Origin of the sequence: Methanosarcina horonobensis HB-1 = JCM 15518 (assembly GCF_000970285.1) — an archaeon.
GTDB lineage: Archaea > Halobacteriota > Methanosarcinia > Methanosarcinales > Methanosarcinaceae > Methanosarcina > Methanosarcina horonobensis.
The window spans coordinates 1,902,611-1,960,281 of record NZ_CP009516.1; the positions used below are offsets into that span (position 1 = coordinate 1,902,611).

51 protein-coding genes (1 of these 51 cut by a window edge) are annotated in these 57,671 nt (G+C 42.0%); 23 read left to right on the top strand and 28 right to left on the bottom strand.

The genetic code is table 11. The features are described from left to right. A protein-coding gene (locus MSHOH_RS08395) for a cytochrome-c peroxidase (protein ID WP_239451280.1) crosses the window boundary here: on the bottom strand, window positions 1-116 show its 5' portion. It extends 973 nt beyond the left edge of the window; only the first 116 of its 1,089 coding nucleotides appear in the window; its start codon is at window positions 114-116; its stop codon lies beyond the left edge, outside the window. A gap of 1,470 nt (window positions 117-1,586) precedes the next feature. Between MSHOH_RS08395 and MSHOH_RS22705 the strand changes: the two genes are divergently transcribed. Further along, window positions 1,587-1,919: a zinc ribbon domain-containing protein gene (locus MSHOH_RS22705; RefSeq protein WP_082089478.1), complete on the top strand. Its 333-nt coding sequence runs from the start codon at window positions 1,587-1,589 to the stop codon at window positions 1,917-1,919. A gap of 118 nt (window positions 1,920-2,037) precedes the next feature. Here the strand turns inward: MSHOH_RS22705 and MSHOH_RS08405 are convergent, their stop codons facing one another. From MSHOH_RS08405 to MSHOH_RS08425, 5 genes are all read right to left on the bottom strand, one after another. Continuing rightward, window positions 2,038-3,483 carry a 2-oxoacid:acceptor oxidoreductase family protein gene (locus MSHOH_RS08405; protein ID WP_048143294.1) on the bottom strand — a complete coding sequence of 482 codons (1,446 nt, stop codon included), beginning with the start codon at window positions 3,481-3,483 and terminating at the stop codon, window positions 2,038-2,040. 2 nt (window positions 3,484-3,485) lie between these two features. Beyond that, window positions 3,486-4,541, bottom strand: a complete 1,056-nt coding sequence (locus MSHOH_RS08410; protein WP_048138878.1) for a 3-methyl-2-oxobutanoate dehydrogenase subunit VorB — start codon at window positions 4,539-4,541, stop codon at window positions 3,486-3,488. A gap of 22 nt (window positions 4,542-4,563) precedes the next feature. Continuing rightward, the gene (locus tag MSHOH_RS08415) at window positions 4,564-4,812 is read right to left on the bottom strand and encodes a 4Fe-4S dicluster domain-containing protein (protein ID WP_048138880.1); all 249 of its coding nucleotides are present in this window, start codon (window positions 4,810-4,812) and stop codon (window positions 4,564-4,566) included. A gap of 315 nt (window positions 4,813-5,127) precedes the next feature. Next, complete coding sequence (locus MSHOH_RS08420; protein ID WP_048138885.1) at window positions 5,128-6,801, bottom strand: AMP-binding protein; 1,674 nt, start codon at window positions 6,799-6,801, stop codon at window positions 5,128-5,130. 199 nt (window positions 6,802-7,000) lie between these two features. Continuing rightward, window positions 7,001-7,555, bottom strand: coding sequence for a helix-turn-helix domain-containing protein (locus tag MSHOH_RS08425; protein ID WP_048138886.1), 555 nt, complete (start codon window positions 7,553-7,555; stop codon window positions 7,001-7,003). A gap of 604 nt (window positions 7,556-8,159) precedes the next feature. Here MSHOH_RS08425 and MSHOH_RS08430 point away from each other — a divergent pair. Beyond that, entirely contained in the window at window positions 8,160-9,812 is a 1,653-nt protein-coding gene (locus tag MSHOH_RS08430) for a PKD domain-containing protein (RefSeq protein WP_239451281.1), read from the top strand. Window positions 9,813-9,842: 30 nt separating this feature from the next. Here MSHOH_RS08430 and MSHOH_RS08435 read toward each other — a convergent pair whose 3' ends face one another. Beyond that, a complete protein-coding gene (locus MSHOH_RS08435; protein ID WP_048138890.1) occupies window positions 9,843-10,661 on the bottom strand; it encodes an alkaline phosphatase family protein in 819 nt (272 codons plus the stop codon). A 512-nt stretch (window positions 10,662-11,173) separates the two neighbouring features. Here MSHOH_RS08435 and MSHOH_RS08440 point away from each other — a divergent pair. From MSHOH_RS08440 to MSHOH_RS08470, 7 genes are all read left to right on the top strand, one after another. Beyond that, window positions 11,174-11,863, top strand: coding sequence for a hypothetical protein (locus MSHOH_RS08440; protein WP_048138892.1), 690 nt, complete (start codon window positions 11,174-11,176; stop codon window positions 11,861-11,863). 147 nt (window positions 11,864-12,010) lie between these two features. Further along, the gene (locus MSHOH_RS08445; protein ID WP_048143295.1) at window positions 12,011-12,502 is read left to right on the top strand and encodes a hypothetical protein; all 492 of its coding nucleotides are present in this window, start codon (window positions 12,011-12,013) and stop codon (window positions 12,500-12,502) included. A 218-nt stretch (window positions 12,503-12,720) separates the two neighbouring features. Further along, window positions 12,721-12,936: a hypothetical protein gene (locus tag MSHOH_RS08450; protein ID WP_048138894.1), complete on the top strand. Its 216-nt coding sequence runs from the start codon at window positions 12,721-12,723 to the stop codon at window positions 12,934-12,936. Between the two features lie 74 nt (window positions 12,937-13,010). After that, the gene (locus MSHOH_RS08455; protein WP_048138896.1) at window positions 13,011-13,304 is read left to right on the top strand and encodes an ArsR/SmtB family transcription factor; all 294 of its coding nucleotides are present in this window, start codon (window positions 13,011-13,013) and stop codon (window positions 13,302-13,304) included. Between the two features lie 525 nt (window positions 13,305-13,829). Beyond that, window positions 13,830-15,344 (top strand): asparagine synthetase B family protein, encoded by a 1,515-nt coding sequence (locus MSHOH_RS08460; RefSeq protein WP_239451282.1) that lies wholly within the window; start codon window positions 13,830-13,832, stop codon window positions 15,342-15,344. Window positions 15,345-15,887: 543 nt separating this feature from the next. After that, window positions 15,888-17,096: a right-handed parallel beta-helix repeat-containing protein gene (locus MSHOH_RS08465; RefSeq protein ID WP_158024094.1), complete on the top strand. Its 1,209-nt coding sequence runs from the start codon at window positions 15,888-15,890 to the stop codon at window positions 17,094-17,096. A gap of 437 nt (window positions 17,097-17,533) precedes the next feature. After that, window positions 17,534-18,322 carry an ATP-binding protein gene (locus tag MSHOH_RS08470; protein WP_082089279.1) on the top strand — a complete coding sequence of 263 codons (789 nt, stop codon included), beginning with the start codon at window positions 17,534-17,536 and terminating at the stop codon, window positions 18,320-18,322. A 114-nt stretch (window positions 18,323-18,436) separates the two neighbouring features. On the opposite strand, the gene MSHOH_RS25095 is transcribed toward MSHOH_RS08470, so the two are convergent. Further along, window positions 18,437-20,290 (bottom strand): PGF-pre-PGF domain-containing protein, encoded by a 1,854-nt coding sequence (locus MSHOH_RS25095; protein ID WP_052730775.1) that lies wholly within the window; start codon window positions 20,288-20,290, stop codon window positions 18,437-18,439. A 201-nt stretch (window positions 20,291-20,491) separates the two neighbouring features. Between MSHOH_RS25095 and MSHOH_RS08480 the strand changes: the two genes are divergently transcribed. Then, window positions 20,492-20,848 (top strand): hypothetical protein, encoded by a 357-nt coding sequence (locus tag MSHOH_RS08480; RefSeq protein WP_048138898.1) that lies wholly within the window; start codon window positions 20,492-20,494, stop codon window positions 20,846-20,848. Here the strand turns inward: MSHOH_RS08480 and MSHOH_RS23625 are convergent. The 5 genes from MSHOH_RS23625 to MSHOH_RS08500 all read right to left on the bottom strand — a co-directional run bounded on the left by MSHOH_RS23625 (window position 20,827) and on the right by MSHOH_RS08500 (window position 25,820). After that, on the bottom strand, window positions 20,827-20,985 hold the full coding sequence (locus tag MSHOH_RS23625; protein ID WP_162197619.1) for a hypothetical protein: 159 nt from the start codon (window positions 20,983-20,985) through the stop codon (window positions 20,827-20,829). The two genes, MSHOH_RS08480 and MSHOH_RS23625, sit on opposite strands and share 22 nt — an antisense overlap. Window positions 20,986-21,299: 314 nt before the next feature. Then, window positions 21,300-21,968 (bottom strand): tetratricopeptide repeat protein, encoded by a 669-nt coding sequence (locus tag MSHOH_RS08485; protein ID WP_239451283.1) that lies wholly within the window; start codon window positions 21,966-21,968, stop codon window positions 21,300-21,302. Between the two features lie 99 nt (window positions 21,969-22,067). After that, on the bottom strand, window positions 22,068-23,714 hold the full coding sequence (gene dacB / locus MSHOH_RS08490) for a D-alanyl-D-alanine carboxypeptidase/D-alanyl-D-alanine endopeptidase (RefSeq protein WP_048138900.1): 1,647 nt from the start codon (window positions 23,712-23,714) through the stop codon (window positions 22,068-22,070). Between the two features lie 312 nt (window positions 23,715-24,026). Beyond that, window positions 24,027-25,193: a tetratricopeptide repeat protein gene (locus MSHOH_RS08495; protein ID WP_082089281.1), complete on the bottom strand. Its 1,167-nt coding sequence runs from the start codon at window positions 25,191-25,193 to the stop codon at window positions 24,027-24,029. Between the two features lie 117 nt (window positions 25,194-25,310). Next, window positions 25,311-25,820 (bottom strand): PASTA domain-containing protein, encoded by a 510-nt coding sequence (locus MSHOH_RS08500; protein WP_048138904.1) that lies wholly within the window; start codon window positions 25,818-25,820, stop codon window positions 25,311-25,313. Between the two features lie 381 nt (window positions 25,821-26,201). Between MSHOH_RS08500 and MSHOH_RS08505 the strand changes: the two genes are divergently transcribed. Next, a complete protein-coding gene (locus MSHOH_RS08505) occupies window positions 26,202-26,921 on the top strand; it encodes a DUF169 domain-containing protein (protein WP_048138906.1) in 720 nt (239 codons plus the stop codon). Between the two features lie 154 nt (window positions 26,922-27,075). On the opposite strand, the gene MSHOH_RS08510 is transcribed toward MSHOH_RS08505, so the two are convergent. Beyond that, entirely contained in the window at window positions 27,076-28,476 is a 1,401-nt protein-coding gene (locus tag MSHOH_RS08510) for a tripartite tricarboxylate transporter permease (protein ID WP_048138908.1), read from the bottom strand. Between the two features lie 1,754 nt (window positions 28,477-30,230). Continuing rightward, on the bottom strand, window positions 30,231-30,965 hold the full coding sequence (locus MSHOH_RS08515; protein ID WP_048138910.1) for a pirin family protein: 735 nt from the start codon (window positions 30,963-30,965) through the stop codon (window positions 30,231-30,233). A gap of 272 nt (window positions 30,966-31,237) precedes the next feature. Between MSHOH_RS08515 and MSHOH_RS08520 the strand changes: the two genes are divergently transcribed. Then, window positions 31,238-32,146, top strand: a complete 909-nt coding sequence (locus MSHOH_RS08520) for a TIGR00269 family protein (protein ID WP_048138912.1) — start codon at window positions 31,238-31,240, stop codon at window positions 32,144-32,146. Window positions 32,147-32,230: 84 nt separating this feature from the next. Here the strand turns inward: MSHOH_RS08520 and MSHOH_RS08525 are convergent, their stop codons facing one another. Continuing rightward, window positions 32,231-33,136: a DUF7847 domain-containing protein gene (locus MSHOH_RS08525; protein WP_048138914.1), complete on the bottom strand. Its 906-nt coding sequence runs from the start codon at window positions 33,134-33,136 to the stop codon at window positions 32,231-32,233. A 201-nt stretch (window positions 33,137-33,337) separates the two neighbouring features. On the opposite strand from MSHOH_RS08525, the gene MSHOH_RS08530 reads away from it, so the two are divergent. After that, window positions 33,338-33,901: a DUF523 domain-containing protein gene (locus tag MSHOH_RS08530; protein WP_048138916.1), complete on the top strand. Its 564-nt coding sequence runs from the start codon at window positions 33,338-33,340 to the stop codon at window positions 33,899-33,901. A gap of 667 nt (window positions 33,902-34,568) precedes the next feature. Here MSHOH_RS08530 and MSHOH_RS08535 read toward each other — a convergent pair. Beyond that, entirely contained in the window at window positions 34,569-35,243 is a 675-nt protein-coding gene (locus tag MSHOH_RS08535) for a molybdenum cofactor guanylyltransferase (RefSeq protein WP_048138918.1), read from the bottom strand. Between the two features lie 125 nt (window positions 35,244-35,368). Next, window positions 35,369-36,205 carry a molybdopterin synthase gene (locus MSHOH_RS08540; protein ID WP_048138920.1) on the bottom strand — a complete coding sequence of 279 codons (837 nt, stop codon included), beginning with the start codon at window positions 36,203-36,205 and terminating at the stop codon, window positions 35,369-35,371. Between the two features lie 318 nt (window positions 36,206-36,523). On the opposite strand from MSHOH_RS08540, the gene radC reads away from it, so the two are divergent. From radC to MSHOH_RS25850, 3 genes are all read left to right on the top strand, one after another. Continuing rightward, window positions 36,524-37,213, top strand: a complete 690-nt coding sequence (gene radC / locus MSHOH_RS08545) for a RadC family protein (RefSeq protein ID WP_048138922.1) — start codon at window positions 36,524-36,526, stop codon at window positions 37,211-37,213. A gap of 245 nt (window positions 37,214-37,458) precedes the next feature. Beyond that, the gene (locus MSHOH_RS25845) at window positions 37,459-37,590 is read left to right on the top strand and encodes a flavodoxin family protein (RefSeq protein WP_332881800.1); all 132 of its coding nucleotides are present in this window, start codon (window positions 37,459-37,461) and stop codon (window positions 37,588-37,590) included. Between the two features lie 50 nt (window positions 37,591-37,640). Next, window positions 37,641-37,817, top strand: coding sequence for a hypothetical protein (locus MSHOH_RS25850; RefSeq protein ID WP_332881799.1), 177 nt, complete (start codon window positions 37,641-37,643; stop codon window positions 37,815-37,817). A 34-nt stretch (window positions 37,818-37,851) separates the two neighbouring features. On the opposite strand, the gene MSHOH_RS08555 is transcribed toward MSHOH_RS25850, so the two are convergent. From MSHOH_RS08555 to MSHOH_RS25600, 5 genes are all read right to left on the bottom strand, one after another. Next, complete coding sequence (locus tag MSHOH_RS08555) at window positions 37,852-38,115, bottom strand: hypothetical protein (protein WP_048138923.1); 264 nt, start codon at window positions 38,113-38,115, stop codon at window positions 37,852-37,854. A gap of 559 nt (window positions 38,116-38,674) precedes the next feature. Continuing rightward, entirely contained in the window at window positions 38,675-39,319 is a 645-nt protein-coding gene (locus MSHOH_RS08560; protein WP_052730776.1) for a hypothetical protein, read from the bottom strand. A gap of 13 nt (window positions 39,320-39,332) precedes the next feature. Further along, on the bottom strand, window positions 39,333-39,593 hold the full coding sequence (locus MSHOH_RS25995) for a matrixin family metalloprotease (protein ID WP_082089283.1): 261 nt from the start codon (window positions 39,591-39,593) through the stop codon (window positions 39,333-39,335). Between the two features lie 443 nt (window positions 39,594-40,036). Beyond that, entirely contained in the window at window positions 40,037-40,633 is a 597-nt protein-coding gene (locus tag MSHOH_RS08570; protein ID WP_048138928.1) for a UPF0228 family protein, read from the bottom strand. Between the two features lie 302 nt (window positions 40,634-40,935). Further along, window positions 40,936-41,061, bottom strand: coding sequence for a hypothetical protein (locus MSHOH_RS25600; protein WP_269850183.1), 126 nt, complete (start codon window positions 41,059-41,061; stop codon window positions 40,936-40,938). A gap of 361 nt (window positions 41,062-41,422) precedes the next feature. On the opposite strand from MSHOH_RS25600, the gene mmp11 reads away from it, so the two are divergent. The 7 genes from mmp11 to MSHOH_RS08600 all read left to right on the top strand — a co-directional run bounded on the left by mmp11 (window position 41,423) and on the right by MSHOH_RS08600 (window position 51,884). Next, window positions 41,423-42,463 (top strand): methanogenesis marker protein 11, encoded by a 1,041-nt coding sequence (mmp11, locus tag MSHOH_RS08575; protein WP_048138930.1) that lies wholly within the window; start codon window positions 41,423-41,425, stop codon window positions 42,461-42,463. Window positions 42,464-42,536: 73 nt separating this feature from the next. After that, complete coding sequence (locus tag MSHOH_RS08580; RefSeq protein WP_048138931.1) at window positions 42,537-44,096, top strand: thiamine pyrophosphate-dependent enzyme; 1,560 nt, start codon at window positions 42,537-42,539, stop codon at window positions 44,094-44,096. An 812-nt stretch (window positions 44,097-44,908) separates the two neighbouring features. Then, the gene (locus MSHOH_RS08585; protein WP_048138933.1) at window positions 44,909-47,236 is read left to right on the top strand and encodes a DUF3160 domain-containing protein; all 2,328 of its coding nucleotides are present in this window, start codon (window positions 44,909-44,911) and stop codon (window positions 47,234-47,236) included. 216 nt (window positions 47,237-47,452) lie between these two features. Next, window positions 47,453-47,605 carry a hypothetical protein gene (locus MSHOH_RS24635; protein WP_204245404.1) on the top strand — a complete coding sequence of 51 codons (153 nt, stop codon included), beginning with the start codon at window positions 47,453-47,455 and terminating at the stop codon, window positions 47,603-47,605. Between the two features lie 35 nt (window positions 47,606-47,640). After that, window positions 47,641-48,126: a hypothetical protein gene (locus tag MSHOH_RS08590; RefSeq protein WP_048138934.1), complete on the top strand. Its 486-nt coding sequence runs from the start codon at window positions 47,641-47,643 to the stop codon at window positions 48,124-48,126. A 369-nt stretch (window positions 48,127-48,495) separates the two neighbouring features. Further along, entirely contained in the window at window positions 48,496-50,856 is a 2,361-nt protein-coding gene (locus tag MSHOH_RS08595) for a DUF3160 domain-containing protein (RefSeq protein ID WP_048138937.1), read from the top strand. 128 nt (window positions 50,857-50,984) lie between these two features. After that, window positions 50,985-51,884, top strand: coding sequence for a hypothetical protein (locus MSHOH_RS08600; RefSeq protein ID WP_158024096.1), 900 nt, complete (start codon window positions 50,985-50,987; stop codon window positions 51,882-51,884). Between the two features lie 75 nt (window positions 51,885-51,959). Here the strand turns inward: MSHOH_RS08600 and MSHOH_RS08605 are convergent, their stop codons facing one another. The 5 genes from MSHOH_RS08605 to MSHOH_RS08630 all read right to left on the bottom strand — a co-directional run bounded on the left by MSHOH_RS08605 (window position 51,960) and on the right by MSHOH_RS08630 (window position 57,561). Beyond that, window positions 51,960-53,177, bottom strand: a complete 1,218-nt coding sequence (locus MSHOH_RS08605) for a homocitrate synthase family protein (protein WP_048138940.1) — start codon at window positions 53,175-53,177, stop codon at window positions 51,960-51,962. 435 nt (window positions 53,178-53,612) lie between these two features. After that, a complete protein-coding gene (locus MSHOH_RS08610) occupies window positions 53,613-54,440 on the bottom strand; it encodes an NAD(+)/NADH kinase (protein ID WP_048138941.1) in 828 nt (275 codons plus the stop codon). Between the two features lies 1 nt (window position 54,441). Then, on the bottom strand, window positions 54,442-55,245 hold the full coding sequence (locus MSHOH_RS08615; RefSeq protein ID WP_048138942.1) for a bifunctional fructose-bisphosphatase/inositol-phosphate phosphatase: 804 nt from the start codon (window positions 55,243-55,245) through the stop codon (window positions 54,442-54,444). Window positions 55,246-55,392: 147 nt separating this feature from the next. Continuing rightward, on the bottom strand, window positions 55,393-56,400 hold the full coding sequence (locus MSHOH_RS08620; RefSeq protein ID WP_048138943.1) for a type II glyceraldehyde-3-phosphate dehydrogenase: 1,008 nt from the start codon (window positions 56,398-56,400) through the stop codon (window positions 55,393-55,395). Window positions 56,401-57,372: 972 nt separating this feature from the next. After that, complete coding sequence (locus MSHOH_RS08630) at window positions 57,373-57,561, bottom strand: CooT family nickel-binding protein (RefSeq protein ID WP_048138945.1); 189 nt, start codon at window positions 57,559-57,561, stop codon at window positions 57,373-57,375. Window positions 57,562-57,671 lie beyond the last annotated feature (110 nt).

Genomic DNA, 57,671 nt, shown 5'->3' on the forward strand with positions numbered 1-57,671 from the left:
TTTTCATCAAAATACAGGAACTTTCCGAGTTCCTCTTTCTGGCTCAGCTGAACTTCTTCTGCTAAGGCAGTTGCAGCTAATGCAGTTAAAAATGAGACTAAAATTAGTGTTGTCATCCCGATACGCATTATCCTAATCAGTATAAATCCCCCTAATTAGTATAAATTTTCCTTTTATTTTCTTAAAAATTCTTCAAAGAATACGCTGAAAATGAGGATTTACGCTCTAAAATTAAATCCCGAGTTCCGTAAAGTTATACCTGGACCTGCCGGGGCTACTTAACTTTGCTCACCGGCCCAGACTCGTGATAACGTTACACCTGCAATTAAAGAGATATCGACAATCTTCAAGCTCCTTCTTTCCCCAAGACAGATCTTGTAGAAATATGAATCCACAAGAAATCTGTACTAAATAACGTATTTTTACGTATTTAACAGTATCGAAAATTCTAATATAAGTTGAGATCGGGAACTTTAGTATAAAAAAGAGAATTTTTGAAGACAATATGACGAGACGAAATAATAATTCTGTTTTTATATTTATATGTAAATTTTTAATATAATTAAAGATTTAATTGCAATAAAAATATATATCCTGTTTAAAAATTTGAATTTAAAAAATGGTTTTCTGGGTTTATGATATGTATCCCATGCTCTTATAAAAGGTAGTAGATTGAGAGTAATAGGGTTTCCTCTCAATCCGGGTTGGATCGCAGGTAGGACCTCGAGAATAGGGACTCGAACCCTACCATCTACTTCTAAACTAACAGTTGGGCTTTAAATTCAATTTTGAATTATATTTCTTAAACATAGCTACTTCCAAATTAATTTTGAGGAAGACTTGCTCTTTTTTATAATGTCTTTATTTTAAATAAACTTTATGACCGTTTCTAAATCTCCAATTTTCTTTAACTAGTGTGCCTGCTTCTGTTAACCTTTTATTTAACTATGAATTCTTATTGAATTTTGCTCTATGGAAGACGCAAGTAGAGAAATGCCTGTGATGGAAAAAATCAACAAAGGAAAACCTGTAAAGAGAAGTCCTTAGAAAAATAAGTTCTCACAAAAGCGGCTAAGAAATATGTAAAGGAAAGTTAAAAGGGTATCCAAACAACGTTGATAAAAGAACGGCAAAATCAAGCTGGAGAGGTGATGAATTGTGCTTTGCCGTTCTACAGAAATTACGACTTTTCACAACTATTTTAATGTTTCCTTTAGCCTTATTATTTGTAAGAAGATTTACGATCAAGTGAAAATATTGGCGATGATCTTTCAAGAAGCTAATTGTTTAAAAGACCGCAAAGCATGTTTTTATAGTCAGGCAATAACCCATCTAAAAAATAAGTCTGAAATAACGCTTCAGGACGAAATAAGTCTGAAATAAACATTCACGGATCATAAGGAAGGAAGCCCGGTTGCTTTAGCGCCGGAAGGAATTCCGTCAACTTAACACAAGGCACAAAGGTATAATTACAGTACAACATGATAGCCTTTGAAGACTATGGAAAAATTCAACGAAGCATGTAAATTACATCTCTGTTTTTGCTTTAAGAAAAAGCATTTTCTGGAACGAAATGAAATCGGTCTATTGCTCTTGAAAATCTTTCAGGTATTAGGCAGAGGACAACGGTTAGAAAGGCAGAAAGAGAAAAGCATGAAAAATGGACATTTCTTGAACTTAGAAATTTCATAGAATATAAAGCAAAATTAGCAGGTGTACTAGTTCTATTAGTTGATCCTAGAAACACATCAAGGCAATGTTCAGTATGTGGATATACAGACAAGGGAAATCGAAAAATACAGGAAACTTTCTCCTGCCTTGCATGTGAGCATACTGAAAATGCCGATTTCAATGCTTCAAAAAATATTGCTTTTAGGGCTGCCGTCAATCAGCCTATAGTGCTCTGCTTAGGAAACTAAGACGTAGAAGCGCAAGCCCACAGTTTAGCGTGGGGTAATTTACAGGCGAACCAGACTTCTTCTCGCCTGCTTCAGCCTGCTTATTATTTAATTTGTTACCTTCGAAATCCGCTGTTTTTTATACCTTAGCGTTCTCTCTGGCCCACTCTGCACCGGCTTTGAGTACCTGCTGGTTGAACTCAATAACTTTAGGTTTGCCTGCAAAGTTTTCTGCAAGAGCTTCTTTAAAGGCTTCTTCTTCAAGCCCGGTTGCGTTCAGACCCAGCAAAACACCGAGCATAAAGGAATTTGCAGCTCTTTCATCACCTGCTTCTTTGGCTTTTTCGGTCGCCGGAACTACAATAGCTTTTACGCCTGCAGGGGTCTCGGCTTCGCCTATGGTCGAGTCGTAAAGGATAAAGCCTCCTTCTCTTACTGCGCTTTCGAACCTTTCCAGGGAAGGACGGTTCATGGCTATAAGGATATCAGGGGTATAAACCGTAGGAGAGCCTATAGACTGACCTGAAATAACTACCGAGCAATTTGATGTTCCCCCGCGTTGTTCCGGGCCGTAGGACGGGAACCAGGAAGCATTGAGGTTTGCTTTAACGCCTGCCTGTGCAAGGACAATGCCCATACTCAGGACTCCCTGCCCTCCGAAGCCTGCAATCTTGGTCTGGATAGGGACGAAATCTGTTCTTACAGGTTTTTCTCCGGAATCCGCTTCAATTCCATAAAGCTTCTCAAGGGCTTCAGTTGTGAAATCGCTGACTCCGCGGTGGAGAGGTTCGGCTGATTCGGAATTGTCTCTGAAGTTCCTGAGCGGAAATTCCTTTTCCATCTCTTCGTTAATGAACTGAATAGCCTGCTCTGCATCCATTCTGAGGTTTGTCGGGCAGGCTGCAAGGACTTCTACAAAAGCATAACCCTTACCGTCACGCTGGATTTCAAGTGCTTTTCGAACGGCCTTTCTGGCTTTCCTGATGTGGGAGATATCGGAAACAGAGACTCTTTCGATAAACACCGGAGCCTTCAGATTGTCCAGAAGCTCACACATATGGACTGGATAGCCTGCAAATCTGGGGTCACGGCCTTCAGGGGTTGTGGTTGTCTTTTCCCCAATTAGGGTTGTAGGAGCCATCTGTCCGCCTGTCATGCCATACACTGTATTGTTTACGAAGAAGACCGCGAGCTTTTCGCCCCTGTTTGCTGCCTGCAAAGTCTCGTTCAGGCCGATTGAGGCAAGGTCTCCGTCCCCCTGATAGGAAATAACCACAGCATTTTCTTCAGCCCTTGAGACGCCTGTCCCCACTGCAGGGGCACGCCCGTGAGCTACCTGGATATTGCCTGCGTCAAAGTAATAATAGGCAAAGACTGCACAGCCCACAGGACTGATCATAACTGTCCTGTCCTGGATTCCAAGGTCGTCAATAGCCTCAGCAATAAGCTTGTGCAAAACCCCGTGCCCGCAACCAGGGCAGTAGTGAGTGGCTGTTGAGGCTGCCCCTCCTTTACGGGGATAATCCGCGTACAGGGCTTTTGGCCTTCCTATAACCTTTTCTCCATTGATAATTTCTGCTGCCATTTTCATGCCTCTCCTGCAACTTTTCTGATTTTGTCCATAATCTGATCGAGAGTAATCAGATTTCCTCCCATGCGGTTTACCAGTTCAACGGGCTGCGAACATCTGATTGCAAGCCTGATATCGTCTATCATCTGCCCGTTACTCATCTCAACAGAGATGAAAGAGCATTCCTTATCTGCAAGGGCTTTCAACTGTGCCTCAGGGAACGGGAAAAGGGTCTTTGGCCTGAAAAGCCCTACTTTAATTCCTTCCTGCCTTGCAAGGTCTACGGCTGACCTGCAGATCCTGCTGCTTATGCCGTAAGAAACGAGCACGATTGAAGCATCTTCGGTCATGTACTCTTCGTAATCCACTTCATTCTGCTTTATCAGCTCATACTTTACCTGCAGCTTCTCGTTAAATGCTCCGAGTTCGTTGAAGTCCAGGAAGATTGAGGTTATAAGGTTAGGTCTTGTCTCGACTGTACCGTTGACTGCCCAGGTAGTGTCGATTTCCGGTGTAAGGGCTTTCTTAGGGAACTCAAGGGATTCGATCATCTGCCCGAGAACACCGTCAGCAAGCACGACTGCAGGGTTCCTGTACTTGAAAGCAAGCTCAAAGGCTTTCATGGTAAAGTCGCACATCTCCTGCACAGAATTCGGGGCAAGTACGATGTTCTTGTAATTTCCGTGCCCTCCGCCTTTTACAACCTGGTTGTAATCTGCCTGCTCGGGCCCTATATTTCCAAGCCCAGGACCTGCCCTCATAATATCTATAAGCACGCAGGGAAGTTCTGCGCCTGCAAGGTAAGAGACACCTTCCTGCATCAGACTGATTCCGGGACCTGAAGAGGATGTCATTACCCTGTGCCCGGCTGAGGCTCCCCCGTAGACCATATTAATTGCAGCCTCCTCGGATTCTGCCTGTACGAACTTCCTTCCTACAATGGGGAAATACTTAGAGGCATCATGCAGAATTTCACTTGCAGGAGTGATTGGGTATCCGAAGAAGCAGTCGCATCCGGCATAAAGTGCACCAACAACTATTGCGGAGTTGCCTTTTACGAGTTGTGTTGCCATCTTTTTTCCTCCTTATCCTGCCTTATTCGGCTTCCTCCTTTTTCAGGGGGATATGGATTTCCAGTGCCAGGGGTTCAGGGCAGGTATAATAGCAGCTCGCACAGCCTGAGCAGCCTTCTCCTTTATACTCTATGTAATGGTAACCCCGTGCATTCAGGTTCTCACTCATGAAAAGTACGTCCTTCGGGCAGGCAAGCAGACAGCGCTCACATGCCTTGCACTCCAGAATGTTGATAACAGGGTACGGTTCTTTTTGATCATTTTTTGCCATATAGAATCCTCACGCTATTCTTCCAGTCCCTGTTTTTCTCCAGCCGGTATTGTATGGCAGACAGGAGAACCTATCATTTTTAAGGGGCTTTCTGAATTCTTATATGCTCTTGAATTCTTTTCTTTCTCGAATTTTACTGGTTTCTTAAATTACGGTGATCTTTGAATTACAGCCTACTTGAACTACAGTACTTTGAGAGTAAATCCGAAATATCTTTCTTTGAACAAACTTTTGAGAAAAAGTTTCAGGTACTTATTTCTTTCCTTTCTTTTTCCTTTTTCGAATTTAATCGGATATACTCTCTAACAAATCCTGTTATTCAACCTGATCTTTATCCCGGATTTCTACCCTGCGTATTTTTCCGCTGATGGTTTTCGGAAGCTCGGGCACGAATTCCACAATCCTGGGATACTTATACGGAGCAGTGACGTTCTTTACATGTTCCTGCAGTTCTTTTTTAAGTTCATCACTTGCAGTATAGTCTTTTGTAAGAACTATGGTCGCCTTGATGACCTGACCTCTTATAAGGTCGGGAACTCCAGTGATTGCACATTCAAGCACGGCAGGGTGCTGGATAAGTGCACTTTCAACTTCAAAGGGTCCGACTTTGTATCCTGAGGTCTTGATTATATCGTCAGCCCTTCCCACAAACCAGAGATAGCCGTCTTCGTCCATCCAGGCCATATCTCCTGTGTGGTAATAGCCGTCGTGCCAGGTTTCTTCCGTCTTTTCAGGGTCTTTTCCATAGTGGACGAAAAGCCCTACTGGCTTTTCTTCTTTTGTGTTGATTACGATTTCTCCTTCTTCTCCTACTTCACAGATCCTGCCGTCCCTGTCCATAAGTTCAATCTTGTATCCTGGGGTTGGCTTTCCGATTGATCCTGGTTTTGGTTCCATCCAGGGGAAGGTAGCAATCGTAACAACGGTTTCGGTCTGTCCGAACCCTTCCATGAGTTTTATTCCCGTATACTGAAGGAAGCGGTTAAATACCTCAGGGTTAAGAGGTTCACCTGCAACAACCGCATATTTCAGAGTACTGAAATTATAATGGGAAAGGTCTTCTTTTATCAGGAAACGGTAGATTGTCGGGGGAGCGCAGAAGGTTGTAACCCCGTACTTTGAGGCTTTCTCAAGCATGTTTTTGGCTTCAAACCTGTCATAGTCATAAACAAAGACCGCACAGCCGGCTATCCACTGCCCGTAAAGCTTTCCCCACACGCATTTACCCCAGCCGCTATCCGCAACGGTGTAGTGCAGTCCGTTATCTTCCACATTCTGCCAGTATTTTGCAGTCAGGATATGGCCTAGAGGGTAGGTATTGTCATGTTCGACCATTTTCGGGAAACCGGCGGTTCCGGAAGAGAAATAGACGAGGCAGATATCTTCGTTCTTTGTTGCAGCCTCGCCTGTTGGGCGTTCAAAGACAGGGGAAGCTTCCTCAAGTTCCTTTCTGAAATCAATCCAGCCTTCCCTGGCACTTCTGCCTACCAGGACTTTCTTGAGTGGGACGTTTCCGCACTCGGCATGGGCTTCGTCTACCTGCTCCGGAACGTCGTCTTCGGAAATGCAGACTATCATCTTCAACCCGGCTTTTTCTATCCTGTACACGATATCCCGGGTTTTCAGCATGTGAGTCGCAGGCACTGCTATTGCTCCGAGCTTGTGAAGCCCGAGGATGCAATACCAGAATTCGTAACGGCTCTTTAAGGTCAGCATTACATAGTCGCCTTTTCCGACGCCGTGTTTTACAAAGAAATTTGCAGCCTTATCACTGTAACATTTCAGGTCTTTGAAAGTAAAGGTTTTTTCTTCCTTATTGTCATTACACCAGACCATGGCAATTTTCTCAGGAGAATCTCTTGCGTAGGCATCGACCACATCATAAGCAAAATTGAAATTTTCAGGGACCAGGATTTTGAAGTTTTCCTGGAAATCCTCATAGGATTCAAAATCAGTTCTGGAAACAAATTGGCTCAGCAAGGAAGTCATTCTGGACACCCGTTTTATTTGAATTTCTCTAAATCTTCTATAGTTCTTCAGGCTTCAGGAAGCTTAATTTAAATTTCAGAAACTCTGAGAGCTTTTTCCCGTCTCTGAGAGCTCTTCCTTTTTCCTGTATTTCGGATTTTTTTGCGGATTTTGCGCGAATTATTCAGGTATGGGGTTAATAAGGTCGCACTTGATCCGGTCACATAATAACTGCCAGGAACTTAGCGGGTTCTCCTTCCAGGGCTTCCATGGCATGTTCATAATTGGAATCAAAATAAATGGAATCTCCTTCATTGAGGACAATTTCATTATTGTGAATGTAAACCTTCAGGCTTCCTTCAAGCACATAATTGAATTCCTGTCCCGGATGTGAATTGGTATCAGGTTTTGTTTCCTGAGATTTGGGTTCGACCGTAACAATGAAGAATTCCGCTTTTTTGTGAATGAATTTTTCAGCCAGGTTCTGGTACTTATACTGCTTTCTCCTCTCAACGCTTACTCCTTTTCCACTCCTTGTGAGCGTAAAAATGTTCATGCGAGGTTCTTCCCCTGTCAGAAGAGTAGCCATATCTACCTGTAACCTGTGTGCAATTTCGAAAAGTATGCTTGCCGGAATGTCTTCTGTCCCGTTTTCGTATTTCTCATAGGTCTCCTTCGAGACCTGAAGGTACTCTGCCATTTTTTCGACAGAGATCTCTGAGAGTTCCCGCAGCTCACTGACTCGGGATGCAATTTCCTTTATTTTTTCCTGCATAATCAAACCTTCTCCAGCTGGATTTATTTAAGAAACCTAACTTGAATATTTACTTAAAAATCTTTGTGCTCCACCCAGGCTTACCTAACCTGTTAGAAAATAAAGTTTTTCAAGAACCATTGCAAATTATAATAAATATACATTACCATTCAAAGACTTTGAGGCAGGTTAAGATTATAAACTGGAACTGAATGTGTAAAGAGAACAGGCTTCCCCTGAGAACAATGTGAAAGCATTAAACATGCTGGAAGTTTTTATTTGATGAGAATCAACCCTGCATAACACTGCTGTACAGTCTTGGCTACATAACATTGCACCCTGAAACATGTGTTTTCTTTTTATCAGTTATTTTTGTTATTTTCAGACCGTGTTAATTTTTTATATTATATGATTTTTTATTCAATCTTATTTTTTATGGATTTTAATTTTAATCTCTTTTTTCTAATATTTTTTTAAACCAACAATTTTATATGCTTTCCTTATAAAAACTTGTTCAGTAAATTCCTGGACCGGCATGAGGATTGAGATGGTACAAACACAAACTTTCGGGCAAATCTGTTTTTTACTGGTTATTTTAATTTTAATTTCACTCTCCGGGACTGGAATGGCATCAGAATTGCACGTTGGAGCAGGAGAATCCATTCAGAATGCTATAAATGAAGCATCTCCTGGAGATATTATCCTTGTAGAGTCCGGAAAATTTAATGAAAGTATCTATCTTAACAAGGAAAACTTAACCTTAAAGTCCGCTTCTGGAAATCCTGACAATACCATTATTGCGGGAGAAAATGCCGGAAGTTATGTTTTTGAAATAGTTGCCAGCGGTGTAAACGTTAGCGGATTCTCGGTTACTGAAGGTCGATGCGGGATCTTTCTCAACAATGTTAGAAACTGCACGATAAGTGATAACAAAATTTCAAACCAGGAAGTAGGAATTTACCTTTTCAAATCCGGCAATAATTTGTTGATCAACAACATGGTGTATTCAAATCTGGACTGCGGTGTTAAACTGCTTACTTCTCCAGATAACGTAATCTATGGCAATTACTTCAATAATATGGAGAACGCCAGGGATAATAAGCTCAACACCTGGAACAAAAGCAAAGGCAACTACTGGAGCGATTATGAAGGGACTGACGAAAACGGAGACGGTATAGGGGATACTGCATATGCGGTCAATCCTGAAGCCGGTAGTATTGATCACATGCCTTTAATGGAGTATCCTCCGGCTCCCCCGGTACTGCCCAGTGCACGTTTCACTTCAGATGTAATAGAAGGATTGACTCCTCTCTCTGTTAGGTTTAAAGATTTTTCCGAAAATGCCACTTCCAGGCTGTGGGAATTCGGAGACGGTAATTCTTCAAGTTATCCGAGTCCTTTGCATACTTATTTCAGCGAAGGGAACTATGTTGTTTCTCTTACTGTAAGCAATGAGAATGGTAGTGATTCGGCATATGTAACAATAAAAGTTCTGAACGCTTCCGAACAATCCGGGCCCATACTTCCAGAAGCCGAACTTATTTCCAATAACACAACCGGTCACGTTCCTCTTGTTATAAAGTTTGTCGACGTCTCCAAGAATGCAGATTGTGTTACATGGGCCTTTGGGGATGGAAAAACATCCTGCTGTCCGGAGCCTGAGCATACCTTCTGCTGTCCTGGGAATTATACAGTATCTCTTACAGCTGAAAACGAAAATGGAAGTTCTTCGACGTGTATAGTCATAACCGTCCAGAAGAATGAAACAGATATGGATGCAGAAGAAAATGCAGGAGAAGAAAATGCAGGAGAAGAAAATATCGGGAATCCTGAGGTTATTGACAGTACAGAAAAAAAAGGTGGACTGGTAAATCTTATTAAAGAATATGTTAGCGGTATTTCTGATGAGATAATCGATGACGACAATATAAATACAGAAGCAAATGAGAACTCAGAATCAAATCCTGGCAGTGAAAGCGAGAGTACAAAGAATCACAGGATAATTGACAGAGAGGAACTCGAGTCTATAAAAGATTCTGTTGTATCCGGTGCCAGATCAAAGGTTTTTGCAGAAACCGAGATGTCTCTGGAAAACGAAACTCTCAAGGCTCAGAAAAATATTGAAAGTTTTATGGATAATTCCATACCCGAATCTACAGATAACTCCTTGCCTGAAATAAAGAGAAGAATAGCCCCCTGGGTTCCCTCATTTCTGGGACTTGCCGGGGCGGTTTTCATAGTTTCCTTGCTGAAAAGAGGCAGAGGAACACGAAAGTAACGGATATCCCATCAGGAAAGGAAGCCAGGATTATAAATTGCAGCCTACAATAAGAGCGACATAATTATTTTCGTGATTTTTTACTTCTTCATGCGTGGCATTTTTTAACCACTTTTTTCCTCCGTGAACAGCGTGATCTCCACAAATGAAGAAAATGGTTCCTTTCTCTGTACTCTGAAAGATCTCTTCGAGATTCTTATCAATAGCCTTTGCAGCTTTCTTCATTTCTTTCCAGGATTCTGCCCTGTGGGAATAACGATCAAGAGCTCTGAGGTGTACAGCCAGGATATCGGGCTTTTCCCTGAGAGATTGTAAAGCATATTCTGTGATCTGACGGTCATAATCAAGTATATCTTCGGAATTCGGAACCCCGTAAAAGTCTTTTATTCTTCCTCTGAAACTCTGAGCTCCTTCAGTCTCTATCACAGCCGCAGATTTCATGCCTGCCCTGTAAGCCCATTCCATAATGCTCCTCAGTCTTGGATTTTCGGAATTTTTTGCAGTTTCAGTATAGATATCAGCGGTCGAGTAAATGTTATGCTCTTCAGGGAGATAGCCTGTAAAGATTGAAGCAATTGCTGGAGATGTGATGGTTGCAGGAGACCTGCACTTAAAAAGAAGCCCGTTTTCAGCAATCTCATGCAGGTTTTTCATTATGGGAGAAAGGTGCCGGTAGAGAGAATAGCCAAGGCTGTCAACAACTATAATTACTGCACTTTTACAGCCTCTTTCCTTTGCATAATTCTCAACCTCAGGAATTGGCCTCCCCGAAGGCGGAACCATAGGAACTTTCAATAATCTCGAGATCGTAGGCGCAATGTCGATGGTACTGCATTCCAAAACTTTCATAACTCTCCCTTATATTATCTGACAGGACAGTTTATATGCGTTTCCCGAATTGCGCCTCGGGAGTACGCCGTCCTTTTCGCTTCGCTCAAGAGGACTAATTTATGGGACTAGAAGTGAACTTCACTCAGGCCTACTGAGTCATAAATATTTCTGACCTTTTGACTCATATAATTATTGTTCATGATACAGGATAATTTCTGTCACGTTCAACGAAGGAGAATGGCTTTGCATACAAAGATGAGAAAAAAGAAAGTAGTGGAAATTACCAGAGATAACTGTTAGAAACTCATAAGTAAAAATAACCGGAGACTGAAAAATTAAAAAAATAATTAAACTATATTCTAAAAAATACTTTTTTATTTTTTTTATTCTTTCTATTCTTGATTATATCTCGTGAGACCAAAATAACGGCTATTGGGACAGAGTTCCGGACATCAGGTAACAATATCAACTAATTAATAAAGCAGTCCAAAAACATTCTAATTGGAGAAAATGAGTTTGAGGGAGATAAAGTGGATGTGAAAAATGAAGAGTTTTCAGGAGAATTTCCTGAAGAAGGATCTCCTGAGGAAAAATCTCTTGAAGAGGGATTTCTTGAAGAAGGTGAGGAGTTCTCCGAGCTCATAAAATACACAATCCCAGGATATATTTTAGGGCTACTTGCAGGGATTTTTCTGGACGTTCAGGGATACCAGCGAAGCCCTGTGGGCCAGTGGCTTGTGAGGACTTTTGCAGGAGAAGGGGAAAGCATTTTTGAGGGGATTTTCTCAATCCGTCAGCGCCTTCGAAAGGCTGAGGGAAGTATGGCAGAAGCTTACGGCTGGGGGAAGTTCCTCGGGATTGCCTTCCCATGGATTATCGACCTAGGGAGCCGACTGGCTGGAGTGAACGTTTACGGAGTTGAGGGCTTTTACATTCCGTATTTCTATGCTCTCAGTGACCAGATAGGAGCCAATATCTCAGGCCTGCTCTTCCTCAAACGTAGAGAGGGGTCATGGAGAGCCGGTTTTTCCGGATATGTACATCATCCGGTCATGCTGGCAAGCTTTTTCGTAATTGTACTTGTCCCACTCGGATTGCTTGGAGCAAGAATTCTGGGTTTCAGCCCTACAACACAGACCTTCACGGCGCTTGAGACTATTGCTGCAAACCTCTGCTGGGTCCCGCCGCTTGTTGGATGGTTAAATGAGAAGTACCGCTGAATTTGGAGAAAATATAGCAGTAGCGGTCGAAAGTTATTTATCTCCTCAGGAACTACATATGTAGTGTAAACACTACATATAGTGCATGTAGTGTTTTAGTAAGGTAAATTGAGAAAAAAATAAAAAAACTTGATGAAGGTGAAAGAAATGAAGAAAACAATAACGGCAATTCTTCTGGGCATACTCCTGATAAGCGCTTTCGGGGCGGTTGTTGTCAGTGCAGTTGCTTCGAATGATACCGGAATAAGATATGGCTCAGGGCCCATGCACAGGTGGGCTGCCAGATATACAGATTCAGGATATGGTGCAGGCAATTTCTCGTACTGCCCTTACTACGATGCAGACGGAACAGTAGAACTTGAAGTTGAAACCATAGATGTGGCTTTTGAAATTGCAAAGGCTGAAATTGATGATGACGTATCCAAAGACAATATCTATCAAATGGGCCGCTGGTGGATTGTCAACTATGAGGATGAAGACGGAGTATACACTCAGGCAAGGATCGATGCAGTAACAGGTGAGATATATACCGGATATAACGTTCCTGCAGGAGCTCAGGCAGGCCGGGCAGGCGGTAGATATGGCTGTGGTTCAGGATACGCTCGTGGCTCCGGATACTGTATGGGGTATGGCAGTTAAGCTACAACTATAACCCATCCTCTTTTTACTTGTTTTAATTTATCAGGTTGATTCTTCAGGTTTTTATTGTTATATTAGGCTTCTTTTACCGAGTATTTTTTATATTTAAGGTTAAAATGAGTATCTTAAGAGAAATTGATAGAACAAGGAAAAACGGATAAGAAAGGAATAAAAATGAACAAAATAGAAAAAATCTGGTTTTTCACGAGGTGAATGTTTTGAACGGTATGGGTTACGGCATGTATGGCTCTTTCTGGGGTTTTTTCCTGAACCTTCTCATTATCCTTCTCATTGTGGGCACGGTTATGGTAATGCTTAATAAGTCCGGTTACATGGCTTCCAGGGACAACGAGCGGCTTGTTAAGATTGAAAAAGACATCGAAGAAATCAAAAAAACCGTTGAATATATAAAGTCCAAACTGGAAGAGATCTGAAGTTTAATATGATTGAAACGAGTTCAGAGAATGTTTCCAGACCGGAAATTGTATAAATCGTGAGGGTGCACCAGGTGGAAAAATCACTTCAGCAAATAGTTGAAATTGGCGAAGCTCTCTCCCATCCCGTAAGGCTAAAACTACTTTACCTGCTGGCTGAGAGAGAGAGGTATGTGTACGAACTCGCCAAGGATCTGGACCTCTCAAGACAGGTCGTGAACCTGCATTTGAAACGCCTGGAAAAAGCCGGATTTGTTGAGAGTGACCTCAGGCTCGAAGATGATGATATGAGGGCAAAGAAGTTTTATCGGCTAAAAGAGTTTGAGGTTTCCCTTTCCATGAAGGATATAAGAAAGCTTTTTGAATAAATTTTCAAAACGTTCGCAGTAAACTTAGTTGCTTGATCTAGACTAGCTTCTCTTGATATTGACTTGTTTTAATTTTGTATGCTCCATCCGGCGCTTTTTTTTGAAAGGCCGCCAGACAAGCTGTTGGAGACGCTTATATTTGCATGTGGGTTTAAAACCTGTTCCTGAGTTAAGGAAAGGATACTACAGTAAGGAATGGTAATAAAGGACAGGAAGTTCTTTTATGGATTTTTCCCCTCTTAACCGCATGCTGATTTGCCGATTTTTTTTCTTAATCTTACAGATCAGTTCTGCTCAAAGTGGCACAGGAACAGGAAACTGGGAGATTCTTTCCCTAATTAGAACAGATCAACCGGTTAATCACACCGGTTACTGATAAGCCACCGTGTTTTTTACACTGCGTTTTTAGGTCAGCGTTATCAGCATATTTTTTCAAATCTATTTGTTTTTCGGGCAATGACCTGTTTCAGAGATTCATAAATACACTGCCGGGAGATTGCAAAGCAATAAATACAGGGTGGCGTTGTGTATACCAGACAGAAAGAACGGAAAAAAGGTGCAATTATGTGTGGAATAGCTGGAATGCTCGGAACTCCTGACAGTAATATAAATGTAAAGAGAATGCTTGCAGCTCTGGGACACAGGGGACCTGATGCCTGCGGAATCCATACTGAAGGAAACCTGAGCATAGGAAACACTCTGCTAAAAATAACAGGAGACATGCCCCAGCCGCTTACAGGAACAGGAGCCCTCGTACTTAACGGAGAGATATACAATTTTCGAGAACTTGCGGCTGAAATAGGGATAAAAACCGATTCTGATACCGAACTGCTTTTCACACTGATAGAAGCCGGAGTAAAGAAAGGAATCAAACCAATAGATGCTGTTTTTTCAGCCCTTTCAAAAGTAAACGGAGATTATGCTCTTGCATATTCCTGCGGAAAAGAGCTTGTACTTGCCAGAGACTCATCAGGAGTAAAGCCTCTTTTTTACTGTTACGGGAAAAGGATAGAAAAGCCAGAGTTAGTTTTTGCCTCAGAAAAAAAAGCCCTTCTATGTACCGACAGAGAAATAAAATCTTTTCCTCAGGGAGGAGTTATGGGCTTCAATACTGAAAAAGGGAAAATCGCAGAAAAAGTTGCGGAGAGATCCCTTAAAATAAAACCGCCTGAAAAGAGAATTCCCGCAGAAAAGGAAGCAGTACTTTACCTGAAGGAGGCTCTTGAAAGAGCTGTAGAACTCAGGCTTACCCCTACTTCAGGAATCGCATTTTCAGGAGGGATTGACAGTACCTTTTTAGCAGCCCTTGCAAAGAGAATTGATCCCGATATTGCCCTTTATGCAGTTGGGCTTCCGGATTCCCATGACATTGCCCAGGCAGAGTATGCAGCCGAAGCCATTGGCGTGAAAAGAAACCTGAAAGTACATTTTCTTTCCCCTGAAGAAATAGAAGCTGCAGTTCCGCAGGTAATTTACGCGACCGAATCTACTGACCCGATGAAGGTTGCAATAGGGCTTCCTCTTTACATAGCAGCAAAAACTGCAAGAGAAGGCGGGAAGAGAGTCCTCCTCACAGGGCAGGGTGCAGATGAACTCTTTGGAGGGTACAGCAGACATGAAGGTTTTTTTGAGCAGGGACCTGATGTGCTTGATAAGGAGATTTATTCTGACCTTGAGAACATCTCAACAATCAACCTTGAAAGAGATGATATGGTTACAATGGCCAATTCCGTGGAACTCAGGGTGCCTTTTCTTGATAAAGAAGTAATAAGAATCGGACTTGCAATAAATCCGGAGCTGAAGGTCGTGAAAAAAGACGGCTTATACGCACGAAAATATATTCTCAGGAAGGCAGCAGAAGGCCTGCTCCCCCTGGAGATTCTCTGGAAAGAGAAAAAAGCAATGCAGTACGGGACCGGGGTCCAGAAAATACTCGACTCGCTTGCCAGGGATTCTGGTTTTTCCAGAAAGCAGGGGAGCCATATAGAAAAATACCTTAAGAAAATCGCTTCAGAAGAAGGATTTGAATTAACGAATTAGAAGCAGAACAGAGATTCACGCACAGTTAACTATTAGATAATAGTTTATTAAGAAATGAGGATATTGCCTTAAATAAAATTGAAAGTATAAAGGCTTAGTTTGAAATCTTTTTTATATGATAACTGACTTAACTAGAGTAATAAGTATAGAAACATAATTGCTAGTAAAAAGCGAATTATTTTAACTTCGGTAAGAGAAAATACTTGCATAAACAGAAGTTATATAGTTACACACGAAAGAATTTGGTCTGAATCCTGCTTTTTTTAATTAGATTAAGTAATCTTTTGCAGGGAAATCCGCCTGGGCTTATTCTGTAGTTGTGAATCTTAGAAGAGTGGATACTGTCTACGAAAATATTGTTGTTCGTGTCAAAAAGAGGCTAAAAACCTCGTTAGAACCTCTCTTTCTAAAAGTAGAGATTTCCTTTAAAAAATTGACACATTACAGCACAAACTTTTCTTCAGTATACATAAAATATATTATACAATATTATATTTGATCCAGGTGGAAGAGATGTTAAAGAAAAAATTGGGAATTCTTTTTTTGGCAGGTTGTATTCTTATCTTTGCAAACGCGCATGTTGCTTTATGTATAAGCTCAGAGCCAGTCGTTTATGTTGCAGGAGATGGAAGTGGTGACTTTAACTGCGATGGAAAAGACGACCATATACAGATAAATGAGGCCCTTACTTTCGTGGCAGAAAATTCAGCATATACAACTGTGCACCTTGAAGGACCTTTCACGTATGTCATTGATGATACCCTTTTGATAGGCAGCAATACGATTCTCGAAGGAGACTCCAGCGCAGTTATAAAGCTCGTTGACGATGCGGGATGGCCTGCATATAAGGGAATTATACAACCTCGAGAAGAGTCAGCTCACGAGATTACAATTCAAGGATTTGAAATTGATGGGAACGATGCGAATCAGCCTGTGTCTAATGGAGAGTGTTATTATACAGTGATGCTTTTAGATGGGTGTACAAATGTTACTGTTAGGAACATGTATGTTCATGATAGCAATAATGATGGAGTTCGTGTGCTTAACAGAGTATATACAGAAGGTAGCGGTAACATAGACATATATAATAACAGATTTTATTGCTGTTGCCACAACAGTGTTTACCTGGCTAAAGTCTCCAGTGCGAATATCCATAACAACGCATTCATTCCTTTCAGCAATGATGGAATTACTATAACAGATTCCAATCATATTTCTATTCACGATAATACAATTGATCCAGGTATTTCAACAGGTGGCTGCGGGATACAAATTCAGAAAGCGGCGTCAATTCCTGCCATGGATAATATAGAGATTTATGGCAACAACATCAGCAATACTAATTTGGCGGGTGTCCTTGTACATGGCTACAACTCTTACCCGGTTCCTTCAGGCGCACAGAATGTATATATTCACCACAACATAATTTCCGGATGCGGTCAGCACATGGGCTTATCCACTTATTTTGGGGGAGGTATCAATGTACAGGGTTTCAGTAACACTACTATTGAAAATAATTTAATTGATGGCTGTTATCATGACGGAATCTCGATGAAAAATGTTTGGTTAATGCCGCCGAAATATATGTACAAAACTATCATACGAGACAATGTTGTAACAAACACATTACCAGGGCGGTTGATTTCCGGATCAGGTCATGGCATAAGTATTTATGATACGTCAATGTACACTGTGTCTCTCGAAAACAACGATGTTTGGAATAATGGTGCCGGAAACTATCTAAACGTTTAAAATGTTACATGGACACAAGTGCAGTAGCAGTAAATAATTCACAATTTTTCGGTGATTTTGAATTCCCGGTTCTATTCTCTAACTTTTCTTAAGGATTAAGAACCTGGGAATCTTAATCCTTCTTTTGGTAGGTAAACATAGATCTCATCCGGAAACTCACAGAGTTTGCTTTTAGAATCTTATATCAGAATAACCGATCAAGTTCCTGATATTTAAAAAATTATGAAAACTGTTAATGAGCAGAAGTGAGATAGCTTTTGGGATAAGCTCGCAATCATATTTAGTAGTCTCTACATAGTAATATTTTCTAAAGTAACAAATTTTTGGGTTTCGGATTTTTTTCGGAGAGATCAGGCATAAATCAATAAGTATAAACAGTTTGATGGTTATATTCGGATAGAAAATATTCCATTTGATATATAATCAGTTCAGGGGGAATTCGAATAAAAATAGCAATTACCGGAAAAGGCGGCGTTGGAAAGACTACTCTCTCAGGCACTCTGGCAAGATTGCTTGCAAGGGACGGATACGAAGTCCTGGCAATAGATGCAGACCCGGATATGAACCTCGCATCTTCTCTGGGGATAGAAAAACCCCCAAAACCTCTTGCTGATTTCAAGGACCTTATCCAGGAAAGGGCAGGTGCCGAAGGCGGGGCTTTTATATATAACCCGAAAGTGGACGACATTGCAGGCAAATACGGAGTGATCGGGCCCGATGGAGTAAGGATGCTTGTCATGGGCACTGTGGATAAAGGAGGAAGCGGGTGCATGTGCCCGGCTTCAGCCTTCCTCAGGGCTCTTCTCAGACACCTGATGCTTAAGGAAAAGAGTGCGGTCATTTTGGATATGGAAGCCGGAATAGAACATCTGGGAAGAGGCACCACACGCGGGATGGACCTTATGGTCGTGGTGGTTGAGCCGGGAGCCAGGTCCCTTGAAACAGCCGAGAGGATAAAAAAACTCTCTTCCGAAATAGGGATAAAACATATTGCTGCCGTAATTAACAAAGGAGGCGCCGGGAAAGTAAATGACAGGCTTGAGGAGCTTGGCATTCCCGTGCTTGGAGAAATTCCCTTTGACGAGCAATTGATGCAGGCTGACCTGGAAAAAAGAGCCCCTATTGATGCAGGCGGCGAGGCTGTTAATGCAATAGTGAAAATTAAAGAAAAACTTATGGAAACCGTTGAAGATATCAGGAAAGAAAACGAGAAGAGTAAGAAGTGAGGGCCGGAAAACAACAGTGAACTCTGGGTTAAAAGTCCAAATTAAACCGCTGCAATTCCATAGCATCTTTTCAAAAAAGGGTTGAAGAAGATCTTCGCGAAGGCTGCGAAGTGATCACTCCTTCTTCATACTTTTTAGGATAATTCCCATCGTTCCAAGTGTACCGAGTACAAGTCCCATACCCAAAAGAGCATTCTTATTCTTGTCGGACTCGGGCTCTTTAGACTCATTTCCTTCCTGGTCTTCCGGGATATCTCCAGCAGCTCTACTCTCGGCAGTGATTGTCTCTTCTTCCTGCAGAGATGTCCCTGAAATTGCAAAGAAGCTGTATCCGGAGACTTCAGAAGTGTAATAGAGGTATTCGTCATCTTCTCCTGTCAGCTCTGTTTTCAGTGAAGTCCAGTTTCCATTCTTCTCGTCATGCTCATCCTCATCCACATACCAGTTCAGGGTAATCGAGTCACGGTCTACATTCTTGTCCAGGACCCAGGCCTTTTCAACCTTGAAGTCCAGAGTAGGGTGATCAATGTTTTTCGGAGTTGCATATCCTACATTTCCGACCCAGACATTGAAGGATTTATAAATTTCTCCTTCCGGGAGTCCAGGAACAAGGGCAGACTTGTTCTTCAACTGCTCAACAATAGTTGTTATCTTGCCAGCGTTCTTGATTGCGTCAAAGTCCACCGACACAACACAGGTTGCATTGTTTTGGAACTCGAACTTTACATCTTTGCCGTTAGGGATGAAGAGCTGGGAAAGTTCCTTTACCTCAACATTTCTGGCAAGTTCTGGAGATCCACCTCCACCACTGCCTCCGGATGAACTTCCCGAACTCCTGTGAGAGCTTCCTCCTGAGCTGCCGGAGCTTCCCGAGTTTCCTTCATCCGTAACTTCTTCGGTTTCATTTCCGGACTCGGAGGTTACATCAGTTGAGTTATCTGCTGGGATAACATCTGCTGTATTATTATCTTCTGAAGCAGTACTGTTATCATCTAGGATCACTTCATCAGTGCTGTTGTCCTCTGTGGGTTCTTCCGGTTCAGGAGGTGGTGTGACTTCAGGTTCTTCTTCCTGTTTTGCAAGAGGCAGATGGTCGATTGCGACATCACTTATCTGATACGGTTCTTCAGCAAACCCGTCTCCGTTAGTATCCAGGTGAGTATCTGAGAAGCCATTTCCCGCAGGTGTGGACCAGTAATTGCCCCCTATGTATTGACCCCCTATGATATTCTTATCTGCGTTCTTTGCAACATTTAGAGTGCAGAAAGCCTCATCATCTATCTGCAGGTTGATATCGTTGTAAAAGTAGTTGTTGTAAATCAAAGCAGAGTCATCAATAAGATGGATTCCGATGCTGCAGTTTTTGAATGTGTTTCCAGTAACTACGTGGCTACCGCCTCCCCATGAGAATAGAACTCCTACATTACAGTTTAAGAATGTGTTTCCAATGATTGTATTATTATAGCTGTCATAAGTGCTTACACCTGATGGACTTCCCGTAAAGAGGTTGTTCATTACTATCTGATTTCCATACAGGTAGCTGCTACCCATACTTACGCCACAGCCCTCAAACCGGTTGTTTCTTACTGTACAGGCAGTTCCTGCCTTTTCAAAATCGACTCCTTTTGTAATCGTAAACCCTTCAACAGTCGAAGGTGCGTATAACCAAAATCCCCCAATAGATGGATAAGATGTACCGGCTCCTTTTATTGTCACAGATACCTCTACAGGGATCCGTTCATCAGTCGGATAGGTCCCAGGCTGCACTATTATAGTATCCCCGTCAACAGCATCATTCAGGGCTGCCTGGATTGTCGTGTAGTTTCCAGGTCCGTTATCATCTACTGTAAATGTTGTAGCTGCTGCACTTCCAGTGAGGGCCTGGAGAGCCAGAGTTACCGTAAATAATACTGATAATATCCTTTTTGTCAGAATAACCACCCTACGTTTTTTAATCCTGTTATTCAACACATCATATAAGGTTTATTTTTATTTTTTTCCTCCTGATAAGCAGCTAATCCAATTCTTGGTAACGACACTTCTTGCAGTGTGATCCATACATTACCAACCTCAGTTTTTTATGATTCGACTTTCCTTAAAATACTGCCTCCTCAAACCCTCAACCGTGGAGCACCCACATTCTCAGACTCCAGAGGAGGACCCTCAATTTTGTCTCGAATCATCAGCGATCTACAAAAGAAAGAAGTTTTCAAAGCTATTCCTGCCCAGCTGACAATCGGCGAAACGACAGTCACTGCATCGAAGATCTGGTCAAACCAGAAACTTACGTCTTATCCTGCTGTCACTCTCAACATTTCTCAGGACGGCATCCCTGCCTTGCAGATGTCATGGACGGTGTTCCTGTACTACCAGGCAATCCTGACCCTCACCGAAACTACTCAGGGCATTCCAGGTGTGATCCTGGCAGAAGCTCTTGCAGGTCAGATCGTTTCTGCAGTTGAGACCTGGATAGATCTTCTGGCAGAAAATGTCCTGATCTTCTATTATAGAAGTAGTAACCCATAATCTCGCTTTGTCCACGCAGCCCGATCCGAATGTTCAATCTGAGCAGCCACGAGCTGGACGTCCATGCGGTTCATATTCGTAAATAATTTCCCGGGTGAAGTCTTCTCGATGACTCTTGCAACCGTGTTCAACTGCATCATATATTTCAGGACACGGGCAATTCTCAAGCCTTCCGCAAAAAGAAAACTTTTAAAAAATAGTATAAGTTCCGGTTTGTTTCCAGATAGCCTAGTTCGAGAATTCTTGTCTCGACCCGTTTCAAAGCGTGGTCTTCGTGATTATGAATGCCCATGTTATCCCGAGTTAAAAGTTAACCTGTGCGAAAGGTTTTAACCTCTCACCAAGTTATGTGAAAGTAATAGCTTTTTAACTAAGGGTTAGACTCTGAAAAACATCCTGTACTGTTTTTTAGGTCTACTATTTTTTAGATATATTCTCAGGCTCTTGATGTTCAGTTAAATTTGCTGTCCGGAGAATCTGTCAGGGTTCCACTTTTGTAAATAAGCCCGAGAAGCCTCAGCCTTTTTTCTCTGATAAGGGCATCAGTAGGGTCTATCTCCAGAGCCCTGTCATAAGCCTCCATGGCCTCTCCATACCTTCCAAGATTTTCCAGGACCGAGCCTTTCTGATACCAGGAAAAGACATCCTCGGAGTTGACCTTAAGAACCTCATCATAGCACTCTATAGCTTTTTCATAGTCCTTTAGATTACTGTAGGCAAAACCCTTGAGGCACTTTATTCCCAGATGCTCGGGTTCGATTTCAAGAGCTCTATTATAACAGGCAAGAGCTTCTTCAGATCTCCCGAGTCTGTCCAGGACAAAACCCTTCTGGAGCCAGGCATCAAAGTACATTGGATCCAGATTTAAAGCTTCATTATAAAGCCTGAGTTTGTCCTCATAATTGTCAGTCTTACCTGCTGCTATAAGGAACTGCCCGGGGTCCTCGGTCTCTTCGGTTTTTCCTGCCGCTTCCAGCTCCTTTTGCTCTATCTTAGCATTTTCTGTGGTATTACTTTCCTCTGCCATTTCGGAATCCTCGGTTTCCAGCTGAAGATATATTCGGACCCCTTTCGGAATCATCTTCCATGCCTGATTTCTAAGCATTATGCATGAAATCATGGTCAAAACTGCTATTGTGCACTTTGTTTCCAATGAGATATACTTTTTCTGATTCAAATAAGGGCATTTTCCAGAAACGTTTTTTACACTCTTTTATACTTAATTCTCCCTGTATATCGCCTCACAGACGCTTCCCAGGTCATTGCCAACCTGCTCCAGTTCCTCGATATTCTCGACAGGGACGTTATTCACATATACTGCAAAGGCTAGCCTCCGGCCCTCGGATGTTGTCATGTACCCGGCCAGGGCTTTGGAAGAAACGATAATCCTGTCATTAACGGCATCGTACTTGGCAGTTGTTCCGGTCTTCGCCTGGACTTTTCCTTTCACAGGGCTTTCAGGACTAATAGAAGTCGCAAGAGACCCATCAACCCCGAGAATCGGCAGAGCATCCAGATATACCTGTGAGTCATCCCTTGAAGACATATATTTCAGAAGGTTCACTGTATTCCTGGGCGTCATAAAATCAGCAGGAGAATTACCTCTGCCATCGGATATGGATAAAGAATTGAGGTCAAGCCCGGCTTTCTCAAGGAAGGTACGTTCTATGGTCAAGCCGTCCCAGAAGCTCCTTTTGCCTTCTTTTACCGCCATCAGAGGCAGAAGTGAATCAGCATGCATGTTCTGGCTGACCTTCAGTATCAGTTTCAGGTTCTCAGAGAAAGGAGGAGATGTCAGGAGTACTACTCTTTCCATATCCGAGTAGTCCATGCTGGGCGGCAACAAATCTGAAGGGTTATTACCTCTAACCTGGGCATTTATTTTTACTCCCTCGCGCTCCAGGGCTTCTATTAAAAGAGAGCGGGCGAAAGAAGAAGGGTTCTCCACCCTGTAGGTCTGGACAACAGGACCATTGCCTGCAGGTATCTGCCCCGATATTTTAATCACACCCGGACCACCTGTTAATATCTCCAGTTGAGCAGCTTCATCCGGGTCAGCTGTTATAACATTCGCCTCGACCTTATAAGCTGCAGTTTTGGGACGCCAATCCACTTCTGCTTCTCTTCCCGGCTGAGAAGGTTTGACTGTAATATCGATGAGGTTGTCATTGATGACTATCGGTGTAAGGGTGTAATCACTGGCACTATCCGGAGGGTCGATTTTATCGAAAAACCGGTCGTCGATTATAACTTCCCCTGAGACGCTTTTAATTCCTGCATCCGATACCTGTTGGGCTAGCTGGTTCAGTCCGGATAGAGGGTCAGGAGTTGTTAATACGGCGTTGCCAAGAGAGTTGGCATCTCCATGATCAAGATCGGTGTAAGCGATCTTTCCGTCCGGGGTGGTCCGGCCTCCCGTTGTGAGGTCTCCACTGGCTACCAGTATCAGGTCTCCATTCAGGTTTCCTGAAGAGTCTACATGACCGCGGGCATATACAGGAGTCTCGAACCTATAATCAGCCCCTATCACATCAAGGGCAGCGGCTCCTGTGTAGAGTTTGGTTGTAGAGCCCGGAGAGAACATTTTTTCCGGATTCACCTGGTAAATGACTTCTCCGGTATCCAGGTCTTCTACAAGGATTCCCCACCAGGCGTGATCATATCTTGTGTTATTCATTATTCCTGTTACGGAAGCTGGAAGAGGTTCACCTTCCAACGGGCTATCCCGGCTATTTCCTTCAGCCCCGGCAAATGATTGCGGAACCGAGATAAGGCATATTATTCCCAGTAATAAATAGCATACATACCTTTTAGACCTGTATCCTTTAGACTCATGTCTTTTGGACCTGAAAGCATGGGGCTTCATATATAATCTCCTTTCGACCTTTCTATACGATACTTCATCAATGAAGCTAATAAACATGTAAGAACCAAAAATCCACAATCGGTTGAACAATTCACTAAATTATGTCAGAAGGAAAAAGACGCAGGTTCTGGGTAGAAGGGGTAAAAATGGAACAAGATAAATCTAAAGGAATAAAATTAGATGATAATTAATACAGGCAAATTGAAATGAGTAGTATGAAAAAGGTAAAGTGAAAAATAGGTAAATGAAATAAGTAAAGTGAAAATAAGTAAAGTGAAATAAGTAAAATGGAGTAAATATATTTTAAAGAGATTATCGAGAAGTTTTCGCCTTTTCTTTACTTATTCTCGAAAGAATTTCGACCTTGATCTCAAGCGCAGGAGGAAAACCTGGTTTTAATTCGAGTGCCCTGTTACAGCTTTGCAGAGCTTCTTTCTGTCTGTCCAGTTCTGAAAGGACAAGTCCCCTGCCTGCCCAGAGCCCTGGGTCTTCCGGGGCAGCTTTAAGAGCCGTATCATATGCTGTCAGAGCCTCCTCAAACCTGCCCAACCTGGAAAACAGGTTTCCGGCAGATCTCAGGGCTTCCAGGTAATCAGGCCTAATTTTAAGGGCTGAAAGATGTGCTTCAAGGGCTTCTTCTTTCCTGTCAAGTGCTAAAAGGACCGAACCCTTTCCTGCCCATGCTTCGGCATATTCGGGATTTTTCAGGAGTATTTTTTCGTAGACTGCAAGTGATTCTTCAAGCTTTCCAAGCCTGGAAAGCACAACTCCCTTGTTATCCCATACTATTTCAAAAGCCGGTTCAAGCTCAATTGCTCTATCGTAGGCATCTACTGCTTCTTCAAGCCGGCCCATTTCCGAGAGTACTACACCCCTGTTATACCAGACCCTGAAATCGTCAGGAACTATTTCAAGCACCTGCTCTATAAGCTGCAGGGTGGCCTCAAATCTTTTTGCTTTATAAAAAATCACGGCTTTCTGGAAGAGGGCTGTAGCATTCTTCCGGTCTTTCTCAAGCATCTCAGTACAGGCTTTAAGTTCATCGAAAAAAAGGAGAGAAGCATAAAGGTCCCTGATATCCGTAAAAAGAGGAAGGATTTCATATTTATCTTCCTGAACTGTTAAAACTGCTGTATCAGAATTATATGAAAAGGCTGCTGGTTTTTGCTGGCAGGTATTCTCCTTCTGGATTTTTTCTATTCTCCTGAGCATTATCTCCAGATGGGACATAAGTCTGGGGGATAGAGAGAAATTCTCATCTATAGAAAGGATTGTTCTGAGATTTTTTCGGTATTTTTTGTCACTTTTGTTCCAGAGAATATCTGAAATTCGGCTGCATGCAGTAAAAAATTCTTTAAGATGAGCATGCAGGTCCACATCTCCGGAATTATTTAAATTGCCGAAACTCCCGATTGCAGCACTGCAATGCTTCCGGAGTTCAGGAAGAATTTCACTATATTCGGAATCAAGCCTTTTCATCAGTACCAGATCCTCTTATCATTACCCTTTCTTTTGCTCGTAAAGTTCTCTATCTATCTACTGTCTATGGGCTTTGATCAACCCTGCCAGACTGGAGAACAGCTTCTCTCGATCTTCTCAATGCCTTGAATATGAACATAGAAGTGAATCCTGGCTCAGATCAGGTTTGAAATTCCCTTTTTTTGCCACTACCAGGTCTACTGTTGATCCTCTTTCTGCAAGCTCTCCGCCCTTTGGCTCCTGCTGGACAACGTCTCCGAAACGGACACCCCCTACAAAAACACTCTTCTCTCCAATATTACCTGCCTGCAGTCCTGCTTCTTCCAGTTTTTTAACAGCCTGTTTCAGAGGCAACCTTATAACAAAGGGCACTTCAACTTCTTTCTTCTCAAGTTCGACATCCGGCGATTCTGTATCGAGTACTTCTTGAGTGATGATCTTACTCTCTTCTCCCAGAACCTCTTCAAGAAGCTCGATAGCTCCGCTGATCCTCAAGAGCGTTTCATTCAGATTTTTTTTTCTGTTTTCAAGTTCTATAATTTTTGCCTCGATATCTTTGAGGATCTTCTGACCTGACTCGTACTCAGCCCTGAGCTCTACCAAGCGCTGTTCAAGTTGTTCTTTCATGTCCTGTAAACCCCTCTTCATTGTTTATTGATATCAATCAAGCCAAAATAAGGCTATGGATTTATTTTAATTTCCTTTATGTCCAGTACTTCAAAATGAAGTAATTTATTTTTCATTTAGCCCTTTTATTTTCCCTTTTATTTTACTCCATCTACATTTCAGTCCAATACATTTTAAGTTTTATATTTTTACTCATCAGTAAAGTAGCTTAAAAGGAGATTATGAAAGAAATGCAACTTAACGCAGACTAGAAAAAGTTCATAAAAAAGAAGTGAAAGAATTATTGTTTCTGATTTTTATTTAACCCTTAAGCCCCCTAAACTATCCTTGAAACGCGAATTTATCGGGACTTTCAGGTAAAGATGATAAGGAGTCACTTTTATGGAGACAGCCAGTTCCAGGCAAATTGAGGAAATAAACGAGTACGGAAAGGAAATAATTGAACTGCTTAAACTGGAAACCTCCCCAGTAGCAGTAGCTCTGGTTCCGAAAGACGCTGAAATTCCGGAAAGGATCCACCGGATCGGAAAAGGAATGAAGCACTGCCAGATGATGGACCAGGTACGCAAAACAAAAGAAGAGTTTTATGCCGTGCTTGAGGACCAGACTTGCAAAGGAGGAGCTGCAGCAATGGGGCTCGGGCACATGCCTCCCAAGCTGGCAAGCGGGGAATTTTACTATGACAAACTAAAGCATTTCAGGACCCTGGAGGCTTCGAAAAAAACTCTTGAACAAGTTCCCATGCTTGAGGCAGAGTCCACAATTGCAACCCTTTATGCTCCTCTTGAAAGTGCAAGCTTCGTGCCTGATGTTGTTGTGATAATCTGCTCTCCTGAACAGATGATGCTCCTGACCCAAGCAGCTCTCTATAAAGAAGGAGGCAGAATTGAAGCCGAGTTTGCAGGCAAACAGAGCCTATGTTCAGATGCAGTTGCCGAGCCCTATCTGACAGGCAAAATGGGAATAACAGTAGGCTGTACAGGCAGCAGGACATATACGGGTATTCAGTCATCAGAACTGACAGTTGGAATTCCAGCAAAAATGCTGGCAGATCTGGTGGAAGGATTGAGGGCGATTATCGGAAAAGCTCCTGCACATTGATAAACAGAACAAGAAGAGAATATAAAAAAGAGATGTCAGAATTAACAGCCAGGTTATATATCTTTCAAAAGGATATGTCTCAAAGAGATTTTAGAAAGCATGCTCTCAAAAGCTAGTTTTGAGATCTCTGTAATCGCCTTCAAAAATCTCTTTTTTACAGGAAATAGAGGATTACAGGCAGCAAAATAACTCCCATTGCATGGGACTTCCTGACTTTCATAAAAGACGGGAGCATGCCTATGGGAGTAGAAATAATGAAGATAAAAAGCCCGAAAAGTCCTGTGAAAAGAAAAACCATTATTGTAAGTCCTGCTAGGACTCCTGTACAGAGTTTTGTGTAGTCAAGTTTTCGGAGTATACTGTGAGCATTATTTCCTATCCAGACTGTGGAGAAGTATGAAAACAGGGCAGTCAGGAGAATAGCAGCAAAAAAGAGTAGTACAACCTGAAATCCGAGAGATCCGATCCCCAGGATTTCATTCACGGCAGCCATTGCCCCACTTCGGGTCTTTCCTATAACAAGGAGAGCAACGAGCCCGAAAATGGCGTTTGAGGTATTTACTCCGGAAACCGAGACAATGAACTCCTTTGAACTCTCAAGAGTCTGGTGGTCATCTGCATAGGGATCATAAAAAAGAGAGGATTTTCTTCCTCCTAGCACAGGTTCAGAAGCTTCTTTTTCTATAGGTCTCCTATCGAAATCAGACCTTACAAAGAGTCCTGCCAGAAGGGCAGCAATAGCAGAAGAAACCCCGGGCAGCCAGGCTACAAGGGAACCTGCGGTGCTGCCTGTAAAGACTCCCCTCAGAATTCTTATTCGGGAAAGCTCAAATTTTGAAACGGACTTTTCAGGGATTTCGGAACTTGTGAGGAGGCTTATAATGAGCTGGGATGCCCCGAAAAGCCCACTGAGGAGAGGGAGGAGCGCGGATGCTTCTCCGAAACTTATGACAGGAATCAGGAGATTTTCTCTGGAAAAAGCAAAAAGCCCAAGGGCTCCTGTGATCAGAAACAGGAAGAGAGCCATAGCCTTATACTTATATCTTACAAGCGAACTCTGCCCCTCCTGCCCTTTTACTTCCTCGCCTTTTTCAGTCGCGAGCATGATAAATACAATCGTAAGCAGAACCCACGCCATATAATCCTGCAGGTAAGGATAAAGGGCTCCGAAAAAAAGAGAAAAAGGCAGTACAAAAAGCATGGATGCAACCACAGAGCCTGCACTTCCGAGGGCAGAAAGGCGTACTGCTTCCGCACCTGCACCTTCAAGCAAAAGCCTGTGCCCTGGAAGGACTGCAAGGGCTGTGTCTCCGTCAGGTGCTCCTAAAAACACAGACGGGATAATGTCATGAAACGTGTGAGATACCGCATTTGAGAGGATAATCAGAGCAATGTAAAACGGGGCAACCCCTTTCTCAGCCAGAAAAGGTGAAAAAGCTACAAGTGCAAGCGCAAAATTGTTTGTATGTATGCCAGGCAATAGCCCCGAAATTATGCCAAGGAGGTAGCCTGCAAGAACAGAAAAAAAGATTAGGAACAAAGAGACCTCTTCCATTCAGCTTCAACACCTTAAAATAAATAATCCATAATCTTTCAAACTTAACAAAAAATTAGGATACTTGATATTAATATTTAATCTTGCAAGGAGAATATGGTTCTTCTTTCTTCGATAAAATATAAAATATAAAATATCTAACTGCCTGTTCAAAGCGAAAAGTACACTAGATCCAGAAGGAAAATAATGAAGAAAAAGAATTAGAGCGAGTAAACAGGTAAAAAACAGGAAGGCAATAGAAAGAATAACTGAAACACTACAGAAACAATAAATATAAAGAGAACATAAGTAATAAATACAAAGAGAGTATAAGAGATCAGAAAAGCAAACAAAGATAAGAGAAAAAGAACATAATAGAAGAAAGATACAAAAAAGAAAAAAATCAAGTAAATTTGATCAGAATTAAAATTTAAGACTAAAAGTCTTGAACTTGATAATATAAATAAATTTCCTTTGAAGCAATGCCCTTTTAATAAGCAAAGGGCTGTCTGGCAGAAAATACATATAGTAAAATTTGCCGGCGCAAACAATTTTAGTTTACCGATCCGATAAGCCGCTTGAAAATTTTGAAGGCGCTTTATTACATCAAAGAAAAAGAAAAATCATTTCCATTTATGTTTTATATATAACAGTTATACTATAGAATGTAGTCCTAAATGCTAATATTGAATGGGGTTCATGAGAGCATTTAGCAAAAAACAGCAGGGCAAATGAGGTTCGCCATTCCTCAGTTCTGCTCTGCACAACCTGGAACCCCGCCCACATGAGGTGAGATCGAGGTTTTTTGCCATTCCTCGGTCAAGGCTCAGGGAGGGTTTCGCGGAAGGAGGTCGGAAGAGGTTCGCCATTCCTCAACCGGTCTCCCCAGATATCAGAAACAACAGAGAAGTGAGAGGCAAATCCCTCTCTAAAACTATTTTTACCTCTCACTTCCACTCTATTCTCTGAAACATCTCATTTTGTCTTCTAAATATTAAAAAAGATGTGATGCATGTGATGCTATCCTCTAAACATCTCATTTTGAGTTTTTTAACTCTCTGAACCGGTTATCATAGTCGTAAAGTCAATCTTTTTATTAAGGTCAATCTTTTTTATCCAGGTGTACGGTCTACTCCGTACTCTATCTCGTCCATAGTTCTGTCTTCCATAGTTCTGTCTTATGGTATTTTCAGGGTGTCTTCTCAATGATTAACTTATTTTTCCAGTTGTTACTTTTTTCTGTCAGCTTTTTTTGTTTCCTTGTCTCTATTTTTATCTCAGCTTTTACCTAGTTTTTATCTTGCTCTCTGAACTTCTGCCTCTTCAGATTCTCCCCTGCCTGGTGATCTTCTATTGCATCACTTCCTCGCCCAGGCTGTCCTTTCTTTCTGTCACTTCCTCTTTCTGGAGGTTTAGCTTCTAACTCACTTTCCTCAGTTACTTCAGCCTTTCCTGAGATCTCCTGTCCGGAGTGATCCTGCTGTTTTAAGTTTCTCTCTCGGATTACCCCAGCCTCTTCAGATTCGCCTCTGCCTGGCTGATCTTCTATTATATCGCTACCTCTTCCGGGCTGTTTTTCTTTTTTGTCACTTCCCCTTCCAAGTTGATTATGCCTCTTCTCATCCCCTCTTTTCGGTTTTTTTGCTTTTTTCTAATATTTTTTAGACCTTTTATCTGATATTTCTCTTATTCAAACGGTTTCTTCGGATTCTTTCTTGCCTCTGTTCTACCGAGCGTTTTTATTGATTTCAGAAAATCTTGTTTTCCAGCTACATTCAACTCTTTCTCTGAGTTTCTGTTTCCTGAGCGGGAATATCAATAAGGATAAATTCCGCAGGTGTGCCGGAAGAGACAGCCTCCATATGAATAGCCTGCTCCAGATCAATACGAGCCTGGTCTCCCTGTCCAATTCTCTGGCCGTTGACAGAAAGCTCGCCGGCAAACATGTAAACGAAGGTGCGGCGGTTATCCTGCGTATTAAAATGGATGACATGCCCCTTTTCCAAGCTGGCCCGATAAATTGTTGCATTGGGGTCTATCTTCAGGGCATTCTCAAAATCCCTGCCTGAAGCAAGCGGAAGCAGCCTATTTTTCCATTCTGATTCCTCAAACCTTTTCTGCGAGTATGAAGGCTCAAGCCCGCTTCTGGAAGGTAAAATCCAGATCTGGTAGAAATGCAGGGGTTCCTTTCCCCTGTTTAACTCGGAATGAAGTATTCCCGTACCTGCGGTAACGCGCTGTACCTCTCCTTTTCCAAGGGTTCCTCTATTCCCCATGTTATCTTCATGTGTTATTTCTCCTTCAAGCACAACCGATATAATTTCCATCTCGGAGTGAGGGTGAGTCGAAAAGCCCCTGCCCGGCTGGACAGTATCATCGTTAAAGACGCGAAGGCTTCCGAACTTGATATTCTCAGGATCGTAATAGTTTGAAAAAGAAAAGAGCATATAGCTCTTCAGCCAGCCTGAATCCTCAAGATGCCTGGCTTCTGCCGGAATGATTCTTATCATAGAAGATCCCCTCTCTTCCCCTGTAATTATTTGAACACTTGAATAATAAGTAAGGTTTGATTGCTGAAAAGGATATACCTTTGGAAACATAGTTCAGTAATATAGTTAAGAAAGCCTTCCGACAAAGATAAAAAATAATCAGGCTTCTACGAAAGGCATGTAAAAAACAATATATACGAGCTCTCCCTTTCCTAAAGGAGCCTGTTATAACTAAGATTTCCATTTTTTCAAATCATTCATGCAAAGTAAAAAGGATTTTAAAGGACTTCAAAATGACAATTAAATGTAAAAAATGTAACCATGAAGCTATTATTTTTCAAAAATACTCAGGGATGCATCTCTGTAAAAGACATTTTATAGAGGATGTTGAAAGGAAAATCAGGCTGACAGTAAGGAGAGACTACAGCATAAAGAAAAACGATATCATAGCCGTTGCTCTAAGCGGGGGGAAGGATAGCTCGGTCGCTCTTTATGTGATGCATAAAATCCTGGGAAACAGACCCGATATTCAAATTGTGGCAATTTCAGTTGATGAAGGAATCTATGGATACCGCCCTCAATCCCTTGAGCTTGCAAAAAAACTTACGGAAACACTTGGAGTGCGGCATATTATAAGGTCCTTTAAAGATGAACACGGTACAACAATGGACGAACTGGCTGCAATGGACAGGGAAAAAGGAACATGCAGCTATTGCGGAGTCCTCAGGAAAAGCATCCTTAACAGAATAGCGCTTGAAATAGGAGCAACTAAACTAGTAACAGGACACAACCTGGATGATGAAGCCCAGACCATTCTCCTCAACCATTTCAGAGGAGATATGGAACGCATGGTCAGGCTTGCTCCTCCTGCAACAGTAGAAGGCCTTGTAATGCGGGCAAAACCCCTGAGGAATATCCCTGAAAAGGAAGTCGCACTCTATGCCCTGGTAAACTCCCTGCCAGTAGATTTCAGCGAATGTCCGTATGCAGGAGAAGCCCTTAGAGGAGAAATAAGAGAACTGTTAAACAGCTTTGAAACAAAGCACCCTGGCACCAAATACTCTCTTCTCCGAGGATTTGATAAACTTGTTGGAGCCCTTGCAAAAGAGCTTCCTCCTGCAAAAATTGAAAAATGCAGGATCTGCGGGGACACCTGTACCGAGGATATCTGCCAGGCGTGTAAACTGCTTGGCAGAACCTGAAAAAACAGAACTAAGAAGTTATGTAAAAAAGAAAATCAAGCAAAAAAGAGAAAGAAGTGCAGGTTTCAATATATTTCAGAATCTTTAAAACTTTTCAGGATCGGAAAGCAGATCATATGGGTTATAGAGTTCTCTTTCTTCCCCTACCATGTAAAGCCGGGTCCACAGGACAGCAGTAAGCGGCTGCAGTATGAATATGGGCACGAAATATGTAATGCCTGAAATCAGAATGCTTTGAGAACCCAGAAACTCACCTACAAAGCCGTTAAAGAAAGCGAGCCCAACAGAAATTATCCAGATAAAGAAAACATCGAGTTTATTGGTCCTGAAAAATCTGTATCCAGATTTAAGAGCATCAAGGGGTTCAAGTTCGTCTATTATGAGGGCGTAGGGAGCAAGGGAAAGTGCGATATTTATTGCCAATAAATATATTGCCCAGAGAAGGATTCCTATAGTCAGCACTCCTATGCCCTGTACAGGAACCTCGGGGTTTTTTATAAGGCTGTTCAGATCTCCGATTGTAACGGCTCCGGGCACTAAAAATGCAATGCCTGCAAGTAATATTAGGGCGACCATCAGGCTTGTGAGAAAAAGCCTGAAACCGTTTTTCGAGCCTGATCTTAACATGTCCGAGAAAACAGTATCTCCGGTTTCGGAAGCTTTTTTTGCCATCCCGATTGCTCCTGCGGTAAAAAAGGCCTGCAAGAACATACCAAGCAGGAAGAAAACGAGAATCAAAGCCAGTGAGCCTGGAATGTTATTCGTAAATCCTTCCCAGAATACGGAGTAAAGTTCCTCCTCCGAAAGACTAGTAGGGTCAATTACGCTTCCCGAACCCGAAGCGAATAGCAGGGCACCCAATATTCCAATGAAAAAGACAGAAAGAATCAAATTAACAAAAAAATTCAGGACAAATGGAATACAAATATTTAGATTTCTAACCCAGGTCTTGAACCCTCTATTTAATATTGTTCCAAAATCTTCATACATATGACACGACCTTCCGATTCTAAAGACAGCGGCTCTGCACTCCCTCCACAGTCATGTCCTGACTGACTGCAAAAACAGGGTTCGTTTGCAGGCTTACATCTACTATTTTTCGGATACATATGCAGAAGATAAATATATAATCTCTCCTTTCTGTAAATGTAAAAGCAGTAATGATCAATAATAACAGCAACAGGCGATCACATGAAAAAGCTGGAAAATTACAACTCCTGTACAGTCCCGGATAACTCCACAGAACCCGAAAATCCCGCAAATTCCAGAAAATTCTCGGTTCCGGACAAATCTGAAATAGATAACACACAGAAAGAAGTACTTGTACTCGGGCACTGCCTCCTTAACCCCCTTGCAAGGGTAAAAGGAGCAAAGCCAGCTACCCCGGTTGACACAAAAGGCGCAAACGTTATCCAGCTCCCCTGCCCGGAATCAATGTACCTGGGAGTGAGGCGCAGGGAAATCACCAAAGACCAGCTCGACCACCCAGCCTACAGACGCTTCTGCAGAGAAATCTTCACCCCGCTTGCAGATATGCTTGAAGATCTTGCAGCAAACGGCGTAAGCATCAGGATTGTAGGCGTCCCGAAAAGCCCCTCCTGCGGAGTCAGAATAACAAGCGTAGGAGGCGAGCCCGGAAAATCAAAGGAGTTCCACCACAGACATGTCCAGGAACCAGGGGTGTTTATGGAAGAGATAATAAAAGAGCTTAAAAGGCGTGGAGTTAAGTTTGAGATAGAGGATGCTAGAAGGTAAAAGGGAAAACCTTCTGAAAGCTACAATTAATAGATAGTCGTGATGATCGCAGTTTACCAATGTAATTTTCTGCAGTTTTTGTAAGCGATCTAAACTAATCTCTCATTGATCAATTCAATATTCATTTTTGATGGATCTACATTCATAAGGATCTATATTCGTAATACTGTAGTTTGACTTGTCATTTTCGGCTCTTCGTCATACAATGGTGAGGAAGTATCAAATTATTAACCGATGACAAATGAAGTGTAATTATATATTTGTTTAAAAGACACACAAAATTGTTAAGGATACTGATTCATTATATATTCAGGATAAGCCTCATGCTATTGAAAGAAGGCTTTTTGTCCTGAATGTCTTCCGGATCCACCGAAGGTCTGGCATCTGCGCAGATTCAGGGAATTGAAGCGAGATATCAAGTTTGAAATAGAGGATACAGGAAAGCAAAAAGAGGTTTAATGAAATATCAGCATGAAAAATAAAGGTCCATTTTGCTCCAATCTGCCAGATTAACCTTAGTACATAGTCTCTAAAAAACCCGGACTCTCACAGGTCGCCTTTGACGACCGGCCTTCTCATAAATACGTGGAGAAAAGTGAAGAACTGATAGTTTCAGCCTTATTCTCCAGATAATAGATCCTCAATAATAATAAATTACAAATTTTTATTATAATTTTGTTTTTTCCACCGCTGACCCAATCATACTCTCAAGATCTTCAACCGTATTAATATTCACAAAAGTCCTCAGCTCAGGATCAAGTTCCCGAATCTCCGAAACCTCAACAAAAACAACATCCTTCATTTGAAAAACCGGCGCAAGTACGGAATGTTTTCCTTTCTCGAAGGCTTTTTCGATTTCAGGAAGCATCTTTATGGAATAGACTGCATGCAGAGGCTCAAACATTTTATCATTCCATCTTGGGATAGCAGCATCGTGCCCGCTTGCTTTCACAAACAGCAGGTCAACAACCTCGGAGTTTACAAAAGGCATATCTCCGGCGCACACAAAAGAGCACTCAGATCTTGATTCAAGCAGCCCTGCCCTAATGCCTTCAAGAGGGCCTGCATCTTCCAGAGTGTCAAAACAGAAACGAATTTCCCGGTCCGGAAATTTTTCACGCACAGGAACGAGTTTTTCTTTCTGCGAATTGTCACGGACCGAAAGGATAACCTCGTCCACAACCCGGAACAGATTTTCAATCAGGCGTTCGAGGATGGTTTTTCCTTCAAATTCGAGAAGGGCTTTTTCGACCATGCCCATCCTGCGACCTCTTCCGCCTGCCAAGATAATAGCACTTCTAGAACCCTTTTTCTGTTCTTTAAATTCCGTTTTTTTATCCATTTAATCGCATCCGGAACACCGAGATTTTTTAGCCTGAGTCTGCTTTGTTTGTCCTTTACATCCTGTTTTTTTTGTATCAGATTTGTTTCCTTTTTCTTTTCCTTATTTATTTCTTCTTTCCTTTTTCAAGCGTGCTCCCTATCGTGGACCCAGAACTCCTCTTTTTCCGTGAACTCCTTTTTCCATATAGGGGCTTCGGCTTTTACCCTTTCAATAGCTTCGCTGAGGGCGGGGAAGAGTTCGGTTCTGTGGGCGGATGCGATGACAATGTAAACAATGTCCTCTCCGGCTTCGATTACACCTGCTTTGTGGTGGATGAGGACTTCAAGGATCCCTTCTTTTTGCTTTATTTCGTCCCGGATCCTGTCGAGAACCTTTGAGGCTTCAGGTTCGTACTTTTCAAACTCAAGCCTGGAAGTTTTTTCCTCTCCTGCGAGTTCGCGGACAATGCCGGAAAAGGTTCCGATTGCCCCTGCTTTCCTTATATCAGGGTTTTTCCGGGCTTTTTTTATAAGAGCTTCCAGGGTATAGTGATCTGGCTGGACAAGGGATATTCCTACAAGGGAAGCTGTAAGTTCTTCATGAGGGTCAATGTTTTCAGGGATCCTGATAACGACGTTGGAAACCCCTTCAACGTCTCCGATTGCTATCTTTGGAAGGTTGCTTCCCTTAAATCCTTCCACGACAGCAAAATCAAGTCCCCGATCGCAGAGCATATCAAGGGCATCTTCAAGGTCGGAGTCTCTTGCAAAGCTGACAAGTTCGGTGCCTGTGATCCCTATAACCATATCCGCTCCTGCGTCAAAATGTCTGCCTGTATCCGTTTCTCCTGGATTGAGGCGCTGTTCTCCCATATGTTTTACAGTACCCACTGTCCCGAATCCGGAAAGCTGCCTGACAAGGGCTGAAACAAGGGCTGTTTTGCCCGATTTTTTATACCCAACAACGGAAATGACTTTCATCAAAGAGCCTTATGGATTTCCCGGTATAAGTAAGGGTTGGCACCTTTTCACCATTCTGTTTTAAATATAACCGTTTGCAGGTCGAGAAATCATTCTTTTTGTTCGAATAAGATCACTTATGATTTATTATAGTCTTTATTGAAAATAATAAGGAAAGTTCAAATATGGAGACTTTTAATAGTACTATTTACTGTCAGCCCAAGAAGAATTGCGATCAAGAGGTAACAAGGGGTAGATCAGTCTGCCCTGCGCACAACAGGTTTGATTGTCGCAAAGTGCCTGTCAGGCTGACGGTCAGGGTGGAAATGGGGATGGAATATGGAAGTAAGCAAAATAAGAATTCAGGACCTTCCTGAAGAAGAGCGTCCAAGGGAACGGCTCATTAAGAACGGGCCGGAGTCACTTTCAAATGCCGAATTGCTCGGAATAGTCCTTAGGACAGGCTCAAGGGAAGAGAACGTTATCAGTCTATGCAGCCGGATACTCATAGAATATAATATCAAGCAGCTCAGCCTTGCAAACGTTTCAAGGCTTATGCAGGTCCATGGGGTAGGGAAAGCAAAAGCTGCCCAGATAGCTGCGGTCTTTGAACTCGCAAGGCGGCTTGAAACTTTTGTGGAAGAACCAAAAAGAAAAATCTGTTCCCCAAAAGATGTCTATACCCTGATGTATCCTAAAATGCGTGAACAAAAAAAAGAAAAATTTATAACACTGTATCTTGACACAAAAAACCAGATTCTTAAAGAAGAAGTGGTATCCATAGGCAGTCTGAACGCCAGCATCGTTCACCCGCGTGAGGTTTTTAAATCTGCCCTTATGGAGTCTTCAGCGTCCGTAATCATGGTTCACAACCACCCCTCAGGAGACCCGAGCCCCAGCAGGGAAGATATAATGGTTACTGAAAAACTGGTAGAGGGAGGAAAGCTCCTTGGAATTGATATTCTTGACCACATAATCATAGGGGATGGAAGGTACGTGAGCCTTAAAGATGAAGGGTTTGTAAAATAAAAAACCTGAATAGAAGAATCTGTAATAACAAAAAACACTACTCATTCTTTAAACATGTCAGTTGTTTAAACGCCTTCCCGGTGGTTTAAATATTTCTTACCTTTATTTAAAACACCTCTTACCTTTACTAGATCATTATACCAGATATGCAAAAGAGAAATTCTATATATTTGTCTGAGGTATATGGCGTCCATAGTCAATTTGAGATGTTAAAAAGTAGATAAATGAAACACGAGTTGAAATTTATGAAAGTTTTAGGTATTAACGGAAGCCCAAGAAAAGACGGTAATACCGCAACCCTGATTAAAATCGTGTTTAGTGAGCTCACGAAAGAAGGAATCGAAACCGAACTGTTCAGCTTTCGGAAAACAGAGTAGAAGGCTATAAAGCCTGCAGGGCATGCCATAAAAACAGGAACAAGCAGTGTGTGATTACAGATGATTTTTTCAATGAGTGTCTTGCAAAGATGATAGCTTCTGATGGGATTATTATGGTTTACGGAAATGCCATCGGAGAGGTTGAACAGGACGAGGAAGACATTGAAAACATGAAAAATCTCGGACAAAACATGGCATGGATATTGAAGAAAATTCATAATAGTTGAGATTAACAGCCAGATGCTTATACTGTTAATGTCGTTAGATGCTTTCCTTGTTTGTTGCTGTGTCAATTACAGTAGTGCTGTCGTAGTTAGTAATGTCTGCAAATGGAGCTGCATTTGCTATGCTCATCAGTATTAAAATCGCAAGTGTGGTTATTCCAAAAGCTTTTATGAGGATCTCTTCTCTGCGTGCTTTATTAGGCATTGCCACAGATAGGAGTGAAATCGAAAAAGTGTCGATCGGTATTATTGATATGGTTTTACTTCTCATATTTTTCTCCAGGCAGTATTTGTCTTTCATGCTAATGCTTCGATTCCTAAATACGCTCGTAACCTGAAATCCTAAACCTATCGATTGATCAATGAATTTTTCCTTCAATTATGGATCAATTTTTGAACCTACGCACTAGGAAACTGCTTTTGAACTCCATAAACTCCTTTTTATCGGTTTTTTATAAGTTTTCTGTGTAATCTCTCAAGCAATGCAATTTTCGAATTAATTTTGATATGAGTTTATTATTTGATCATTAACAGTTAGAAAATTTGGCTGGAAGTATTTTATATAAACACATGGCTTGGTTAATATTCAAAAATGTATGTAAAAAATAACTGTGCAACTAACTTTACAGTCATAAAAATTGATATGCCAGTAAATCTATATCGAATCCAGACTATGTTCTCCAATCTTAATATCTGGGTGAATAAGTTCGCGCATATATCATGCGCGTGCTTTATGTGCGCGTATAAAAAGAAAAACAAGTCATAGCTAAATTGTCGGAGGGTGTAGAAGCGGGTAATACCACAAGAATTACCCTCTCGTCTTACGTCGTTTTATGAAAAGGCAGCTATGTTAATTATACTCATTCTTTAATTGTACTCAATAATTCCTCCTGACTAATAGTTTCATCACTTCCTATAGCTTGCCCATCATCAGTTAAAGTAAACTTCCCTTGCTTGTATCCTGTAACTGTGAAGTGTTTAGGGCCGATATTCTTGATTTGTGGGTCGGTATCTTCGATTAAATAAAGCAAAACTTTTTCGCCAGTTTTGAAGCTAGGTTCATGATCTGCCGACATACTATCGTTTCCAACTGTCCCACCAGTCGCTCTAACAGTAAGCTCGTTTGATGATAATGGATTTTTAACATATTTGTCCACATTTATAATAATATCAGTATAGATTACGTTCTCCAAGATGATCTCACTGCGTGATTTATTTGGTCGTTTTCCATCGACAGCGTTCCATTTAGGTGGCAATATTTCCTTAACTGTGCCTATAACAACAGTATCTGAAAGATTATTTAAGTCGGTATATGTGTACTTTTGTAGTAGTCCGCTCACAGGAATGTTTATTGGTTTATCGAGACTCTCTATTGATTTATCAGCATTACTTGCTAGTTTGGTATTATCATGTGAGACATTTGGCAGACCTAAAACAGCTAATGTTAGCAAAGAAAGTACTCCAATTAGAAGAACTCCATATTTTGTATTATTTTTCATTGTCATGAATCATCGCCTTTTAAGGATAAATAGACCTGATACCTGCGATATCATCCGAAGTGAGAGATCTCTTCTTAGTCTCCCCCAAATTTGCGTACTTGTACATTGTTGCCTCAGTATTGCTAGTATCACCCAAACTTAACCAGTGCCCAAATTCATGAGTGTCAATATTTTGCACATCATACTTTCCCGATTCTCCTGAGGTTGACCAACTATAATCACTGTTGAATCTTAAATAACAAGCTTCCATTCTATCTCCATCGGCGTCTGGATAAGTCATGGCAATCGGGCCAACTGGCCCAAGTGAGGAATAATACAGATAGTTTCATACTTTTTTCAAATCATCGATTATTTTTCTAATCTTTGGTTGTTCGATAATCTGGCTAGAAATGCATGTAGGAGCGTTTCCCATCAACCATATTCGATTGGTTATATAAAAACTGAAAGTGTTTAATTTAAAGTCATTTAAGTCGATATTTGAATTGAATCTGTTAAGTCTAGACTAATTGAATCATGTTAAATTTGGACTGATATACTCCTTGACTGTAACATACTGGTTAATGAGTGCACGTATCAAAGATATTCTTGGACGGTTTACAATCTCAAGGCTGAAGATCAACTTTAATCCTGCATTACCGACTACATCCAAACAAATAGAAATTAAGAATTTAATAAAGAATTCGTGCAATTTCACATAGAATATTTACTCAGAAACGTGATAAATTACTGATCATAAATGTAGTCAATAGATACTGTAAAAATACTTTCATTTCGTTCGAGCTCATTTTTTATTGTGATTGCATCTTCCTCTGGAATCCAATACTTAGATCCATCTGGCTTTTCAAAGCGAATATAGCACCAGACGAACTTTTTCACTGGAATATCATATTTGTCCAGTATCGCAAGAAAGTTTTCATCGTGAGCAGCTTGTTCAGATACCGTAAGTATATAGTCGTCTCCTTTCCTAATAACTTGAGCAGGAGAAGATTCAATCCAATCTTTTTTCTCTTCCTTCATTCCTTTATTCAGTTCACGTCTTATATTCCAATTGTCTTTACCTAACATTATATAGTATTTGTTCACCACAGAATCAACATTGTAATCGATGTTATAGTTCATAGTCATATTATAGTTTTCAAGAATAGCTTTAACCTCTGGCTCAGTAGTTCCGTCTTCGAATCGGATTTTCATACCAGCTACCTTCAGTTCATCGTCAATTGATGTTTTTGTATCAGCTGGAGCGCTTGTAAATAATCCCCAAAGCACTACGAGAATTAGAAAAACAATAAAACCAGTAATTTTCCCGTTGATTTTACTCATATCAATCACTCAAAAAGATAAGGAACTAAAACTCTTCACATATGTGGAGAGCTTCGACACATCAGATTTCTATACATCAGGTTTCTATACATCAGGTTTCTATACTTCACATCAGATCCGACAGTCAATGGACTACTAAGAGCCTATCCGAAAAATCAGTTATGCATGTTGAAAAGTTAAAATAGGTTTATAATACCCGAGTATCCGCTTCAGTTGTGTATATCACTTATTGTGGAAGTTACAATTGGTCAAACACTTTTCGGATAGGTTCTAAGCTGTTTCACCGAAATATCGCTCGCACATCAGAACAGCAGGACTTTTTCTCTTCGGGACTTTGAATGAAAATCTCCGAACTGACCATTTATCTCGATTTCAACCTCGGAAATAGCTACTTCTTCAAGATCGACATAATACAGGTTGAAATTCATCCAATCTGATTCTCAGTCTGGTTGGATGACTTCCAGCCTTGGTAAAAAACTCGCAGTTTCTTTTTATTTTCCTTGAGACAATTGGGCACGGAAATCGAAAATCAACGTAAAATCAATGTATATTTATACGATTGAAGATAGGCTCTATTCTACTCTGTAACTTCTGCCCCTGTGGGGGTGTCGCTGAATAGACGTAAGATAGCTGCGCTTTACATTTTGCGAAGCATTTATATTTAGCAGCCATTTTATATCGTATCAATCTATTCCAACTCTTCAACTTTCAAAAAATGTCACGCCATGTGAATCAGGCAAAGTAACCTGATATCTTCAAGGATACAATAATATACTTACACTACAGGAAATGGGCTTTCGACAAACAATTATCCTCCCACTTTCTATCCCCCGTAAAAAGGAGGTCTTCGGCATTACAAAACATATAAACGCCTGTGCACTGGACAACAGACAGACTGAGGAAATAAACCTTAATGATCCCTATACCGTGCCTTACAGGGGCATTTATGCGGTCTGTGACGCGAAAAATGAATATGCGGAGATTATCGAACACTCCAACTGCTACAGCGGGGCAGCCTGGTCTCTTTACCATTATGCAAAGGCTCCCCTCATCCTGAAAGCCCGTTCAACGGGAAATATGATCCGTTATTTCATGAAAACCGGAACCTCAAAGCTCGAACTCAAACCCTCGGTTGCAGCTGCAGGCATAGAATCCGTGATCGTGCAGGGGGACGAAGTGGAGATCACATATGCAGGGCTGGGAGGCGGAGGCGTTGGTGCAACCCGCTGCAGAGCATTTGCGGACGGAGTCTTACGTTACAGGATTTCCGAATCAGGAGGAGAGCGCTGTGCAAAAGGCACTATTGTAGTTCCCCGCAGGGACCGTGTCCTTATAGGCATAGATGATACAGACTCAAAGGATGTAGGAGCTACCTGGACCCTGACTCACAATATCGCAAGAGAGCTCGACTGCCAGGAAGCCGTTTACCTCTCCCATGCCCTTGTCCAGCTTTTCCCGGTCCCTGAAAAGACCCAGAACTGCATGTCAACAGTCCTCGAATTCGGCTGTGTGGACGAAAACGCAAAGTTAAGGTTGGTCAGTTCTTTTAAAAAAGCTCTTGAGAAATACAGCGCATCGAAAGAAACAGGGCTTGTAGTGTTATCTGATTTTTACGCAAAAGGACTTTATTCTTACAGCAACCGCTGCCGGACTAAAAGAGTCTCAAAGGAAGACACCCTGCGCTGCGCCGAAGAAAATAATGTGGAAGTTCTGCTCAGCGGTAATGGGGTAATAGGTGCTCTTGCTTCTCTGCCCTGGTTCGGAAGACCCGAAGAATCTATCATTCCCGGGACAGAAATAAAGCCCATGAGTATGGAAAAAACCAGCTAAACGTTTTACCAGAATCAGCCTTAACCGTACCATTACCTAATTGAAACTTTAACAATTTCCAGATGGTGTCAGCTTGAAAGATGAAGCAGCATATGAAACTGTATGCAATGGATTTGAAGCTCTTTGTTTTGCAGCTCTTGATAGCGACGTCGCACTCATAACAGGAGTTCCCGGATATCCTGTTACTTCCCTGATGGAACTTTTTTTGAAAACAAACGATCCAACATACAGTGCCAGCTGGCTTACAAATGAGAAAGTAGCTCTGGAAGTAGCTCTCGGAGTCTCGGTTTCGGGTAGAAGGGCTCTTGTGCTTGTAAAGCACGTTGGCATGAATCTCCTTTCGGACCCGCTTATAACTTCGGTTACGCACACTATTGGAGCAGGGCTGGTAATCATTGCAGGAGACGATCCCGGTGCAAAAGGCTCTCAGAACGAGCAGGACTCTCGCTGGTACGGCCGGATAGCCGAGGTTGCAGTATTTGACCCGAGCAGTCCCGAAGCTGCATACCGAACCCTCAGAAGGGCTTACGAGCTTTCAGAGGAAAGTCGTGTTCCGGTCATCTTAAGGGTAACCGCAGGCCTGGAGAAAAGTAAAGGAAAAATCCGGCGACTACCCGTGTCTTCAGCTCCCCACCCCGAATTTGACCGCTCTATCTGGAAGCTCCGTATGACGGAAAAGCACCAGCATTTTCACTCTAAAGTTTATCCGATGCTTGAAGAAGAAGTCGAAACTACTGACTTTAACGAAATAAGGAAAGAAGGCGAGCTGATCAAAGGAGCTGAAAGGATCGGAGTTATCTCTTCGGGTTTTGCATCTGCGCTTGTCGAAGACATAGTGAAGAAATCAGGCAAACATCAGGGAATCTCTCACCTTGTCCTCAATCTTGTAAACCCCCTTCCCATGAAAAAAATAGGGGCTTTTCTGAAAGATAATCAGAAAGTACTCGTTATCGAAGAATCCGAGCCTTTCATAGAAGAGCAGATCCGTATTGCTGGCAACGTTTGCGGCAAAAAGACCGGGCATCTCCCGTATGGAGAAATAACACCCGAAGATATCGAATTTGCCTTTGAACACATCGAAGAAGAAAAGGTCTCAAGACTTGCAGATTCCGGTTTTATCGAATCCAGAAAAAAAGGCAGGGCTGCTATCTGCGAGGACTGCCCCTATCTCCCGCTCTACTATTTTCTTCGCATAACTGATATTCGGGTTGCCGGAGATATGGGCTGCTCTGTCCGGAGCGCTCCTGAGCCTCTTGCTGCAGTTGATATCAGCTTTGCCCTGGGTTCGGCAATCTCGGTTGCCTGCGGCTTTGAGAAAAAAGGTATAGCTGTAATCGGTGACTTTGCCCTTGCACATTCCGGCATCCTCGGGCTCTTAAATGCTGCAAACGAAGGTTGCGAAGTGCTTGTTCTCGTACTCCAGAACGAAGTCGCAGCCATGACAGGAGGGCAGAAAGTTCCTGACCTCAGGAAAGTGGTAGAAGCGATAGTTCCTGATGTTTCGTTCTTTGATATGGATAATGAAGTAAAAAAGCAGTCTTCTGGCTCAGAACTTTCTGACCTTATCAAAGAAAAACTTGCCTTTCCGGGCATCTCAGTTATTTTTATAAAAGGCATGTGCAGAAAATATTGAGGTATTTATTGAGGTATTGAGCTCTTTCATGCGAATTTATTTTAACGTTTGGTGCCCAAAAAATATTATTCAATCCAGATTTTATAGAATACCCCCACTGGCTTGCCTGTTGGCTCTTCTTTTGACATATCCGTGTCCAATATCTATAACCAGGATTATTATGCTTTCTCTAGCCGAATATCCTAGAATTTTTAATAATCTCCAAACAATTATAATTCTGCTCCTGGCTGAAGATAGACAACTTCATTCTTTTGGATAGCTATCTTTTTTCTTAATAATTTGAAAAATATTTATCTTCATATTAGCTATTGGTTTTTTTCTCAAACTTCCAGTAACTCTGATTTATTTTTATTTTCGTAATCAATAGCCTCCTTTTTGTCAGAGAATAACTTCAAAATGGTTCGAAGTTTAACAAAGAAATAAATGTTTTGTGGAAAAATAAATAACTAAAGAGGAACAATTAATGATAGGGAATTAGGGTAAATTTCAATGTCTTGAACGAATAATCAGAGTAATTTCAAATACCAAAAACGGGAAGTAAAGGGGCGAATAAATTTGAACAGAAAATTCCAAATCATACTGTTATTAGGATTTTTGCTACTTATTACTGGAATGCTTCTTAATATTACAAGAGATCCGCTTATCTTGAGTTCTGGAGCTGTAGCTGCAATATTCATGTTCTTACTTTTCAGGATAGATCCTCTTAGCCCTCGAGAATGATAGGGAAAGAAGGATCTCTTTTTTACGTACGAAAAAATTAATTATTCTAAGTTTGACTTATTTTTTATTAGTTTTGCATGAGGTATGAATTAATGGACCGCAGAATCAGATTAGCATCAGTTTACCTAATGCTTTTGATCTTTGTCTTTTTTGCGGGCTGCTCTGACCAGAATACGGAGCAGGACGCGCTCGGCTATGCCGCAAATATACTCAAAACAGAAGCCGTAACTTACTCAGGGGTTCTTGGCCAGAGCGCCTCCCTGCCGATAAATTATAACCTGGAAGCCCTGGATGTCGAGTTAAAAGCGCCTTCTTATGAGTTGCCCTTGCAAAGGGATGAAATCTCCAATTATGAAACCTTTTCTACCAGAATCCCTCTGGACGCCTCAGCTCTTGAGATGCTGGGAAAGAATGGTTTTGTGGTAATAGAAAACCCTTACAACCCTGAAGAAGAGGATATAACCTCAATGTACGTGACCCTCAAAGAAGAAGAAATTCCTGTTTTTATTACTACGGATTCCCTGCTGCATCTTTACCATATCCAGTTTGATGAAACCCTACGCCAGATAGAGGAAAACGAGTTTTACGATACTCTCTGGGAGACCGATCTTGCCCTTCTGGAAGCTTCGGTCAAAGAATACAATAGTGCCTCAGGGGAGGAAAAGGAAGCTGCAAGGAGAAATGCAGCTTACTTTGCAGTTGCACTGAGCCTGCTCCAGCCCAAGTTCGCACAGGTACAGGCAGCGGATGATCCCTATGGCTTTGTTGATGAAGCTCTTTTCCCTGTAAATTCGGTAGAAAAATATCAATTTGAGGTTCCTTCATATGTAAAAGAAGAGGTTGAAGCCGAGCTCGCTTTGATAGAAGCACATGAAGGGTTTGTTTCCTCTCCTATTTTCCTGTATGAGGAGGACTATTCCCAGTACATACCAAGAGGCCATTACACCCGTTCCGAGAAGCTGCAAAACTATTTCAAAGCCTTTATGTGGCATGGCAGGGTGAGCATGCTCCTTAAAGGTGAACTGATCAAATCCGAAGACCCTGCAAAAGACGCCCGCATCCAGACAATCCAAGCAAGTCTTATATCTTCAAAGCTCGAAAACTCGCCTTCACTTCTTGAAAACTGGGACAAAATCTATGGGATTACGGCTTTTTATGTGGGCTTTTTCGATGATCTCGGACCTTACGAATACATGGAAGTCATGGATCAGGTCTTTGGCAATGGAGAAAGAGAATTTAACGAAACAGCGATAGAGGAATTGAAAACAGCGCTTGCTGAATACCAGGGCCCAAAAATCTATGGAGGAACAGGGAATTGTGTTCTGCAACCACCCTTCACACCAGAGCAGGCTGACCAATGCCTTGAAAATACCACGGGCTTCCGCTTCATGGGGCAGCGCTTTATCCCTGACTCTTATGTTTTCTCAAACCTTGTAGGAGCTTATACAGGAGAATACCAGGGAGAAAAGGAAGAGCCTTTCACTTTTGTAATCTCAGGAGCAGGAAGACCTATCCGTGGCTTCCCTCGTGGGCTTGATATAATGGCTCTCCTGGGCTCGGAAAGGGCTGTCTTCTGGCTTGATGAGCTGAACGATTCCAGTTACGAAAATTATAGTGTTCAATATGCAAATATTGAGACGGAGTTTTCGAACTTCAGTGCAGCCGACTGGAACAGAAACCTTTACTGGTCCTGGCTCTATTCTCTTCAGCCTCTCCTGAAAGATTACGGAGAAGGATACCCGACCTTTATGCAGACCGATGCCTGGCAGGATAAGGAATTGAGCACTTCTCTGGCCTCATGGACAGAACTCAGACACGATACTATTCTCTACGCTAAACAGAGCTATACTATAACTGAAACATCCATGCCTATGCCGCCTGAAGAAAAACCGGTTGTGGGATATGTTGAGCCAGTACCCGACTTTTACGCCAGGCTGCTTGCCTTAACGAAGATGACAAACCATGGCCTGGACGAAATGGATGTACTTGACTCCGGTTCAAAATCGAGACTCACAGAGCTTGAGGGCATCCTTTCCAGGCTTCAGGCAATTTCTGAAAAGGAACTTGAAAATGAAGAACTGACAGAAGAAGATTATGAATTCATCAAGAATTTCGGAGACCAGCTTGAAGGTGTCATAACCGATGTTGATGAGAAAGCCAGAAAAACCACTGTCGTGGCTGATGTTCATACCGATGGAAACACGGAAGTCGTTCTCGAAGAGGGAGTCGGATACGTGGACATGCTCGTAGTTGCATACAAGCTTCCGGATGGCAGAATACTTCTTGGTGCCGGACCTGTGATGAGTTATTACGAGTTCAAGCAGCCCATGGAAGAACGCCTGACAGATGAAAAATGGAGGGAAATGCTGAAGGAAAACCCGCCGGAAAGACCGGAGTGGTCCTCCTCATACATTTCTTAATTTTTAAATTTTTTGAAATAAAAAAGACAGATATAACCTGAAAAGTTTCTGGAGAGCGTAAGAAAGCCCATGGAAGGACTCGCCTGAATTTGTTTACTGCAACCTGAAACTTACGGAAGCAGATATGGAAAGGTATTAATTAGAGAAGTATGAGTAATAATATGTGGGTTATATTATTATAGAAAGCCCCCTGATAAAACTATGGAGGTAATAATAATGTGTAGTGTTGGAGACTCGTTTGATATCGATATGGAAGGAAAATTGCCGGTAAAACATTATGTATGCAAAGACTGTGGAAACAAATTCAAAGGTATTGGCAAGAACGTGAAGTGTCCTTCCTGCCAGTCCAGCAATGTAGCAGAAGCATGATAACCAGCTGAGTTTTTTAGGTATTTATTTTTAACATGGAAAAATCGACCTCCTCCAAAGATATTTCGCTGAAGGAAAATGAAATGCTTCTCCTGCGCGGCAGGGCAGGAGTAGTGGCTATTGTGAAAGCAGGTTCGGATGGACAGTTCTTTCTGGAAACTGAAAATGAAGAGATCGTACTCGGACTGGAACCTCATGACCTGATTGTTGCTTCTGCGTTTTCTGTGGATGAAAAAACTGAAAAAGGGCTTAAATGCGTTCTTTTCATGATCCGGGAGATCAGGTCACCGTTAATAGTTCTTCCAAAAAACCATCCTGCATCACCAAGGCTTCCAATCGTAGTGTCGGCCGGTAAAAAGACCGTTCTAAACTGTAATATTACACCTGGTACGCATCCGAATCAGGACGTACTGTGCGGTTCAAATGAATTTGATAGTCTGGAAGTAATAGGAACACCCGAGGGTGTACAATTTAAAAATATGCCTCAATGTGAGGTATTAAAGGTTAATTTTGACATTTGACCAGTGTATTTATTTAATCCTATTACTTTAACTCTATTGTTTTAACTCTATTGTTTTAACTCTATTGTTTTAATTCTATTGTTTTAATTCTATTATTTGCTATATTTTTTCTATTTTTTATTTCTTTCAGCTTTTTGTTTAACGCATTTTTTATCTGAATTCAGCTTAACAGAGTTTTGGATAGTTTGAAATATTTGATTAGACAAGCATATTAAAAAGCTAATTTTTGGAAAAGTTTGACTCCAATACAGGTTTTCGGTTGCAAAACAGGATAATCTGAACTTGTAGACTGAGAATTCAGAAACCCCCACCTCTCTGAGCGAACAAAGCTCGAACCCGTAACTGACCCAAAGTAACCGAGTTGAGAGAATGAAATACGAGACCAGACTAGTTATAACCTATTTAGTTCTTTTAATCCTTATAGTCTCCCTTGCAGGAGGATGCCTTGAGCAAAGTTCCGGATTAAGCAGGGAGAACGGTACTGAAGCAATAGAAGAAGTTGACAGTAATAGAAGCTCTTCAACTGGTCATCTGAAAATCGAAGCAGTAAATCTTTCCGGTTTTGAGGCAGGAAATCCGGCTCTTGTGGGGAACTACAGGCTTGAAGCTCTTGATATAGAGCTGAAAGCTCCCCAGTACGACCTGCCCCTGCAGGAATCAGATATTTCAAATTACGGTGAGTTTTCTCAAAAATTTTTGACAGATGATACAGCTCTGGAAAAGCTGAAAGAAAACGGATTTGTGGTAATTTCCAACCCTTACAACCCAAAGGAAGAAGATATAACTGCTATGTATAATAGGCTTGGAAACGAAGGACAGCTGATTTTCATAACTTCGGATACACTTCTCCACCTTTACCATGTCCAGTTTGATGACAGCATGAGTCGGGTCGAGCAAAAAGAGTTGTACGACCTTTTATGGGAATTGGATAAAGCTATGCTTGATGCCTCGGTCGAAGAATATAATAGAGCTTCAGGGGAAGAAAAGGAAGCAGCAAGAAGAAACGCAGCCTACTTTACAGTTGCGCTGAGTCTGCTCCAACCCAAAGAGGAGCAAATCAAGGAAATTAAAGACCCTTATGATCCGGAAGCAGGAACATACTTTGAGCCTGTGGCAGAGGAAAAGTATCAGTTTGAAACACCTGCGTTTGTAAAAGATAATGTCGAAGCCGAGCTAGCTCTTATTGAAGCACATGAAGGCTTTGAGACTTCTCCAATCTTCAGTTATAGGGAAGACTATTCTCAGTATGTGCCCAGAGGGCATTACACTCACTCGGAAATCCTGAAGAATTACTTCAAAGCTTTTATGTGGCACGGCAGAATGAGTATGCTACTTAAGGGAAAATTAATCCAGGCAGACGATCCGGAAAAGGAAGCCCGCATCCAGACCATTCAGGCAAGCCTGATTACCTCCCGGCTTGAAGACAATCCGGATCTTCTTCAGAAATGGGACAGGATCTATGTGATTACGGCTTTTTATGTCGGTGTCTCAGATGACATCGGACCTTACGAATATATGGAAGCAATGGAGTCAGTATTCGGAAATGAATCAAGGAACTTTAACGCAACGACAATGGAAGAGCTAAAAATTGAACTTGCCGGATACAAGAGCCCGGAGATCTATGGAGGCACAGGAAGCGGAACTCACGAGCCTGTAATAATAGCCGAGCAGGCTGATGAACTCCTTGAGGATACGAAAGGTTTCAGGTTCATGGGGCAGCGTTTTATCCCGGACTCTTACATCTTCTTCAGGCTCACCGGCCCCTATACTAAAGAGTATACGGGAAATCAGGAACAGATGCCTTTTACCTATATAGATTCCGAATACGGAAACAACAGGGGTTTCCCGCGAGGGCTTGATGCGATGGCTCTCCTGGGATCGGAGAGGGCTGTTTACTGGCTTGACGAACTGAACGATTCGAGCTATAAAAATTACAGTCTCAGATACGGAGAACTGGATTCGGAGTTCTCGAACTTCAGTGCAGCCGACTGGAACAGGAACCTTTACTGGTCCTGGCTCTATTCCCTCCAGCCTCTCTTAAAAGATTATGGTGCAGGTTACCCAACCTTCATGCAAACCGAAGCCTGGCAGGACAAGGAATTGAGCACTTCTCTGGCTTCCTGGACCGAACTCAGACACGATACAATTCTCTATGCTAAGCAAAGCTATGGGATAGATGAGGGACTTCCTGTGTTTGGAGACAAACCCGTGGGATATGTGGAGCCTGTACCCGAGTTTTATAACAGACTGCTGGCCCTTACCAGAATGACTGAAAGCGGACTCGAAGAACTGGACGCACTTGACGAAAATACAAGAGGAGAGTTTGAGAGACTCGAATTTTTCCTTAAAAAGTTTATTGAGATTTCCAAAAAAGAACTTGAAAACAAAGAATTGACAGAAGAAGACAAATTTTTCATCTTCAGCTTTGGAGAAACTCTCGAAATAACCGGGGGTCTCGACGAAGAGTCCACGAAAACCACCCTTGTTGCAGATGTCCACACCGAACCAAATAATAAACTTGTGCTTGAGGAAGGGACAGGATATGTGGACATGGCAATTGTGGCTTACAAGGTTCCTGACGGCAGGGTTTTCCTGGCTGCAGGGCCGGTTATGAGCTATTATGAATTCAAACAGCCTATGGAAGAACGCCTGACAGATGAAAAATGGAGGGAGATGCTTGAGGCAAATCCGCCTGAAAGGCCTGAATGGGTTTCGAGATACAGAGCTTAAAGCCCTGAAAAACATTTTTTAAATTTATTATCTTTCAATCTTAAATTTTAACTTTTATTTTTAAGTTGATTTTGAACTGGAATCGGTTTAGAACCGGGGCGTGTAATATGAGTCCGGGAAGGTACCCCTTGATTGAGAAGAAAGGATTGATATTCTTTCAGATTAATCTTTTACTGATAGTACTTTTTGCATCGATAAATCCTGCCATGGCAGACGAAGATCCTGAAGAGACAGAAAATCCTCAAAATCCCGTGCAATTCGTTGGGCCAATTTCCGATTACGGGCTAGATATGGATGGGGATGGACTGTATGACTATCTGGTGGTTAAATTTAACGCTCAAAGTAATATGCCTTCTACTTATTTTTTCACGGGAGATCTGCGTGTAGACCTGGGTTTTCACGAGAGTAAAGACTCAATAGCCCATGAGTTTCGTATGCTTAACTTCGCAAAAAATTCTACCTATCTGAATGGAAAAACCAGTACGGTTATCCTCAATTTTGAAGGAGGCAAAATTCGTGAGAATGAATTAAACGGCCCCTATGAAGTGAAAATAAGTTTAAGCAACGGAAGTTGGGGTTTTGGCAGGGGGATCGAATATACGACAGGAGCATATGAATATGTGAAATTTGAACAGCCGGAGTTACTTATCTCAGGCCCTGTCCGCTCAAAAGCCCGGGCACTTGAACTGGCCGAGCAAAATGCTGCCGAAGCGGGGATAAATCTTGGAGGACTGAAAGATATAGACATTTCTTCTGGAAGAAATGGAGAAATCTGGATTTTCCACTTTGAACAAAACGGGACCCAGGAATGTTTTGCGATAGAGGGGAATACTGTTGAGGACATCAGGCACTGGACTCTAAACGAAACGGTATCGAAGAGGAGTCCAGCTACTCCTTCCCTGCATATGGGTTGCACAGTTACTCTGTTTGCAGCTGCATGTTTATTTACCAGAAAATCTTCTGCCCAAATCACAAGTCAAAAAGCTTCCGCCTGCCAGATAAAAAGACCAGATGAGAAAAATGACTGAAAGATAGAAAGATAACTAAAAAAGGTTTTAAATCAGGAAAAAAGAAGAGATGACTATATAAAAGAAATCAGGTTTTTATATAGAAAACTTCTCTTCTCTACTGCCTGAGGTCTCTTGTTCCTGTCTTACCTGAGTAATTAACTTTTCAAGCTGCTCCCGGGAGATGCTTTTATGTTTCTCTTCGGTGCAGACCTTGACTTTTTCGATCAGGGCACAGAGTTCTTCCCGCTCAAGGCAGAAGCCGATGCTGTTGATTATGCCTTTCAGGGCTTTTGTGCCTGTGTGCTTTCCGACAACAAGGTTGCGCTTTCCGCCGACCATTTCAGGGAGGAACAATTCGTAAGTGCGCGGCTCTTCCAGGATTGCAGCGACATGGATTCCGGACTCGTGCGTGAAGGCATTCTGTCCGACAACGGCTTTGTTTACCGAAGGAGTAATGCCTGAGTATTCCGAGATCATTCTGGAGAGAGCTGTCAGTCGGGTAGTGTCGTAACGGTCTATTCCGTATTGCACCCTGAGGGCAACCAGAACTTCTTCTAAAGAGGCATTTCCTGCCCTCTCCCCGATGGCGTTAACTGTCGTATGAAGTTGTTTTGCCCCGGCTTCGGCGGCTGCAAGGGTGTTGGCTGTAGCCATGCCAAGGTCATCATGGCAGTGAATGCAGATAGATGTGTTTACGGACTTGAAGATCTCGCTTACAAGATAGTGAGTTGTGGCAGGGTTCAGTATGCCCACTGTATCTGCAAGGCTTACGTACTGCACTTTGTACTCGTTTTCAACTTCCTTGAAAGCCTGCTTAAGACGGTCAATCGGAGTGCGGCTTGCATCTTCGGCTGCAAAACGTACTTTTAAACCGTGATCAGTTGCATATTCGATGGCTTCTTTGGCGCAACCGAGCATATCCTCAAAAGACCTGTGGTACTTGTATTTGAGATGCATGTCGGACATTGCGATGAAAATGCTGACAATATCAACGTCACATTCAAGGGCAGCGTCTACATCCCCCTTTACTGCTCTTGAGAGACAGCAGATCCTTGAATTAAAGCCCTGGTTTGCAATTTCCTTTACGATTTCTTTTTCGTATGCGGAAACTACCGGAAATCCGGCTTCTATAACCTCAATACCCATGGAATCAAGCTCGCTGGCTACTGCCAGCTTCTGTTCTTTCGTGAACACAACGCCAGGAGTCTGTTCCCCATCGCGCAGGGTCACGTCACAGATTTCGATATCAAGGGGGCGATATTCGATGAAGTCCATCAGTGTGTTTCTGGAGTACTGCTCGCTCTCTGACATAGTTACTGTTTCCCGTGATTTTTCTCATTTGAGGAATTTTAATTATTTTTAATGATATTTGTGTAGACTGCCCTGAAAATAACTCAAAGGCTCGAGTAAGAAATTATGAGGCTGAAACGCCATTAAAAGTCAAAAAGTCTTATGTTTAGCAAGATTAGCATTAGCTTTACCTACATATGTATAAATGTTTTCCTTGGAGGAAAAGAGTTTCCGAGGCAGTATTACTATATTTTTTGATAAAGAAACTCGCTTCAGGACATCCGATCATTATATAATTGAGCCTTAACTCAGCTTTCCAAAAATATAGAAAATAACATCCTGTATCTAATAAAAAAGCCTTAAGAGATTAGGGACAAAGCTCCATTATAATAAAAAGGAGATTAATAAAATAAGTAAAGTTAAAGAAGAAAGTTAATAAAGTCAGAGAAGAACTTTTCAGGAAAGTTTCCGCTGAACCCTCTCATAAAAGCACATATCCGAAATCCGGACAAAACGTGCAGGATACTTTGATTTCTTTAGTTTGACAATATCATCAGGCCTGATCCTGTAAGACTTCTGTCCGTCAATTGCAACTACAGCTTCTTTTTTGATATCTGATAGTTTTACTGTAATTTCGCTATCCGAAGGAATTACCCAGGGTCTTGAAGAGAGTTTGAAAGGAGCAACAGGAACCACAACAATCGCATTTACCCTTGGATTTATGATAGGACCCCCTGCGCTCATCGCATAGGCAGTAGAGCCTGTAGGGGTTGCAAAAACCACACCGTCTGCACGCATTTTGTCAAGAAGACAGTCGTTGACATGAACCTCGAACTGGATAATCTTCGCAGGTTTTGCAGACATTATAGCAATCTCATTGGTGGCTGTTTCAATCATTTCCCCATTAAGAAAGACATCCACACGCATCCTTTCTAGATATGAGAACCCATAGAGGACTTCTTCTATAGTCTCAATCGCATCTTCAGGTTCCACATCTACAAGAAACCCAAGAGTACCCATGTTAATTCCCAGTACAGGGAGAGGGTCTTTCATTTTGGCAATATTCCGCAGAACTGTCCCGTCGCCTCCCACACTTATAATGAGCTCTACTCCTTCGTCTCTCATCCTTTCTACCGGAGTCCCCTCAATGCCCAGGACTTCAGCTGTGGCGGTTGAGACGAAAATCTGGACCTTTGAGCTGAAGCTGGAAAGAATATTCCTTACCATTTCAAGGACTTCGGGCCTGTCGCAGCGTGAGGCAAGCCCTATCTTTTTTATAGCCAAATTATCCCCCTGAGAGTAGATTTAAAATTTTTTTGTGTACTTGTCCATTGGACGCGACCATCTCCACCCTGGCAGTAACATTATCAGGAAGTCTCAGGATATTTCCATGTCCATCCGTAACACGTCCTCCGGCTTCTTCAAGGATAAGTTGACCTGCTGCCACATCGGTTACACGCAGAGCTTTTCTGACGTCTACAAAAGCATCAAGCCTGCCTGAAGCTACATAACACAGTTCAAGCGCCACACTCCCGAATAGCCTCACGCGCCGGACATTGCTGTAAATTTTTCGAGTCCTTTCAACATTCTGCCTGTAGCCGTACACACTGACACAGAGATTCTTCAGGTCCGAATTCAGAGAGGGTTTGATTCTTTTCCCATTAAGGTATGCTCCCTTTCCGGCTTCTGCATAATATTCCTCTTTTAGTGCAAGGTTGCTTACGTACCCGAACCTCAGGTCTGAGAGGTCATGAGAAGCAAACGCTATTGAAATGCTGTAAAAAGGAATTCCTGCAGAGGCGTTATATGTCCCGTCAAGCGGATCAAGTACAACAGAAAACTCAGGAGAATTTCCGATAACGAGTTCTCCAAGCTCCTCACTGAGTATCCTCATGGGCCTGCCATTGGCTTTAAGCACCTCGACTATGGCATCTTCTGCTGCCTGGTCTATACTGCTGGTCGGTGTCCCGTCAGCTCCCATGCGTACGAAGCTTCTTGATGAATCAGTGCCAACAAGCTCGGAGGTCGCATCGTCTGCAGCCTTAAAAGCTTCCCGACACAGTTTCAAAAAATCTGAATCTGAAGTCATATAAGGGTCGGATCCTCCTGTCTCAGGGTTCTGGTTTCCGGAGCCCGGAATTCGAGCTCCGAACAGAGCTTCAAGTATCGGGACTCAGGCAGCTCGTCTGGAGATGACAGAGTGCCCGAAGTCCTGGAAATGAGCCTCGGAAGATACTCAGAACCCGAGGGCTTTGTTTGTTTTCTGGATTGATTTTGCACCGTCGCTCTCAAGCTCCATCATTGCACGGATAGCATCCACATTTTCCGGAACCACGATGGATTCCTGGTGGATTGCCTGGAAGAAATAAAACTCTCTTTCGTGCACGGTAATGGACTCAGGCCAGATGCAGTTTTCCCACATGTCGTTTCTCGGGCGACCCATATCCCTTGCAAATTCTATAATCTCGGCTGTTGAACCGATGCCCTGTCCCACGAAACGGATTCTTGACTGGGAACCGAAAATCTTTTTGACGTCCTCAGCAGTACAGTCAGTGTTGACCTCCATATTTACGGTGTGCAGGTGCATGAGGGTCGTCGGAATTTTCATGGCTGCAGTTGTGATACTGATGTTAGGCAGTACACTCTTTACGTCAGGCCCGTGGTGAGACGGGAGTTTTATCGGATCAGGCACGATTGCATTAATGGGTCCTTTCTTAATATCATTGGGATCCACAGCCCTTCTTGCAAGGGTTACCCTTACCTTATTTACCCCCAACTCCTTATCAATAGGGTAAATGACCCTGCAAAGCCCTGTTGTGTTACAGGAAACTACCCTCACCAGGTCACGCCCGAGAGCTCCTTCATAGTTGCTCACAGCATTAAAGGAGAAACCTGCAAGCTCGTGTTCTTCACCGCCCTGCCAGATTGCTTTTACTCCGGCTCTTTCATACATCGGCTTGTTTTCTTCCCCAACTCCTCCAGGTGTACAGTCAACTACCAGATCAGCTTTTTCTACCATTTCTTCAATGGTTCCGGCTATCGGCATGCCTGCTTTCTCAAAGGCTCCGGCACTTGAAGCAGGGGCATATATGTCATACCCTTTCTGGTGTGCTACTGCAGCTTCATAATTGGGCTTCGTTTTGGAAATCCCTATGATTTCCATGTCATCCTGAGCCTGTACGGCGTCTGCAACTCTTTTCCCTATCGTTCCGTAACCGTTTACTGCAATCTTTGCTTTGACCATTTATTATCCTGTCCTTTTTAATTCTCTTCTACTTATTCAGGATATTTAAAATTATAGCTTAATTTATGGTTTAAATCAATAGCCTTAGATGCTGAAAATATGGTTTCTTTCATCATTTGCGATTTTCCGGGCAGCAGATTATCAATCCAGAGTCCAGATATAAATTAAAAGTGTTTAATAGATTTATAATGTACGTATACATTAAAGGTATATTTAAAGAGACATTGCAAACTGCCTTATTTACAATCTAAGATATTAAAGTTGATTGATGAATCTATCCCAAAACCAGTTTTATTTCTCACATTTAAAAATATTAGAACAGATTTCTTAATCGGAAACTCGGTCATTTATTGAAAATTTGAAATTTGTAGACCAATTTTGAGTTTTGGAATCAGCTTGATATATATCTCAAATATTTTACTTATACTTGGGTATATGCCTTAGATCACAGTCAGGTTATAGATTAAAAACACATAAATGCTTTTCTCGGAAATATATCAATGTTGATGAAAGTAGAAGAGAAGCTAAGGATGTCTGGAACTTCAAGGCTTCTTTCCGGAAGATAAATCTCCTGAACTTTTAAATTAATGACTTATAACTTGAAAATTTGGAAAGAAATAAAATCTGGAAAAAATAAACAATACTCTGTTGTAAAAGAGGCTGATTAAAGGATCTAGCTTGAGACCTTAGGATCTAGCTTGAGACCTTATACTTGTTCTGTAACATTTAATCCAGATAGCAAATTCAGTACCTTTACCCCGTTTAACTTTAATCTCATCATCCAGCTGGTTTACCAGAATATTTACGAGCTGCAGTCCGAGAAAATTGGAGTTTACCGTATCAACTATACCACGCCGGGTCTAAAGCCGGCCTGGCAACAAGATAAAAAACAACTACTTCAAAAAAAAGAAAAATCAGTACCACAAGTAATCTGCATGGGTTGGGATATGATCGGTAAAATAAAAAAGTAAATCACTTTGATAAAATAATAGCTTCCCCACGTGAGAAATTGACTTCCTTGATCGAGCCTTCAACTGTCATTCTGTCTCCCAGGATTCCGGTAAGCTGGATTGAATCTCCTTCAACCTGAATCTTTGCTACGGAGTCCATAACCTTTTCACGGTTTTCTCCACTGAGCATAATTATATTGAGTTCACACATCTCGTATCTCTCCTTACTTGAGCATTAATCGTTTGTCATCATCCAATATAAAGATGTTTTTTTGTTTATTTTCAGACATAGTGAAAGGGGCATTGAGAATATTTCTAACC

Coding starts and splice junctions, on each gene's coding strand:
- MSHOH_RS08405 (WP_048143294.1), bottom strand. CDS start 3,483: ATGGCAGCAGAAATTATCAATGGAGAAAAGGTTATAGGAAGGCCAAAA.
- MSHOH_RS08410 (WP_048138878.1), bottom strand. CDS start 4,541: ATGGCAACACAACTCGTAAAAGGCAACTCCGCAATAGTTGTTGGTGCA.
- MSHOH_RS08415 (WP_048138880.1), bottom strand. CDS start 4,812: ATGGCAAAAAATGATCAAAAAGAACCGTACCCTGTTATCAACATTCTG.
- MSHOH_RS08420 (WP_048138885.1), bottom strand. CDS start 6,801: ATGACTTCCTTGCTGAGCCAATTTGTTTCCAGAACTGATTTTGAATCC.
- MSHOH_RS08425 (WP_048138886.1), bottom strand. CDS start 7,555: ATGCAGGAAAAAATAAAGGAAATTGCATCCCGAGTCAGTGAGCTGCGG.
- MSHOH_RS08430 (WP_239451281.1), top strand. CDS start 8,160: ATGGCATCAGAATTGCACGTTGGAGCAGGAGAATCCATTCAGAATGCT.
- MSHOH_RS08435 (WP_048138890.1), bottom strand. CDS start 10,661: ATGAAAGTTTTGGAATGCAGTACCATCGACATTGCGCCTACGATCTCG.
- MSHOH_RS08445 (WP_048143295.1), top strand. CDS start 12,011: ATGAAGAAAACAATAACGGCAATTCTTCTGGGCATACTCCTGATAAGC.
- MSHOH_RS23625 (WP_162197619.1), bottom strand. CDS start 20,985: ATGCAGTTGAACACGGTTGCAAGAGTCATCGAGAAGACTTCACCCGGG.
- MSHOH_RS08485 (WP_239451283.1), bottom strand. CDS start 21,968: ATGATTTCATGCATAATGCTTAGAAATCAGGCATGGAAGATGATTCCG.
- dacB (WP_048138900.1), bottom strand. CDS start 23,714: ATGAAGCCCCATGCTTTCAGGTCCAAAAGACATGAGTCTAAAGGATAC.
- MSHOH_RS08495 (WP_082089281.1), bottom strand. CDS start 25,193: ATGAAAAGGCTTGATTCCGAATATAGTGAAATTCTTCCTGAACTCCGG.
- MSHOH_RS08500 (WP_048138904.1), bottom strand. CDS start 25,820: ATGAAAGAACAACTTGAACAGCGCTTGGTAGAGCTCAGGGCTGAGTAC.
- MSHOH_RS08505 (WP_048138906.1), top strand. CDS start 26,202: ATGGAGACAGCCAGTTCCAGGCAAATTGAGGAAATAAACGAGTACGGA.
- MSHOH_RS08510 (WP_048138908.1), bottom strand. CDS start 28,476: ATGGAAGAGGTCTCTTTGTTCCTAATCTTTTTTTCTGTTCTTGCAGGC.
- MSHOH_RS08515 (WP_048138910.1), bottom strand. CDS start 30,965: ATGATAAGAATCATTCCGGCAGAAGCCAGGCATCTTGAGGATTCAGGC.
- MSHOH_RS08520 (WP_048138912.1), top strand. CDS start 31,238: ATGACAATTAAATGTAAAAAATGTAACCATGAAGCTATTATTTTTCAA.
- MSHOH_RS08525 (WP_048138914.1), bottom strand. CDS start 33,136: ATGTATGAAGATTTTGGAACAATATTAAATAGAGGGTTCAAGACCTGG.
- MSHOH_RS08530 (WP_048138916.1), top strand. CDS start 33,338: ATGAAAAAGCTGGAAAATTACAACTCCTGTACAGTCCCGGATAACTCC.
- MSHOH_RS08535 (WP_048138918.1), bottom strand. CDS start 35,243: ATGGATAAAAAAACGGAATTTAAAGAACAGAAAAAGGGTTCTAGAAGT.
- MSHOH_RS08540 (WP_048138920.1), bottom strand. CDS start 36,205: ATGAAAGTCATTTCCGTTGTTGGGTATAAAAAATCGGGCAAAACAGCC.
- radC (WP_048138922.1), top strand. CDS start 36,524: ATGGAAGTAAGCAAAATAAGAATTCAGGACCTTCCTGAAGAAGAGCGT.
- MSHOH_RS25845 (WP_332881800.1), top strand. CDS start 37,459: ATGAAAGTTTTAGGTATTAACGGAAGCCCAAGAAAAGACGGTAATACC.
- MSHOH_RS08555 (WP_048138923.1), bottom strand. CDS start 38,115: ATGAAAGACAAATACTGCCTGGAGAAAAATATGAGAAGTAAAACCATA.
- MSHOH_RS08560 (WP_052730776.1), bottom strand. CDS start 39,319: ATGACAATGAAAAATAATACAAAATATGGAGTTCTTCTAATTGGAGTA.
- MSHOH_RS25995 (WP_082089283.1), bottom strand. CDS start 39,593: ATGACTTATCCAGACGCCGATGGAGATAGAATGGAAGCTTGTTATTTA.
- MSHOH_RS08570 (WP_048138928.1), bottom strand. CDS start 40,633: ATGAGTAAAATCAACGGGAAAATTACTGGTTTTATTGTTTTTCTAATT.
- MSHOH_RS25600 (WP_269850183.1), bottom strand. CDS start 41,061: ATGAATTTCAACCTGTATTATGTCGATCTTGAAGAAGTAGCTATTTCC.
- mmp11 (WP_048138930.1), top strand. CDS start 41,423: ATGGGCTTTCGACAAACAATTATCCTCCCACTTTCTATCCCCCGTAAA.
- MSHOH_RS08585 (WP_048138933.1), top strand. CDS start 44,909: ATGGACCGCAGAATCAGATTAGCATCAGTTTACCTAATGCTTTTGATC.
- MSHOH_RS24635 (WP_204245404.1), top strand. CDS start 47,453: ATGTGTAGTGTTGGAGACTCGTTTGATATCGATATGGAAGGAAAATTG.
- MSHOH_RS08590 (WP_048138934.1), top strand. CDS start 47,641: ATGGAAAAATCGACCTCCTCCAAAGATATTTCGCTGAAGGAAAATGAA.
- MSHOH_RS08595 (WP_048138937.1), top strand. CDS start 48,496: ATGAAATACGAGACCAGACTAGTTATAACCTATTTAGTTCTTTTAATC.
- MSHOH_RS08605 (WP_048138940.1), bottom strand. CDS start 53,177: ATGTCAGAGAGCGAGCAGTACTCCAGAAACACACTGATGGACTTCATC.
- MSHOH_RS08615 (WP_048138942.1), bottom strand. CDS start 55,245: ATGACTTCAGATTCAGATTTTTTGAAACTGTGTCGGGAAGCTTTTAAG.
- MSHOH_RS08620 (WP_048138943.1), bottom strand. CDS start 56,400: ATGGTCAAAGCAAAGATTGCAGTAAACGGTTACGGAACGATAGGGAAA.
- MSHOH_RS08630 (WP_048138945.1), bottom strand. CDS start 57,561: ATGTGTGAACTCAATATAATTATGCTCAGTGGAGAAAACCGTGAAAAG.